This is a genomic window from Peribacillus sp. 05N428 (genome assembly GCF_056397085.1).
Genome location: NZ_JBFTMS010000038.1, coordinates 1 through 40604, shown reverse-complemented (window position 1 = coordinate 40604; position 40604 = coordinate 1). Strand labels below are relative to the sequence as shown.

Genomic DNA, 40604 nt, shown 5'->3' with positions numbered 1-40604 from the left:
ATAGATATTAATTTAGTCGGTTTCTATATATATTGAGTGAAGTCCTTCAATTAGAGATCGCCTTTTCGATGTTCTGCTGCTGGTCAGTTTTGTTAAGCAAAATCAGTTTGTGAAGAATTGTATTTAAAGTAACGGGTGCGTTAGCTGAAAAAAGCTGTCTTTAAGGCAGCTTTTTCTTACGGAACTAAAGGGGCAGAATAATTGAAGAAGGAATGAAGAAACAAAAAGAGAATAGGTACTGTTAGTTAAAATGATTTTTATAGAAAGAAGGATTAATATGGCATATTGCAAAGTTCGCCAAGCTGAAATTTATTATGAAGATTTAGGGGAAGGAAAACCAATTTTAATGATACACGGTTATTCTCCGGACCATCGATTAATGAGTGGTTGTATGGGACCAATATTTACCAAGAGGGAGGGGTGGCGACGTATTTATATCGACCTACCTGGGATGGGATTAACAAAAGAATATAACGAAATAAGTAGTTCTGATGAAATGCTGGATGCTGTTTTAGAGTTTATTCAAGCTGTAATTCCTAACCAAGAGTACGTAATTGCTGGGGAATCTTACGGTGGCTATATAGCTAGGGGCATTATTGAAAAGCATCAAGAACAAATACTTGGTGCAGCATTTATATGTCCTCTTATTATTCCTCTTCCAGAAAATAGAACAGTTGAGATACATAAAATAATGAGAACGGATGAGAAGTTCATTGAAAATTTATCAAAGGCTGAATTAGAAGATTTTAGAAATAACAACATTGTACTTGATGAGTACACATGGTTAAGGTACAACAAAGAAATTCTAAGTGGTTGTAAAATTGGAGATGAAAAGTTTCTAAATAAGGTTAAGAATAAATATGGGTTTTCTTTTAAGATTGACCAGTCTGATTTTATTAAACCCAGTGTATTCCTGTTAGGAAGACAAGACTCTTCGGTTGGATATAAAGATGCTCTGGACATAGCAAACAAGTTTCCGCGAGGAACATTTGCTGTATTGGATATGGCAGGTCACAATTTACAAATTGAACAACCACAACTTTTTAGCACTCTATTAAATGAATGGTTGGATAGAATTGAAGAGTTCCAAAACTAATACTTAACGCAGTAATTGAAGTTTGTGAAATATAGTATTTAAATTAACGGTTGCTTTAGCTTAGGATCGAAGGCAGCTTTTTCTTATGGAACTAACGGGGAGGTTAGTGAAATAACAATCCTTTGTAAATCTTATTTTGTTATAATGGAAATAAAAGCTTAATTATTATAGGAGATAAAAATGTTTGATAAAATCAAGACTTGGGCGAGGAGACTAAAACAGCAAATTTTTATCCTTTACTTTGCTTGTAAAGATGAACGGGTGCCTTGGCATGCAAAGGTATTTACGGCTTGTGTTGTGGCTTATGCATTCAGTCCGATAGACATAATACCTGATTTTATACCCATTCTTGGCTACTTAGACGATGTAATTCTCGTTCCAATTGGGATAATGATCGCATTAAAGATGATACCAAAGAGTGTATTAACCGACTGTGAAGTTAAGGCAGAAGAAATGATGAAAAATGGTAAGCCGAAGAATTGGATAGTCGGCTCACTAATAGTAATGATTTGGGTCTTAATTATAATATGGGCAATTATATATATTTATCGTTTTATGAACTAACGGGTGCTTTTACTTCACTAGGATGCACAAGAAGACCACTTATAGGTGGTCTCTTTTATTTGTTCAAAAATCAACATTAATCTTTAACAAAGCCATGGTTAAAAAGCGATCTTAATATAGTCTATTATTATAAAAAGTGATTTTCCCTCCATTAATTTGTGGTACAAGAATCGGATTCTCTGAAGCTGATGCATTGTCATCTTTTATTTTTTAAGGTTCTTAGACTTTCCATATCCCCATTTACTATCACATCAATATGAGCAGAAATGATAGATATATCCAAATCCCACCATTTAATTTCCAGCAGTTCGTTAATGATTTCTTCCGAGAAGCGGGTTTTAAGTTTCTTTTCGGGATTCCCTCCAACGATGGTGTAAGGTTCCACATCTTTGGTAATAACCGATTTGGCGGCTACAATTGCACCATCCCCAATTTTTATTCCAGGCATGATGACAGTATCCATTCCTATCCAAACATCATTTCCAATTATGGTATCACCTTTAAACGGCAACTGATCTAACGTTGGCGTATACTTCTCCCAACCATGTCCGAAAATGTTGAAGGGGTAGGTTGAAAAACCATCCATTCTATGGTTGGCTCCATTCATAATAAACGTTACACCAGGTGCCATGGCGCAAAATTTCCCGATGACAAGCCGGTCACCGAAGAATTCGTAGTGATATAACACTTGATCTTCAAAAGACTCACCATTCCTTGCATCGTAATATGAATATTCACCCGCAATAATGTTTGGTCTAGTGATTGTATTTTTAATAAATTGCACGACGTGATTTCCTTTAATCGGATATTTATCTTGAGGATTTGGTCCATGTTGCTTATTAGATTCCATGGATATCCACTTCCTTTCAGGGTTTTTATAATAAACTTAGCCGGCCGATCTTATTGCATTCCTCAGCGAACCAAATGGCACCATCAGGACCTGATGCAATTCCATGCGGCTCCGCATTTTGGGTAGGAATTGGATATTCCGTAATTTCTCCTTGCATGGTAATGCGCCCAATTTGATTTGCTTTATGTTGTGTAAACCATAGCGCACCATCTTTTCCGGCAGTTATTCCATATGGGCCTGAACCTTTGCCAAGAAGTTCGTATTCGTCCATTTTTATCCCCATTATATGCCTCCTTCTTTTTGTATGAAATTCTTCTAGTCATTCGTTATAAATAATTGAAATCCTGTGAAAAAGTTTTTGCACAAGGTGTGAAGTCTGTCCAAGGAGAGATTTTAATTCATAGATGAAAAGGTTATTGAGATTCTATGTTTCTAATTGGTCATATTTGCAGGAGAACCCAATTACCTAACAATTTGGGTGAATTGTCTGATACAAAAGTTTTTTTTCCACATAGTTTATTAAAAAGTATGGTTACTCCAGCGGTGTTGATTAATCATGGGTATTTAATAAAGAACAATATTCAACATTAGAAAATTATGCTTATATATGGATACAGCCTGATATTAGAACATAATGAATCTGTCGTGACCTTGCCCTTATTTTGGCGGAAAATACTTTTATATATATCACAGGAGGGGTTTTCATGGAGAAAGCAATAATTGTGCCTTGGGAAGAAGATGAACTCACTCATGAGTTTTTTGTTCCTGAATATATTGAAAAAATGGCACTGGAAGTTCTTGAACATTACGGTTTCTCCGTTCAGAACATTCAAGTTGTTACAACAAAACCAGATAAAGGCGGCTCTATATGGAAAATGGAAACAAGTTCAGGGCCAAAGAGTTTAAAACTTTTACACAGAAGACCTACAAGAAGCATGTTTAGCTTAGGAGCTCAAGAATATTTAGTTAATGTTAAGGAAGCAAGAGTACCGCCCATCGTGAAAACCAAAGATGGAAAGGATTATGTTGAGGCGGGAGGGAAGTTATGGTTCGTCGCTGAGTGGATCGAATCATTGGCACCTGTATCAAAGGATTTGGAAGGAGCCAAGCATCTTTGTAATGCTCTCGGTGAATTCCACCTTTTAAGCAAAGGGTATGTTCCGCCTAAACAAGCTGAAGTTGCATCCCGGTTATATAAATGGCCAGCGACTTATGAAAAAGTCATCAATAAGATGGATTGGTTTCGGAACATTGCTAATGCATATGAAGAAATGCCTGCAAGCCCCTATTTGCTGAATGTTTTAAATGAATTTGAAGAACAAGCAAAAAGAAGCTTAGAAAGATTAAATGAATCAAGCTATCTAGAGCTAGCGCAACAAGGTAATGAATATTGGGGATTAGTGCATCAAGATTATGGCTGGTCAAATGGTCAAATGGGCTCTAATGGAATGTGGATTATTGACCTTGACGGTGTTGCTTATGACCTTCCTATTCGCGATTTAAGAAAACTGATTACCGGCACAATGGCGGATTTATATAGATGGGATGCAACTTGGGTAAGGGAAATGATCAAGTCCTATCACGAGGCAAATCCAATTTCATCGCAACTATATGATATCTTAATGATCGATTTATCTGCACCAAATGAATTTTACAAGAATGTTAAAGAAGTAGTATATGAACCTGAATTATTTCTAACTGATCAAACAACAACGATGATTCAAACAATTGTTGATACCGATCAAACAAAATGGCCAGTGTTAGAAGAAATTAAAGATGATTGGAAGGGAATGGAACAAACATGAAAATTTTAATGATTTGTACCGAAAAGCTTCCTGTTCCTCCGGTACTGGGCGGGGCCATTCAAACCTATATCTCAGGCATCCTGCCACATTTAAGTAAAGCCCATGATATAACGGTTTTAGGTATTAATGATCCATCACTCCCTGATCAAGAGACGATTGATGGAAACCGTTATGTACGTGTACCTGGAAAAATATTCGAAGTATATCGAGAAGAGGTTGTCAGCTATCTTGAAGCAAACCATTTCGATCTAATTCATATATTCAATCGGCCTCGGCTAGTCCTTCCTGTCCGAAAAGCAGCCCCTCATTCAAAAATTACCCTTAGCATGCATAATGATATGTTTAATCCAGAGAAAATCAATCCGGAGGAAGCAAAAGCAGCCATAGACGAAGTTACGAATATTGTAACGGTCAGCGATTATATAGGCAATGTCATAAAAAGTTTATATCCACAAGCTTCATCAAAGATCCGCACCATCTATTCTGGTGTTGACACCAATCGATTCCTGCCCGGCAGTCACCCGAGAATGCAAAAAATTCGTAATGAATTACGTAAAGCGAACGGTCTTGAAAACAAAACGGTCATACTATTTGCAGGTAGACTTTCAAGTAATAAAGGTGTCGATAGGTTAATTCGGGCACTGCCTGAGCTTTCAAGTAAATTTAAGGATTTGGCTTTAGTTATTGTCGGAAGTAAATGGTTCAGCCAAAATGATGTTACCGATTATGTAGCTTATGTAAGAGCATTGGCAAAAAAGCTGCCTATCCCAGTTGTTTCAACAGGTTTTGTCGCACCTAGTGAAATACAAAATTGGTTCGCTGCTGCCGATTTATTCGTGTGTACATCAATATGGCAAGAACCGCTTGCGCGCGTCCATTATGAAGCGATGGCTTCAGGGCTTCCAATCGTAACAACTGCAAGAGGCGGAAATCCAGAGGTCATTCGTATAAGAGAGAATGGGCTTGTAGTAGAGAATCCAGAAGATCCTGGATGTTTTACAGAGAAGATTACTGAAATTCTATCAAACAGGTCACTAATGAAAAAAATGGGCGAACGAGGCAGAGAACTTGCCCTTAGCTTATATGAATGGGATCGAGTAGGATCTGAAATACTTGAAGTTTGGAAAAAATAACTGAATAACCAATCAAGAGTGGATGTGAATTGCGCTTACTAAAATACTTGTCACTGGTGCTGAAGGGGTTACGGATCACATTTATGTGAACCATTCCTAAAGGGTACGAAAAACAAAATGATTGGCGATGATGCATCTGCAGGACCTACCTCCATTACCCCCTAATAAGCTAAGGAAGTTAAGCTTAAAGCTCTCCGGAACCACCCCAAGTGTCAATTTTATTATGCGAAAAACTTGTCAATGACACCCCACGGAATCAGACTTTGTAAAAAAATACAATTTAAGGGACCCCTTGAATATAGACTCAAAAAAGGTCGGGAATTTCGGGAGTGACTCCAAATTTTTGGAGGGTTATATCGCTCTCCTTTCAAATGAAACAAGTTGAAGAGCCATAATTGAGTAAAAAAAAGCACCTTGCTTACCTAGTAAATAGGCTGTTGCAAGGTGCTTGTATTATTTGTTTGAAAATTCCCTGAATAAGGTTATAATTAAAAGTGTTGGAGAACCTAGCCAACTAGACACCCTTAGAGAATTGCCTTGTCCGCTACTTTCTAAGGGTGGATATTAATATTCTGGCTCATGCTTGGTTGAATTTCGGGTATGGAATGATGGTGTGTAATGGATGGATTTGTTTTTCCATTCAGGATGGCATTTAACACAACCAGTGTTATTGTACCCATCACGACTCCGTTTCCACATATTAATTGGACTGTTTCCGGGAATTTATCGAATGCTTCCGGGACCCCCTTGACTGCCAGACCGACTCCTATTCCAAGTGCAATCGTCAATTGATTGGAAGGTTTGCTTAAATCCGCTTTGGCTATCATCCCCAAAGCTGCAGAGAGAAGCATGCCGAACATTGGTATCATGGCCCCGCCCAGAACGGGTAAAGGGATCATTGTCGTAAGACCGGCAACCTTAGGCACAAAAGCTAGAAAGATTAGGATACAACCTGCCGTGATTACTACCGAGCGCTGAGTTACCTTTGTCAGCAAGACCAAGCCAACATTTTGGGAGAAGGTAGAATGGTTGAAAGAGTTGAAGATACCGCTTATGAAGCTCCCTATTCCTTCTGCACGGAGGCCCTTTTCCACATCTTTTTCGGTTATTTCCTTCCCGCATACTTCCCCGAGTGTCAAAAAGACGCCTATACTTTCCACAGCTATGATTAAAGATATGATTGTCATAGTGATAATAGATGAAAGGTCGAAGGTAGGTACCCCAAAATAAAAAGGAGTCACCATTGTAAACCAGCTGGCCTCTATAAAGCCGGAGGTATCGACCATACCTAGAAAACCAGCCAATATAGTGCCAAGAATCATGGCGAAAAGAACTGAAACCGCTTTCAAGAAACCTTTAGTAAGTGTATTCAATAAAAGGAAACTTACTAGTGTAAAACAAGCTAGCATTAGATTCATAGGATCTCCAAAGGTGGGGGAACCGACTCCGCCCGCTGCATTTTTCATGGCAACTGGCATTAATGACACGCCTATGATTAATATGACGGACCCTGCAACAATTGGTGGGAAATAGGGTATTAATTTACCGATTACTCCTGATAAAATGGCAACAATTATTCCGGATACCATAACTGCGCCTAAAACCCCGGTTATACTATGGACCGATCCTATGGCTATTACTGGCTCAACCACGATAAAAGAAACAGCCATTAAAGCAGGTAATCTTATACCAAATCCTTTACCGCCAATAACTTGAAGCAAGGTGACTATCCCGCAGGCGAGTAAATCAAACGAGATCAGGTATATGATCTGTTCTTGTGTCAAGCCGATTGCAGGACCGACGATTAGTGGAACAGCTACCGCTCCTCCATACATTACACAAACATGCTGTAAACCTAACAATAACGTGTTTAGTTTGCTCAATTTTTCCATGTTTGCCCCCTTTTAATTAGTCACGACTTTCCAATTATATGAATGTAACGAAATCGCCTCCTTGTGATTTTGTAAATACTTCCTTATGGATGGTTTTTCTGTTGCTTATTAAGAAACGCTATTTACAAAATCGGTGTATTTTTATATTATCACCGCCATAATGCTAAATCAAGACTATTTTTTGGAAAAATATGAATATTCATTCAAGTTCACTCTGTATATAATTAAGAAGAATAGGGGGAGAAATATGTATTTAACGATCGAAAAAGCTTTGAAACTTCCTGCCCTAAACCAAGTGGAAGTTATTGGAGGAAGTCAAGGGTTAACTCGGGTAATTAATTCAGTAAGTATAATGGATCATCCGGATATATCATGGATTAAACGAGGGGAACTCCTGCTGACAACCGGTTATGTGTTTAAGGATGACCTGAATGCTCAAATCAATCTTGTGAGGGAATTGTCGAAAAGGGGAAGTGCTGGATTAGCTATCAAGATTAAGCGGTTTCTTTCTACGATTCCTCCTGGAATGGTGGAAGAAGCGAACAAGTACAATTTCCCATTGCTGGAGATTCCTTATGAAATGCCTTTATCCGACTTATTATTCAGCTTTACATATGAACTTGTTAATAAGGAGAAAGTGAATAACAATGGAAAAGGAAGTGTTGAAGTTTTTCATTCTCTTTTGAATGGGGAAAATAGGAGTTCATCTTTTATCCCCCAATTACAGGAATTTGGCTTTAATCCCGATAGGCCCTATATTCTGCTCTTAATAAACGGAACGAAAGAAGAAGGGGATTCATTCTTTCCAATTGGCAGAATGTTGGAGAAATTAAACCAAACGGAAAGGGAAGATTTCAAGTATTGGAATATCGATTTCGATGGTCAATTGATTATTCTGCAAGGGAAAGGAATGGTGACTGATGAACACCTTCTTATGCAGGCTCAACGAATTGCCATCCTTTTAGAAGGTCTTATATCCAAAGATGATCCTGGCACTTCACTATCCATGGGGTTAAGCAAGGTGAAAAAGGAATTCTACAATATGAAAGAAGGGTTTATTGAAGCTAAAAAGGCCATTCAACTTGGCTCGAGGCTTAACCCGACTAATATCAATGATTACGCAAGCGTTGAAGTTGAAGATCTAATAAATCAAATCCCTAAGGATGCCATAACTCAATACGTGCTATCCATGATTCAGCCGATTATTGTATATGATAGGGAAAATGAGGGTGAGTTGTTAAAAACGCTGGAAACCTATCTATTTTCAAGAGGGAGAATAGAAGATGCGGCACGGGCTTTGTTTGTTCATCGAAATACTGTAAAGTTCCGTTTGTCTAGAATTGAAGAATTATTGGGAGTTGATTTAAAATCGAGGGATATTGCTTTTAAATTGCAGTTTAGTATAAAAGCTGCGAAGTTATTATTACATGACTAAGTAAAGGAAGCATGATTTGAAGGAATCGGGAATCAAGTGTTACTGCACATGAAAAACTGCCAGGGAATGAAGGATCCCTGGCAGTTTTTCATGTGTATGGGCCATTTTCTTATTGGTTATCCAGCAGACGTTTGGCATATAGGGCAAGTTTTAAAGTGAACAGATCATCATTGCTTAAGTCCATTCCTAATCGTTTTTTTATGCTTTTAATTCGAAAATGGATAGTGTTTCGGTGTACCCCCATTTTTCTGGCCGTTTCAGCAGGTCGAAGATTGCATTGCAAATAGGCCTCCAAGGTTTTGATCAGATCAGACTGGGTTTCATCGTCATGGTCCTTCAGCGGTGCTAAATTACCTGTAACAATATCCATGAGCACATTTTTTGGAGCATACTGCAAAATTTTAAATGTTATTAATTCTTTGTAGCCGTAAACTTCCTTTCCTGGGTTCAATCGTTTTCCCAAATCAATAGATTGTAAAGCTTCCTGTAAGCTATGGGCCAGGTTATGAATACCTGTATGATAGTTACCGACTCCCAGTGTAAGTTCCATTGGCAGGTGTGTAGATAAAGTAGAGATGATTTGTTGGCTTATCTGGGTGACTTGTGAATAAAAGCGGGTGTTCCCTAAGGGGATGGTATCCAGATAAATGATTACTAGACTGCCCTTGATATTCCTTATGAGCTTATCGATTTTATATTGCTCGGTTAATGTTTCAATTGTCTTGATAAGCTGTTTATAAGTAATGGAATCATTCCTTTGATTCCATTGTAGCGTTAAAGGTAAAACCGTACATATGAATCCCCCAGTAATTTGTTGGGAGCTGGATTTGTCCTCCGTCATTTCTAAAATCCCGTAACTTAAATTTCCAGCACCAACTCCGGAAATATCTTCCATGTCATAGCTTTTCTCTTTTTGTTCATTCTGTCTCTTTACAATTTCACGAAGCAGGGGAGACATGATATCTGATAGCGAAAACTCAGGGGGAATTTTGAGAATGGGCAAATTGGCCATATTGGCAATGCTGATGGTGGTTTGCGGAATTTCTTCCAGTTTGATGAACAATCCTGAACAATTCATTTTTGCCAATTCGATTACGAATTGGTCTAATTGTTGCGGATTATCTTGAAATAAGTATCCGGTTGTTAGAATCAATTCATTTGGCTTCAACCAGGAAAGCACATCAGGAGCATCAAAGCTATTGATGGATTCTATTTCTCTATTAAGTCCCTGCATGCCAGCTGCCACTTGGCATTGTTTGATCTGTGGTAATTTTAATGCATCAGTCATCGTTAAATGCATGATAGGTCCCCTTCGCTGTGCCTTTTTTCTCTAATTTAACTAATTTTTTGAATATTGGCAACAGAAGCTAAGCTATTAGGATGGCCTGTTCTTTAAACGGTGAGTGCGGTAAGCACAAAGGGGTTGGAAAAATATTAGCTTTTTCAGCTAATGACCTATAAATGAACGCATGTATATAATTCAATTAAGTTAAGAATGTTTTGAATTATAAAAATAATTGGAAGAAGGGAGGGCCCGTATTGATATCTGACCTTAATAGCATTAATGAGTTGAACAAGGTGGAATTCATCGAAAAGTTAGGTTGGGTATATGAACATTCTCCATGGATAGCAGAGCGTTCATGGGAGTACAAGCCATTCATTTCCTTAGAGGACCTAAAGCAGAAAATGGAAGTTGTTGTGGAGAATGCCTCATTATCGGAACAGCTCCAATTAATCAAGTCTCACCCGGACCTAGCAGCCCGGATTGATATGGCTGAAGCATCAGTTAAAGAACAATCCGCAGCCGGTTTGAATTCGCTTTCTCCGGATGAATATGAAGAATTTCATGCGTTAAATAATCAGTATAAAGAAAAGTTTGGATTTCCGTTCATATTTGCTGTCCGTGGCAGCGATAAAACGGTGATAAAGGCAGAGATGAAAAGAAGGATTGGTTTGGATCAGGCAAATGAACTGAAGGAAGCGATCAAGCAAATCCACTTAATTGCCAGCCACAGGTTATCTGATTTTATAAACTAGGAGGAGGAATAATATGACAGCTCAAAATGAAAACAGAACGATGTTTTACGGTAAAGGGGATGTATTTGTATATAGGACTTTTGTGCAGCCTCTTACAGGTTTGAGGAAAATACCGGAATCAAGTTTCACAGAAAGAGATAATACTATTTTTGGATTTAATTGTCAGATTTCTCTGAAAGGAGAAGCTTTTTTATCTTCTTTTACGGAAGGAGATAATAGCTTGGTGGTTGCAACGGATTCCATGAAAAATATCATTCATCGCCAGGCGGCTAATTATCAAGGAAATACGGCTGAAGGATTTTTAAAGTTCATATGTGAAGTTTTCCTTGATAAGTATAGCCACATAGATGCAGTGGAACTGACAGCAACTGAAGTTCCCTTCGATCATGTACTCGTTCCAAAAGGGGAAGGACATGAAAATAGTGATGTTGTCTATCGATGTTCCAGAAATGAAAGGGCTACCACTACAATCGAAGTCAAAAGGACACCTACCGGAAGCAAAATCGTTAAGCATTCAAGTGGAATAGTTGATGTCCATTTAATCAAGGTTAAAGGAAGCTCTTTTTATGGATTTATTCAAGATGAATACACCACACTGCCAGAAGCTCAGGATCGTCCACTATTTATCTACTTGGATTTCGATTGGGAATATAGCCGCTGGGAGGATGGCACTGGAGCGGATCCAGAAAAATATGTAGCAGCAGAACAAATTTGTGATATTGCAAACACAGTGTTCCATGAACTGAATAACCGTTCGATTCAGCAGCTCATTTATCATATTGGTATTAGGATTCTGGAACGTTTCCCTCAGCTGGCTAATGTTCAATTTAAAACCAATAACCGTACCTGGGAAACCGTTGTGGAAACCATTCCGAATTCAGAAGGAAGTGTTTATCAGGAACCACGTCCTCCGTTTGGCTTCCAAGGCTTTGTCGTTACACAAGAAGACGTTAAACAAAAAAAGGCAGCTGATTCAACAGTAGGGGCTTCCCGATAATGGACAGTAAGCTGACCACACATGTTTTGGACCTGTCTAAAGGTCTGCCGGCAAAAGGGATGAAGATAGAACTTTGGGCCATAGCAGAACAGGGAGACCATTCTTTCATAAAAGAGGTCTGTACAAACAAAGATGGGCGAGTGGATGATCCGCTTCTTCAAGGGGATGATCTCAAACCAGGTGAGTATGAGCTTGTCTTTTATGTTGGGGAATATTTCAATGATGGAGCGAATGATCCCAATATAAGGCCATTTTTAAATAAGGTCCCACTTCGTTTTGGAATAAGAAGTAATGAAGAACATTATCATGTTCCTCTGCTTGTTGCTCCGGGAGGATATAGCACCTATCGAGGAAGCTAGTAAATCAGTAAGAGAGTTGGAGGGTTCAATTTGGCACATGAACGTACTGGTGCAGTGACTTTAGGCGGTAATCCAGTGACCTTGATTGGTCCCGAACTAAGAGTAGGGGATAAGGCACCTGACTTCGCACTATTAACAAATGACCGCCGTAAAGCACATTTAACAGACTATAAAAATAAGACATGCATCATCACGACTGTTCCTTCACTTGATACTGGTGTATGTGATTTACAAACAAGGGTCTTAAATGAAGAAGCAAGCAAAATGGGTGATGATGTAGCGGTGTTGGCTATCAGCGCAGACCTTCCCTTTGCTCAAGCAAGATGGTGTAATGAAAGTAATGTCGAAGCTATAACCATTCTCTCCGACCATTTTGATTTGTCATTTGGTACTGCATATGGAACGTATATGAAAGAACAACGATTGGAATGCAGGGCAGTATTTGTAATCAATCAAGAAGGAACCATTGAGTATGTGGAATATGTACCGGAAGTCACGGATCACGCAGATTATGAATCCGCATTGCAGGTAGCGAAGGAAGTGATAAATAAAGCTGGTGCAGCTAAATAAACATTTTCCCTTACGAAGGAAAGTAAAAGTACATTCTATTATCCGCAAGACCGTCCGATTTACAAAAAGCTGGACGGTCTTTTGGTGATACTGAATTAAATTAGTAGTTTTCCAGTGACTTATCCAGGTCTCTTTCTAATGTAAAATATAATTACTAAAATTAAACATTAATTACTTTTATTTGAAGGAAAAACATGCTATAATGAAAGTCCAATAGCTTTATATAAGATGGAAGCGCTTCCTTATCAGAGGAAGCGCCCTTTTTATGTTTTCACTTACTAATTAACATAACAATGCTAGAAACACCTGAAATAGAAATAAGTATACGTGTAAACTCCTGAAATCCGTCATCTCTGCTCCTTCCACTTCAATTTCTTGATGATAAACAGCCCCTGCAATGATATTTTCTACTTCAGCAAATGGTAAAATCTATCGAGGGACTATTTCCTTTTTAAAACAACTCTTCTGGTCATATCCATTCCCACTTAAGAATGATCAATGGTTTTAATTCAATAAAAGTTAAAAAGCCCTTGCCTTCTTTTATTTCTTGTTGAAGGTGAGAGCTTTTCATTGTTCCCATATCAATTTATCAATGTAAGCATCTGTAGTCCATGTATCATAATACTCTACAAAAATCCCTTCAGAACAAAATCTGAAGGGGTTTTCATGTTCATATAACCTAGATTATTAGAAGTTGAGGATTTTAAACTAATATCCTCGTCAACAGATGAATATAATAATCGTGAATTTTAGCATGTGGAAAATTTTTTTTTGAAAGGGGATTTTTCATGAGTTCGGAAAAACGAAGAAGATTATGTCAGGAATATGCAAGAATTTTAGGCGGAGACGGAATGATTACTCCAGAAGGAGTATGCTTGGTGCAAAAGTTTCGTAATATTAAATTCACAATACTTGATCGCAGAACGCAATCTCCACTAGTCAATCCGCAATTTTTTACGTTTGAAAATGTTGATAGTAGGGGGAATGCATTAAATTTAGGGGAAACAGTTCTTTTACAAGAAGAAGTTAACCCGTTATTAACTGAACTTAGAAAAAGGGACCTTTTAGTTACTTCTATTCATAATCACTGGTTATTTGAAGAACCTCGGGCAATGTATATGCACTTTGAATCGATTGAACCACCTCTAGATTTTGCTAAAAAAGTTAGAGATGCATTTAGAGTATTAAAAGTGTAGTCAGACTATACGAGGCAAGCAAGCCTTACATCAGTGAGATTATCAATCCCACTGATGTTTTCTTTTTTGTATATCATGTCTTTTATTTTTCCCTGGAGCAGGCCGCATGGCATCTTGTGTAGTTTCTAAATTACCGGATTAGGGATATCAAAAGTACATATTGGGCCATCAACACTAGCATGACTGAGCCTTTTTAGCCTTTATACTGATCCCCCCATACATAGTGTTTGGAACATAAATTAACAGGGAGGAGTTTAATTTGAAGAATTTCCAAATTTTCAAAGGTATTCAATTTATTATGTCCTGAAATAATAAGAAAAAATGCAGGAGAGGCCAAATGAAAAACAATAAATTATATCAAGTAATTATCGCTATTTTTATATTTGTCTTAATGGTCGATCACTCGGTCTATGCAATGGAATGGGAAGATGAAGAAGGACCCATAAGCTTTAAAATTGAGATGTTACCTTGGGAGATTGTAAACAACATTATTCCTGATAAAACAAATTTCACCATAATCGATATTGAAACTGGTTTATCATTTAAGGTACAACGAAGAGCAGGCAGCCATCATGCCGATGTACAGCCATTAACCAAAGAAGATACTCAAATCATGAAGAAAATTTATAATAATAAATGGAGTTGGAATAGAAGAGCCATTATTGTATTAATCAATAATCAAATGATTGCTGCATCCATGCACGGAATGCCACATGGTGCTGGTGCTCTTCCAAATGGTTTTTCAGGTCATTTTTGCGTTCATTTCTCTGGAAGTATTACGCATCGGTTGAAAAACGAAGATCTTTCTCATAAATTAATGGTATTGAAAGCGGCTGGTAAGCTTGATGATTATATACAAACGGTAAATCCTTACGAACTTATACGTATTTTTACCATTGCCATTAATCAAGGAAATCAGGAATTATTAGCAATGACCTTATCTAATCCGAGTCAAGCCAACGATGTCACTAAACTTGTTAAAGATATTACATACTTTGGAGTGGTTGACCCTTTAAGACAACCGCCTGAACAGCTAAATGGTCTATTTCTCGTGGATGTACCCGTTCAAGTAGCTATTTATAAGAAGAAAGAAGGCAAAGAAATAAAGGTTATGCATTTTATGATCCGCAAGGAGAGTTTGCCTGATCGTTGGTTTATTGATCAAGATGCAATTTATGAAGACTTGAAGTGAAAATTGTGAATGTTCAAGGAAACCAACCCAGGAGGTGCATTAAATGAGATTAACATGGATTGCCGGACTTTTGCTATTCGTTCAACCAGTGAATATTTCTGAAAGCTTATTGGTAACCCACCAAGGACAAACGATTGCCAGTGTCGACCATGCTGATATTACAATGCCCTACCTGGATGTTCCTATGGTAGACGTGGATAAATACAATCAATTTGTCGAAAAAATAGACCGGCAAGTTTACCAAAAACCTGTAAATGCCACAATGGACAAGCAAGGTAATATTCTACCTGGGCGGGTAGGTTACAAGCTATACCATCGAGCCTTTAAAGAGCAATTTCATTCCTTTTTGTACAGTAGTAGATCATACAAACTAGAAGTACCTTTGCTTGCTATTCATCCAAAGGTTGACAGCGAAATACTTGCGGAAATTCGTGAAAAAAAGATAGGTGAATATAGAACCTATTTTAATGTGAACAATAAAAATCGTTCAAATAATATCTCACTTGCTGCAGAAGCCATTAATAATTATGTCGTGTTTCCAGGAGAGGTCTTTTCTTTTAACCAAGCTGTTGGCAAGAGGTCAGTAGAAAAAGGATATTTGCTCGCTCGGGTTATCGTTAAAGGAGAGTTTTCTGAAGGGATTGGCGGAGGGATTTGCCAGGTTTCATCAACATTGTTTAATGCTATCGACAATGCAGGGTTGCAAACGATTCAACGCTATTCCCATACAAGGAGCGTTCCGTATGTTCCATCCGGCCGCGATGCAACAGTAAGCTGGTATGGGCCTGATTTTAGTTTTAAAAACAAGTACAATCAACCGATCCTGATCCGGGCTACGATCCAAGGAGGAATGGTGAGTATCATGGTTTACTCTTCAGATATGATTAATTATAAAATACGAAAGATTCCTGATGCTTCAAAGCAGATATCCAAAGAACAAATTATTCGTTCGTAAAAGTACACGTATACGAATGGGGGCACCTTTGGCAAATTTGATGTATATATAGAAGAAACGCGTAAAAACAGCCTTTGCTTATTGGAGCAAGGGCTTGTTTGGGACATTTTCTTGAAAAAGAGAAGGGTTTATTCGTAGGTAAATCGAAGTTAATCAAAGGAATAAATGTTCAAACCACTTTTGATGAAATATTCACCTACACTGACATACTGTTGTCAGCATAGACGTTTACACTAGCTATCGGAACTGCAACTAGGAAATCACCCGGTGACCCTAAATATTGAAGTATAGTTACTTACTCAACATTGAGGAGGAAATCGATTATGAGCGAAACAAACACATTAAGAGGACTCACCACCGTCAGTTTTTGGGCCGACGATCTAGTGGCGGCAAAGAAGTGGTACGCAGAGCTGCTGGGTACCGACCCATACTTCGAACGCCCGGGATATGCCGAGTTTCGCCTCGGGGACTACCAGCACGAGCTGGGCCTAATCGATAGCCGCTACGCGCCCGGTGGTTCGTCGACCGGAGCGGCCGGGGGTGCCGTCGTGTACTGGCACGTCGACGATGTGACAGCAACTTTCGAGAAGCTGCTGTCTATGGGAGCGAAAGAACACGAGGCACCCACAGTTCGCGGTCAGGGGTTCATTACTGCATCCGTGGTTGATCCCTTTGGGAATATCCTAGGCATTATGTACAATCAGCACTATTTGGATGTTCTGGATTCGAACAGAAAAGCGTGATCCGCGCTGACGGCATTCAAAGCATGTCCAGTTTGCATTACTCGCATCTAGTTCGTATATACAATTTATAGAATCGTTTACTGATCGGAGCTGTCATTAAGGCAGCTTTTTCTTATGGAACTATACATAAGGAGATAATAAATGGATGGTACAATTGCGTTATCTCCATCGAAAAAAGTATCTATTGTGAGGGGATTTTTGATTTGTAAGAGGAATATAGAGCTAAATAAATGTAAGCCGCATTCCTTCGATGAAAAATGCGGCTGTTTCAAAAATTATTTAAGGGTTTAATACCCTCGATTCCGATCTACCATTCCACTTAATGGTTGTTCACTTGAAAATCGCCTTAAATTTTCTATGAAAAAGTTGCTCACTTCGTTAATCGTACTGGGCCCTGACAGGTGGGAAGTGACAAACACATTGGGCATGGACCAGAAGGCATGTTCTTTTGGCAACGGTTCTGTCTCAAATACATCAAGGACTGCTCCCTGAAGATGTCCTTCCCGCATGACAGATAGTAAAGCCCCTTCATCTATCAATGCGCCGCGGCCAACGTTGATAAGGTAAGCGTTGGGTTTCATCGCTAAAAGTAGGTCCTGGTTAATGATATGATAAGTGGAATCCGTTAAAGGAAGCGTCAGGACCAAATAATCCAGGTCTTTTACAAATTCACCCCATTGATCTGGAGTAAAGTGGAGATCCACGAGTGTTGCTTGTTTTCCACTAAAGCTTAACCCATGTACATTCATATCAAATGCTCGGGCTTTACGAACAAGTTCAGCGCCAATCGATCCAAGTCCAGCGATCCCGATTGTTTTCCCTTTTAGGGTTTCAGAAATGAAAGGATCCCACCTTCGCTCCAATTGCGATTGTTTCATCCGAGGACCGTCTTTCACTATGTCCAAGAGAAACAAAAATACATATTCAGAGATGTAAGCACCAAATTGGTCAATAATTCGAGTTATTGTAATGTTTTGAGGTATCGAATTGTCTGCTATCAAATCATTGACCCCTGCTCCCATTGATTGAAACCAGCGAACAGATGCGGCTATTGGTTTACATAGTAATTGTGTAGGAAAATTCCACCCCAAGATAACTTCAGTGCCTGGTAAATATTTTTCTGCTTCCTCCAAAGTTTTCGCTGTCTTCACCGATATGAACCCACTATTGCGGATACGATCAGCATAAGCATCGACCTCTGTCTGAATAGGACTAAATACAAGAATGTTTGGTTTGTGTGTACCCCCCATTGGCTCTCTCCTTATTGATTCTTTAAATATAGTGTAAATTCTTCCACCTGAGTCGTACATGGATAAAAAAACAGTGCATTACTTTCGAGTATGCACTGCTTTTTAAAATTTCTCCAGAATCATTCGTTTTATTTATTTAACAAAATGGCTTCTGCGTTACTAGGCTGCAGAGCTGTTTGCAGTGTTCTTTTTTCTTCATCGTTTAAAGGGACCAATGGTAAGCGGACACCTCCAACATTTAATCCCCGCATATTTAATGCTGATTTTACTGGTGCCGGGCTTGGTGCAGCAAATAATGCTTTCATGATTGGAAGAAGTGTACGATGTGCAGCGGCAGCACCATGGACATCACAATTTTTAAAGCTATTGATCATTTCTTGCATTTCATTGCCAATTATGTGTGAAGAAACCGAAACGATGCCTGCTCCACCGATGGCTAAAACCGGTAATGTTAACCCATCATCGCCGCTGTATAAAGTAAAATCACTAGTTGTTTTGCTTATGATTTGTGCCATGGCATCCAAGTCACCACTTGCTTCTTTTACTGCCACGATATTGGTGATTTTTGAGAGGCTGACAATCGTCTCCACTGACATGTTTACAACACTTCGACCTGGAATGTTATAAAGCATTACCGGTAATGAAGTGGAATGGGCAATAGCGCTAAAGTGCTGAAATAATCCTTCTTGAGACGGCTTGTTATAGTATGGGGTAACGAGCATGATTCCGTCGACTCCTGCTGCCTCCGCTTGCCTTGTCAAGCTGATGGAAGCTCTCGTGTTATTTGAGCCGGTTCCAGCTATGACTGGAACTCTTCCATCAACAACTTCTACAACAAATTTGAATAAATCCACTTTCTCTTCTTGAGTTAATGTAGGGGACTCTCCAGTTGTACCGGCTATTACTAATCCATCAGAACCATTAGCAATTAAATAGTTTACTAAAGTTCTCGTAGCATTAAAATCAACCTCTTCATTATGATTGAACGGGGTAACCATTGCGGTTAAAACTTGGCCAAAATTCATAACTTCACACCCTTTTGTATAATTTTTTAAAAATATTCAGAGGTGGTTAGGGCCATTCAGGAGTAAACGCAAAAAAGCAACAACGAGGATTCGCTGCTGCATTAGAAACAATATTTACCAAGAAAATGTTTCCGCGCATAAGATAGCCCTCCATATAGTTTCCTATATGACAGTCCTGTATTTATTCAATAGCAGAACCAGCTTCAAGAACATGAGATTCTTTCCGCTTCGGCAAATTCCCCTTTCCACAATAGTCATAGGATCTCATTCTCCTCAAAATGTGTACTAATGGTCTTTGCTCCTCTATCCTCACTTCAAAAGATTCCGAAGTAAGAAAATATTTAATTGATTGTAATATAACAGGGAATCCATTCTGTTGCAAGCCTAATTATGAAGTTTTTTAAGAATGCTAGAAATCTATGGAAATGGCTAGAGTATTGGGGTGGATTCATCTTTATTCGTTATAAGTTGAATAAATATTTAATGGACGAGGGTTCTAAACGAGGGAGTAGTAGAAAATACAACTCCCCTTTTATGATTCTTTTTTATTTATTCGATTAAAACTCAAATTACAGTTGGCCACTAATTTTAATCGGTAATTTCAACTAAGTATTCGTGCGTATAAAAACCTTCAATTCGTAAATAATATCCATATCTTACAATCAAAGGAGTGAAGTCTATTGAAAAGATATTCATTCTTTAAAAAGCAAGAAATTCATAAATCTACAGACTTCACTGATGTACTCAAACATCTGCAAAAGTCCAAGGACTTCACAAGCTTTACACTCGATTTTGAAAATGAAATATACTGTGTATCTTTTTTCGATACATTAATTGATAAAGATATAATGCATAGGGACCTCCTTCCTTTTTTACATACAAATTCTTCAACTCTGGAAGAGCTTGTACACAACTTGCCAATAGAGGGGCTTGTTTTTACAAAAAATCCTGCTGAACTACAAAGTCAGCTGTTAATGGGTTATATAGCCATTACATTAAATAATCAATCTGATCAAGCAGTTTTAGTTAAAGCAGCAAATAACACTTCGAGGCAAGTTACACTGCCAGAGGTAGAGTTCAGTGTTGTCGGTCCGAAAGAGGCACTGGTCGAATCACTTGATACGAATATATATTTAATCCGAAAACGGCTTCCAATTGCAGAACTTGCTGTTGAAGAAATTATTGTTGGGAAGTTATCCAAAACAAGAGTAGCTGTGATTCATATAGAAGGAATTGCAAATAGCGAGAATGTAGAAACCGTCATACAGCGCATATCTGATTTAAGGGTTAACCAAATAATTGATAGCTCCTATATTTCCCAAATGATTGAAGATAATAAAAATTCTCCTTTTCCTCAATTTATCGATACGGAACGACCTGATCGATTGGCTGCAGTACTTGGAGAAGGCAAAGTAGTGATCTTGGTGGATGGAGCTCCACATGGCTTACTTGGGCCCTCTACATTCTTTGAGTACTTTGCGGCATTCGAAGATTATTTTCTCAACTGGACAATTGCCTCATTCTTTAGGCTTATTCGTTTTTTTGCTGTATTGTTTTCCATCTTAATGACCCCCATATATGTCGCAATTCTCACCTATCATTATGAGTTGATCCCAAAGGATTTAGTCAGTACGCTTGTGATTTCTCGTAGCGGAATTCCATTTCCACCGATTTTAGAAGCATTAATCTTGGAATTAGCCATCGAACTTCTCAGGGAGGCAGGAGCTAGACTGCCGACTAAAGTAGGTCAAACAATAGGTATCGTAGGTGGTATTGTTATTGGGACGGCATCTGTTGAAGCAGGGCTGACGAGTAATGTATTGTTAATTCTTGTTGCATTGTCGGCTCTTGGTTCTTTTACTACACCTGTTTATCAAATGGGTAATACCATTCGCTTAATTCGATTTCCTCTCCTACTCATGGCTTACTTTTTAGGATTATTGGGTATAGCTATCAGTTTTTGTTTTTTGCTTGTGCATTTACTGAGGGTAACTTCCTTAGGGAGGCCATTTCTTGAACCATTATATCCGCCAAGGATTTATGATATGCGGGATGCCTTGATTCGTTTACCATTTTTTCTTCAGGCTAAACGTCCAATTGAGGTTCAGACGGAAGACACCGTTCGGTTAGAACCCAAGGAAGATACTAAAGACTAAGTGAGAGTGGAGGTTTCTTACATGAACGATAAAAGTGATCAAATCTCGCCTTTTCTAGTCTTCTTTTTAATCGTTAAAATTCAGGTAGGTGTAGGGGTCCTGGGATTTCAAAGGATAATCATTAAATCTGCTGGCCATGATGCTTGGATGGCGGTCATTATAAGTGGTGTAGTCTTTTCATTGGGTATTTGGGGTATGTACAACCTATTAAATCGGCACGATATGGACTTAATAGGCATACAGAAACGACTTTTTGGAAAGTGGCTTGGCGGTTTACTAAATATCATTTGGATACTGTATTGGCTGATGGTGGGGATTTCTGTTTTAAGATCCTATCTTGAAATCGTTCAATCCTGGGTATTCCCCCAAATTAACACATGGTTGGTGACCTCCATATTTGCTTTATTAATTTATTATGTGGTTTTAGGTGGGTTTAGAGTGGTCGCCGGTATTTGTTTTTTAGGGATCAGTATCCCTTCTTATTTAATTCTAACTTTTTATTTCCCGCTGGAATTTACACATTTTCGCAACCTATTGCCCATATGGGATCATTCTCTTAAAGAAATGGCCCTTGCATCTAAGCAAATGTCATATAGCTATTTAGGCGTTTCCACTTTAATGATGTATTATCCATTAGTTAAGCATCGTAAAAGTTCACAAAAGTGGGCGCAACTAGGAAATCTTACTTCTGTTTTCCTTTATTTATGCCTAACGATCCTGACAATAGGGTATTACAGTGAAGGCCAAATCAGTAGATATATTTGGGCAACTTTGTCTTTTTGGGGAATTGTACAAATGCCTTTTGTTGAACGGTTTGAGTACATAGGAATCGCTACATGGGTCTTAGTTTTAGTACCTAGTGTATGTCTCTATATGTGGGTTTCGGCAAGGGGGATTTCACAATACTTTAAAATGAAGCAGAAAACAATTTATGCTCTACTATTAATTTTATTGGTTGTGATGACAAATCTAATTAAAGGCAGGGGAATGATTAATCAATTTGTGGATTACATTTCAAATTTAGGATTGATTTTGGAAATTCCTTATGTCTTATTTCTGGTTTGTTTATCTACTGTCATATCAAATAAAAAGGAAGATAAAAAATGAAAATTTTATTCGCGAAATTGGCCCTGATACTTCTTTTAATTAGTGTTCTCTCAGGCTGCATGGGGGTGGAAAGCAAAGTTCTCGATGAAATAAATTTGGCAACAGCCATCGGATATGATTATGTCGATAAGACTCATTTCGAAGCTATCGCTGTAACACCTCTTTATTATCCTGATAAAACCATTAAAAATATTACCTTTAGTTCGAAATCATCACTTAGTAAAGACGTGCGAGATGAGATGAATCAGCAATCTGAAAGACCCATATTTAGTGGGAAATTAGAGGTGGTTTTATACGAAAAAAGGCTTGCGAAACAAGGGATATTCTATCTAATTGATACATTAATCAGAGACCCTTCAATTGGAACTACTTTAAAACTCGGCATTGTAGAAGGGAGTTCAAAGGGTGTGTTAAGCCCGCAGTTTGGCAACATAGATAAAGGAATTTATTTATCTAATACAATTGAACAAAATATAAAAATGGGTATGTTGCCTAGAACTAACCTCCATCTTTTTTTGTATGCTCATTACTCTGAAGGAATGGACCCATTCTTACCTATCGTAAAAGCATTGGATGGGAAAGTTTATATTAAAGGAAATGCCATGTTTAATAGTAAAGGGGAATACGTGTATCAGACTAAGAGCCGAGAAAATGTTATTTTCAAAATGTTATATGAAAATACAACAAGCAAGGAAGGGTTCTCTACAAAAATTGAAGGGAGAGAATTTGCTTCCGTCAACAATATAAAAACAAAAAGGTCTTATAAGATTTCAAAGCCGATGACAGATACTCCTATAACGATCGATCTCGAGATAAAGGCAATATTGCGAGAATATACCGGTGATGAAGTAACTCCTAAAATGATTAAAATTATAGAAGATAAAATGTCCAAAGATGTGAAGGAACGCTCGGAAAATTTAGTGAGGAATTTTCAAAAACTACATGTTGATCCCCTAGGGATTGGCGAACAAGTACGAACGAGGACTAGAAGCTGGGATAAGAAAAAATGGGATGAAATTTATACTTCTATCCCGATAAATGTGAATGCTAAAGTTGAAATTTTAGAATCGGGCGTTGTGGAATAGGAGTAAACTGAGTTGCGGTTTGGGGAAATAAAGCGACAGGAGTTCTTCTTTATAAAAAATGAAAAATTCCGGAGTTGATTTGTAAAATATTAGCATCATTTACAGGGTGCTTTTTTTTGCTGAAAATTATTTTATAAATTATCTGGATGTTTTACTTTAGTATTAGTCTCAATTGAGCCTAAAAATCACGTTTAAATTAATACGTTTGGAACGTTTACTTTTGCGACGCTAATTAAAGATATAAAAAGCTCTGCCTTGCATTTCAAGCATCTGCAGACTATATATCTAATATTCTAAAAATCCCTTGAATCACCACTAGATTTTGCTAAAAAAGCAAGAGACGTAATTAGAGAATTAAAAGTGTAGTCATACCATCCGAGACAAGCTTTACATCAAGGAGATTTACAATCCCCCTGATGTTCTCTTTTTGCATATCATGTTTCTTATTTATTTCCTGGAGCAGGCTAAGTAGGGGGCGTGCGTTTATGACACTAACAAAACAGCAAAAAGACAATTAATAAATTAATTGCCTTTTTTTATCCTGCTTGGAATGGAGAAGAATATGAAGGAGTCATTCAGAACTTCCTGACCCCCGTCTCCCATAGGGGAGTTTTTAATTTTTTCCCAATCCTCTATAAAGTCTTAAGCATTAAACATCGGTTGCGTTGTAGCGGGACAAATCGTTTTAACGGAACAAATAGATGAAAGGCTAATAGTGAAATTACCCATTGCTCTGTCAGTAACTATCACTTGTCCGGTAACAGCATCAAAACTGCGTAACTCTACAAATATAGGTTTAAATGGTTCAGCGGTTGTAGTGAATCCAATGATTGAACCTATGGTAGAATTTCTTAAAAACTCACTTATTTGTTGTCGGGTCTGACATGCTTGTCCGATTGGCGAAAATCTTTTTTGTTTATGCCCTTTGTCCTTTGCTTTATCACAGCAGGATGACTTATCACAGCAGGATGACTTATCACAGCAGGATGATTTATCATGGCAGGATGATTTATCACAGCAGGATGACTTATCACAGCAGGATGATTTATCATGGCAGGATGATTTATCATGGCTGGATGAATTATGACCGCAGAATGGATTATGACGGCATAAAAAATCATTACTTAAATTCATAAATATCACTCCTTTTTCTACTATATATATGAGATAAAACAAAACATGCTTGTACAAATTTACTAAATTCCCGGCCTTTATCGGATCCGTCTATGAATATTTCTAAGTAATGTTTTGTGAATCGTAACTGTCTATAAGGCAGTTACAAACAGGAATTGTTTTACGTGTTATAGAAAGTCATATTAGGGAGGGATCCATAGATGTCAAACCTTGATAATGAAGAAATGCTAACAGGAGGGAATGTTTCTGAAGTTTATCGTTCAGGAGATACTGTGCGACGGGAATTAAAGCCTGATAGTCCCAAGATTCATAAGCTATTAAAGCATTTGGAGAATAAAGGTTTCAGTTATGCACCAAAGTTTTTAGGTATTGATGAAAAAAGAAGAGAAATATTATCATTTATTGAAGGAGAAGCTGGTAATTATCCTTTAAAGGAATACATGTGGTCAGATGATGTCTTAATGGAAATAGCGAAAATGCTCCGTCTTTATCATGATTCTGTCAGTGATTTTTCATTTGATGACAGCTGGCAACCGATAGATAACACCCCACAACAACCTGAGGTGCTGTGCCATAATGATTTTGCCATGTACAACATTATTTTTAATCATAAAAAACCAATGGGTATTATTGATTTTGATGTTGCTGGACCTGGTCCAAGACTTTGGGACATAGCTTACACACTGTATACTTGCGTTCCCTTAAGCAGATTTCATCTTTCTGAAGCAGGTGAGAAAGTTTATTACCATTCATTACAGCATGGCACCCGTATAAAACAAAGAGTCAGATTGTTTCTTGAATCTTACGGTGAGGGAATAGAAGCAAACTATTTGGAAATGGTATTGCTGCGATTAGAAGGGTTATGTAAAACAATTACAAGAAAAGCCAGTGAAGGGGACATTGCTTTTCAAAAGATGATAGAGGAAGGGCATCTTGAACATTATCAAAACGATATTAATTTCATTCGGAAACATGGAAAAGAGTGGATGTAAGGGTGGGTTATTGTTTAATTAACGGGTGCTTTACACAAGAAAAGAATCCATTTCGATCAAACTTTTTTCAAAATGGATTCTTTTTATTTACGTTAATATGTGGTTCAGGAGAGGATTTTGATCAGTCTTGATTCTAAAATTACACATGGATCTTAATTAGTTCTATATTTTTATAAATGGACTTATGATCATTAATCAGCACCTATATATTCAACTCTAAGGGGATTTTTCACCTGATAATTATCCTCATGATTCATCGCATCTTTGAAAACTTCATGCCTTTGCCCTTTCCTGGTTTCTTCAGAAAAGAGAGTACGAGCTACAGAACCATATTCTCATATTTTCTTCATCCGTATCATATCTTTTTTGTGATACACACTTAAAACCAGACCAAACAAGAAGGCGTTGATCATCGCTGATAATGCACCATAACTCATAAATGGCAGGGATACGCTTATTATTGGTAATAAGCCGAGAGACATTCCGATACTGACAGTTACCTGTGCAGTGAATATGGCGAAACTGCCAGAAACAAGCATTTTCCCAAATGGGTCTTTCACCGTTTGGAATATAAGGGAAATTCGCCAGATCATCCATAAAAACAGCAGACCAATGAGCAATGCCCCGGTCCAGCCAAGCGTATAGGTAATGGTTACAAAGATGAAATCCGTCATCATTTCATTAGAAAAATCAAATGCTCCAAGGGAACCAAAATGGCCAAACCATCCGGCATCCTCAATTAGCCTTTCTAGTTTCAAATATATATACCCCGATGTCTCACTGAATTTTTCAGGCGTAACGAAGGCAAAAAGTCTCTCAAATTGATAGGCCCTTATATTTTTCAAGGATATAAGCAGAAGTGAAACACATGTAGTAAGCAGGACCGCTGCAGTGATAAGGATTTTCCTTTTATTTAGTCCGCTCTTCCAGACCATGACAGCGACCATCAATGAATAAAGCGCCACCGCCTGCAAGTTGACTGTAACCATAAACAAAAAGGCTGAACAAATGTATAAAATGGCAGCCAAATAAACATTCATCTTTTTTGATTGCAGCATTCCGGCCCAGGCAAGCAGTAAAAGCGGCAGAACCACATTAGAATCGACCGAAAATAAACCCATAATATTAATACGAGGACTGCCGTTCACTAAAACATTGGAATAATGGAACTGAACAAGAATCAGACATCCTATCGTAAAGAAAGCCCAGCCCCATCTCTGAAGTTTCCGATAATCGAAAAAAAGAAGGACACAGGCCAAAATGACACTTCCTGTGACAGAATATACCTGCTTCAGCACGGAAAAGGAATTACCATTCTTAAATAAGAACCAAAACAAAAACAGACCCGCAGCTGACATGAATAGAAACATGCTCATTAGCTTCCAATCAACCTTCGGCCTGTGCAGCTTGTCCATCTTCTGTCCAATGTCAGCGGGACTTCCCATTTTTCGGACAGCCAGTTCCTCTGCTTCATCTTCTGTATATCCTTTTTTGACAAGTTCAGTTTTAGCTTGATGCAAATGGGCCTTTAATTCAGCTTCTATATATTTTTTTGCTTCTTTTGATCGGATATATGACGAAACCTCATCTAAAAAATGATTGCTTCTCAATCGGTTCCTCCTCCTTCAAGCGCTATCCGCCAACGAGCAGAGGCGGAACCACTTTTAGATTCCTTTTTCTTTAGCCACTTTTTCGCACGTTCATCCAAGGAATAGAGCTTTCTTTCTTCCGTTTCCCAAAAAGACTGGATCCAGCCTTCCTTCTCAAGCTCATGCAAGACAGCATATAAGGAGCCTTCGTTATTTTCAAATTTCCGGATGCCTTTCTGGTAAAGAGATTCGTTAATCTGATAGCCACTTTTCTCCTCATCTAATGATCTGAAAATACCATTCAAAATGTCTTCACTACTCACATCCTGCTTTTCGATGGCAGTATGGATGGAGTGTCTATGGTTTTCCGTGAATTTTAAATCACGAAATGTATGCTTTTTCATAGCCGATTTCAAACGCGCTAATTTATCTTCCATCGGTGGATTCCTCCCAATAGGTTTTTAACCTTCTTTTCGCCTGGCGCATCCTGGTCTTCACCGTTCCCAGTTTGACTCCGGTAATTTCAGAAATTTCCTTGAGCTTCATTTCCTGAAAATAATGGAGATAAATAAGCTCACGATACTGGATGGGCAGCTCCATAACTGCAACAGCAAGCTGCCTGTCTTCATCCTGCTGAATGACCTCTTCTTCCACATTATCGGTAGAAGTCCAATCTTGCTCCTTTTCCGCAGTCGAAACTTTTCGGAAGTACCAGCTTTTCCTATAATCCTTACAATGGTTAATAGCAATTCTCCAAAGCCACGTCCTTATATTTGATTGTTGGTTATACGTGGGCAGAGCCTTATAGCATTTGATGAAAATCTCCTGTGTCAGGTCCTCTGCAACAACTGCATCTTTTACATAGGAATAGACCAATTGCAGAATATCCTGGCCATAAAGGGACATCATTTCATCAAGTAAGGATTCGTCATCTTTCTTTTGAGACCATTTCAACACAAACTCCTCCAAAACAGTTCACACTTCCTTCCCTAGATATATAGACGATAGTACTTATATGAAGGTTTTCTTTTTTTAAAAATTATCCCTTTGTTACTATGGAGTACAACTGAAAATCTTGAAAACATATTAAGAATCAGAACAGGAATAGTAGAATATATCCTTCCCTGACAAAATCCAATCAGAAAAGTTAAACCGTTTATAAACATGATAAACCGAAATCACTACTTTCTTGAATAGGAGAGAAGGGATTATTTGTAAGTGAGTCGAAGTTAATGTAAGAAGATGTTTAGTTTAGCATTTGGACGTACTACTCAACATTAGAGAGAAAGAATAATTATAAAGAAAGCGGGAGATCTATTGGATACAAAAGAGGTATTGAAGCGATTCGAACAGTTGTCTGCATACTATATTGAAGAGTTAAGTAAATATTCGCTGGATGAGTTTACGAGAAAGCCTTCTGAGGATGAATGGTCATTAGGACAAATGTACAATCATTTAATAAAGAGCACCCTTCATCTTCATTTGAAAGCCATTGAACAATGTGTTAATGGCGCTACTTCCGATGGCGGTGAAAAAACAGAAATAGGCGAATCGATTTTCAAAGAAGGGACGTTTCCCCCAATCAGGTTAAAAGGTCCGGATACACCGGATTTCACACCGCCAAATCCTACAGGCAAAGAAGAAGTAAAGGAAGGACTGCTTCAAATCGTTGAGAAAATGCAAAAGATAGAGAGAAAGCTCTCTGACATTCCGGCCAGCCAGAAAGTTCAGCACCGGAGAATGGGATATTTAAATGCAAAGGAATATTTTCAGCTAATCGAAATGCATTTCCGGCACCACTTACGGCAAAAAGAACGTATCGATCAGTTTCTTTTAAAAGTAAGTAAGTAAGTAAGAGGAACGAAAAAAGCCCAATTTCTCAATTTTAATGCTGAGAAATTGGGCTTTTTAATATTGGAATTTTCCTTAACGTTATAAATCCCCCTTATAGAACTAACGGGGTCCTTTAGCTAAAGGCCGGAACTGACATTAAGGCAGTTTATTGTTATAGAGGGGCCTTTGTTATCGAGATTACACATAATAGAGTTTTATCTATAACGCACTAAGAGACATTGATATAGTTCTTAACGTTTTAAAATCGTCAAATCCCGACGTTACCCCTATTAGATAAAGTAAGAGCCTGGCTATAACTAGCCAGGCTCTTATTATTAATCATGTTCTATATAGTGCAAGACTTTTGGGTGACTATCAAAGAAGCGTCTAAGCATTGAGTCCCATTTCCTGAAGTTAGCACTCCCCACGAAACCATCCAGATGATCTTCTAAACCATTCCAATGAACAACGAGTATAAAATGAGTTGGCTTCTCCTTATTTCGAAGCAGTTTGTGAGATAAGTGCCCCTCAGAACTGCTTAAAATGGGGAATGCTTTGTTAATTGTCTGTACAAATTCTTCCACTAACTCTTCTTTGATGGTTAACATCGCATGTTCGATAACCATTCGCTCATTAACTCCTTATTTTTTTAAGAAACGTTTTACTCCCTCGACAGCATAATCATGATCAAGTTGAGGTGTAAGCCCTGCTACTGTTACAGTTCCAATTACGCCTACCCCTTTAATACGAATAGGGAAAGAGCCGCCTACAGCTTGATAGTCTGATGATTGAAGAAGGGAGCTTTCATCATGAGTCGTACCTTGCTCTTCGAATCTTGCTCTAATATAATGGGAGCTTCTGTTGTAATGATCCACTATGCGTTTTTTTCGATATAGCCAGAATACATTTTCTTCGGATGTACCATCCATTAGGTGGGTGAATAAAGGTACTCGATTACGTTCAATATGAATAGCTACTGCTTTATTATTTTCTTTTGCATAATCAATTAATGTCATGCCCAGATTTAGAGAATCTTCATTTGTAAATGTATCAAATTGTAAGTCGTTTTCTACGTTATCAAGTTGTTGTAAGTTCATAAATAAACTCTCCCTTAAAATAAATTTTGTTTTTTATCTAATTTATAATTCAGTACGGATAGAAGAAATGCGAATGCCACCATAATGGCACCAATCCATGCCGTATCTAAATATGTTAAATGGTCTACTGCTACACCACCTAAGGTAGATCCTGCAGCAATCCCTACATTGAAAGCTGATATATTTAATGCAGAGGCAATATCTTTTGCAGAAGGTACTAATTTTTCAGCAAGCGTTACAATGTATGCTTGAACACCTGAAGACATCATAAATGCAAATAAACCTAACAAAATAATAGATATGATACTTAATCCTTTACTAGGTAGTAGTACCATTTGTAATATAAGTACAATACCTTGGAATAAAAATACAAAACGTAACGATTTAACAGGATGCTGGTTTGCCAATTTTCCACCTACTATGTTTCCAATTGCCACGGCAACCCCATAAACTAAAAGTAACAATGAAATAGATCCTGATGAATAGCCACTAATTTCTTGGAGAATAGGGGCGAGATAGGTAAACAATGCAAAGGTTCCACCAAATCCTAGGGCAGTCATTAATAATGCGAGTATTATACGTTGATTTTTCACAAGTTGCCCTACATCTTTTAGAGTAGGGGGATTTGTTTGTCTGTTCACTTTATCAACGGCAAATACATTTACAATTAGTCCAATAATGCCGAGTACAGTTACCGCACCGAATGTAGCGCGCCAACCAAAGTGTTGTCCAATATAAGTCCCCATTGGAACACCTGCTATGGTTGCGACTGTTAATCCTGTAAACATAATTGAAATAGCTGTTCCTTTTTTGTTTTCTGGTACGATATCGGCAGCGACTGTAGCTGCAATAGCAAAAAACACACCATGAGCGATAGCAGTAATAACCCGTGAGATCATTAATATTTCATATGTTTCGGCAATGACTGACATTGCGTTACCCAATATGAAAATCACCATTAAGATGAGTAAAAAGCCTTTTTTAGGAATGCGCCCTGTAATAGCTGTTACAATCGGAGTTCCAACAGCTATAGCTACTGCATAACCAGAAATTAAAGTACCAGCTTTTGTCACAGAAATAGATAGATCATCAGCGACAGTTTGAAGTAAGCCTACAATTACAAACTCGGTTGTTCCGATAGCAAATGCACTAATAGCCAAAGAAAGTAAGGCGATATATACTTTTGTTGACATTCCTTTCATATTTACCACCTCTATAATAATGATGTTTTTCCATCAAAGCATTTTCGATATACGCAAACTACATTGAATAAGTTTTTTACTTAAAGCTTTATCTAATTTTTTATTCAACCGAAGGGCTGGACCAGCTATCGCAACTGCTGAAATCATATTTCCCTCAAAGATGACAGGAGCAGCAATACAGCGTAAACCTATTTCTGTCTCTTCGTCATCTACTGCGTATCCTTGCTTACGAATGACCTTTAGGTGTTCTTTTAATAAATGTAAGTCTGCAAATGTATTTTTTGTATTTTGCACTAATGTTAATTCTTTAAGGATTCTTTCGAGCTTGGTTTTGTCTAAAAAGGCTAATATGACTTTTCCTAGAGCGCTTAAGTGGACAGGAGCCCGGTCACCAACCTCTGAGTGTGCCCTCATAGAATGATGGCCGTCAACAACTTGTGCTGTGACTACATCCGTTCCATAAAGGATTCCAACATAGGCCGTTTCTCCAACTTCTCTACTCAATTCATGTAATGGCGGAACCGATAACCAATTCGCTTTTGAGTTATAGGAAGTGGATAAAGATCCCATTTTATTAGTAAGACTATAGGAATTATCAATTTTTTTGACATAGCCCATTATTTCAAGGGTATATAACAAACGAAAAGCCGTTGATTTATTAAATGAGAATGTTTGTATTACGTCGCTAAGTGTCATAGCTTTTTCCTGTAAAGCATCTAAAATTAGAAGTCCTTTTTTCAGTGTAGCTACTTCGTATTGCTTCAATGGATTCACCTCTCTTTCTTACGTTGTTCATAATAAAATGTTGAGAAATAAAAATCAAAAAATGAATAAAAGTTTCTATAATTGAAACAAATCCTTAAATATAACGATAGTATTTCGACATTCACCTTTTTAGATGTAGTATTCACAAAATATGAAATGAATTATTTATCTTGTAGAGCAGCGAGGAGAATTACACAGGAGATATTTCTTAAAGAAAACAATTCAAATAGGAAATTTATTGTGGTAGCCGTCAGCTACTATTTCCGTTTTTCTTTAAGCTATCGTGTTGTATCTGGGTAATCGGCTTGAAAATTTGCTTAGCGTTGTAAATCCGCATATTCCTGACTGTACTCCTTATAGACTATAGTGGCAGATTAGTTCAACAAGGGTAATTCACAATTTGTATAGAATATGTAGAGTGTATGTACATTTGAAGGAAATGAGGTGGCGGCTATCTTAAGGAAAATTCTTTATTTATTGTTTTTGTTGGTATTGTTTCTTGGTTTAGTTGCTTGTAACAAGGCTGCGGTCAATGAAAAGGGTGAGGAAAAAGAGGGGAAACCTGTTAAAGAACAAAATGTGGTCAATGTAGAAGAGGCAGAAAAATTATTTAAAGATTATAGTACAGAACTATATACCATTAAAGATCCATCCAATCCCCCAACTTTTGATGAAATCGCAGAAAATATTAAAGAATATTTATCAGAAGAACAATATGATGCAGAAATCGCTAACCGTAAATTTCAAATACCAGAATTGGTATCCAATCAAATTAATAAAAGTATTGAAGTACAAGATGTGAAACTTGAAGAACAAAGCAAAAACGATGATGGAACAATAGATTACTTATATACAACGAAATTTAAAGTTTATGACGAGAACGAATCTAAGATTTATGAGAAAGAAGGAGAACTAACCATATCCACTACAAATAATGAATTGAAAATCGATCGAGATTGGAGTAGAGGAGTGAAAATTGACGGTTTAGATGGTGGACTTTAAGAGCTTATAGAACTAACGGGGTGCTTTAGCTGAACTTTAAGGCAGTTTATTGAGAGGGGCAGGATAGTGGCATAAATATATCAAATATAAGTATTAGGGGGAGTTGAATGAAAATGAATGACGAAAAAATGGGTTCGGCCAGTGGAATAGTTATCGCTGTAAGTAAAAGTGATAAACACACATTCAGTAAGGAAAATTGCAATAGCATAAAACTGTTGAAAGGTTTGGGCGTTGAAGGAGATGCCCATTTAGGTAAAACCGTTAAGCATCGTTCACGTGTAGCGGCTAACCCCAATCAACCTAACTTAAGGCAAGTTCACCTAATTCACTCAGAATTATTAGATGAATTGAAGGAAAGGTTTAATGTTGCAGCTGGACAAATGGGTGAAAATATTACGACAAAAGGTATCGATCTGCTTGAATTACCGAAGGATTCGATACTGTATATTGGGGAAACAGCAGTTATTAAAGTAACAGGCTTGCGAAATCCCTGTGCCCAAATTGATCAATTTAAATCTGGACTAATGAACGCTGTTTTAGACCGGGATCAGCATGGGAACTTGATACGTAAAGCAGGAATCATGAGCATAGTTTTGGAAAGTGGTGAGGTTCACCCCGGAGACCAAGTTAGAATTCAATTACCGCCCTTACCTCATGCACCACTTGAGAGGGTTTAATGTTTTCTAACAAAACTGTTTTTATTTTATTTAAAACCATTAGGGGGTTGCTGAGGCAGCCTTTTTCTTTGTGTTTTAAAGTTGCTTTTTATTCAAAAAGGGTATTTTTTATTGAAAAATAATACTTTTAGTGTAAAATTACACTAAAAAGGAGTATTTAGTATATATGGAAAAAGAAGAGTTCATCAATTTAATATCAGAAAAAATGAAACTTGTCCGAACAGAACAAGGTTTTTCTCAAGATAAGATGTCTGAAATTCTAGGAATTTCAAAAAAAACACTAGTTCAAATTGAAAAAAGAAGAACAGAAGCCAATTGGACCACCGTTGTTGCATTTTGTGCTTTGTTTAATCATAGCGAATTGTTGATATCATCAATAGGTGACAATCCAGTAGATTTTGTTCAGTTAATTGCTAGCAAAAATGGTGGTACGCCTAAAGAAAAAACAATGGGTGGTAAGATATGGTGGAAAGAAATCGAGTATAGAGAGGATTTTCGATTGCAACAAAATTTGATTAGTAACCATTACCGCATATTGGATCAATATGATTATCGTTGGCATAGTTCTTTTAATAAAGAAGAGAGTTTAAGTCGTTTAAATGAATTACAGGAGGCGGGGACTATCGAGATAGACAAAGGTACAGGAATGTGAATATATGAAGAATAAGATTTTATACACAATTTTGATAATCAGTATAGGGTTTAATTTGTTTTTATTTGGTAGATGGTTTATTTTTGAACAAGCGTATGAACCGTCGGAAAGTGAACAGGTTATTTTAAGTGAAATGGTGCTGAAAACAGTTGAGAGTAAAGAGTATAAAAAGTTAGCAGAAAAAGAGAATATTATTGCTTGATGCAAACATGGATAAAAATAAAGGTGGAAAGTTCCCCTACTATTTTGAAGTAAGTGTCCGTACTGACATACAAACTTATCTGTTTGCTTGCAGTAATGAACAATGCTCAGAAATGGAAAGCGCAGGCACGACTTATTCTCGATATAAAGACGAAGATCCCCGAATTCCATTTGAAAAATAGAGAAAAGTCAAAAATAACTCAAATAAAAGAAAGCCTCCTTCCTTACATAACAAGGATTGAAGGCTTTCTTTATTCTTATAGGTGTTTAATTTCCAAATCGACTTTTTTAATAGGGTTACTTTTTGGGTTTTTTATTTAAAATAGTGCGTAGTTCATTGATATCATCATCAGATAGGGTATCTTCGTGAATGAATTGGACAAGCATGGATTTCATGGCCCCTCCATAGATACGGTTGATAAATGATTCGGTCTCTGCACGCTGGCACTCTTCCTGTGAATAGAGCGGGTAAAAGGTGTAAACTCTTTGATCTTTATTGACACCTACTACATCTTTTTGAACCAATCGATCGAGAAGGGTCCGTATGGTTTTCGGTTTCCAATCGGTACTTTCCTGTAAGGAAAGTATGATGTCATTCGCTGTTTGAGGGGCTTTATCCCAAAGTACGTTCATGATTTCCCATTCTGATTCTGATATACTAGGAATGTTTTTTTCCATATTTCTCCCCTTCATTTTCATTATAGATTCCTAACTCTTTTAAAATTGATAAAGTGATTTCTCCCGCTTTGCTTCCAGAAGAATCATCTTCATTTTGTATATTGGTAGCAAAGAAATAAGTGTTGTTCTTCGTCTCTACATACCCGATAAACCAACCATTGATGTTTTTTCCATTCACTGCTCCTGTGCCTGTTTTTCCTGATAGGCGAGCTTCTTCATTCTTTTCTAAGAGTAGTGCCTCCTTCACGGCTTGGATATGCCTTTCCTTATATCCAAATTGATTGTTATAAAAGGCTTGCAGCAGTTGGACTTGTTCGACTGGAGAAATTTTTAATGAGGATTCGTTCCAGAATTCACTTAATTCCCCAGATACATCGGAATTTCCATAGTTTATCTCTTGTAGATTGGATTGAATGGTTTCAAATCCTGTTCTACGATCTAATTCTTGGAAATACCAGTTTACAGATTTTTGTAAAGCAGATGAGACATCCTGATCCATATTCCAAGCTTCATAGGGTTGCTCCGTCCCATCCCATGAAAGTTTGGATTCTTCGGGTGATATCACATTTGATTCTAGAGCAAATAAGGCACTATAGATTTTGTATGTGGAATCAGGTGATATCCGCAAAGTGCTTTTCTCTTCATTATAAATGCGATATTGCTGTGCGTTATGATCATATAAAACAAAGCTTCCTTCATACCCTTTAAAGAATTGATGTAAATCCTCATGAACTACTCCGTCATTTTTAAAATAGTATCGGTCGTTTTCCGTCGCAAATGCGGAAACGAAAGGTAATTGGATTGTCAAAATGATACTGGCCAACACATAAATGAAGACGCTTTTTCTTATTGATTTTTTTGCGGAATGCTTATAGGCAGAAATTTGTTCAATTCGTTTTTTGATTTGAAGCTTCGAACCGTTTAATTGTGTCACCAACTGTAGATTACTTGATCGTTTTGAAAGATCCAAAAAATTAATGATAGTATTTCCATAATCACTAATGGAATGATCATCCAGTAACTGTAAAACAGATGTATCACATGCGATTTCCCGATCCAATCTCATTTCTCTAAAAGCAAGCCAAACAAGGGGATTAAACCAATATATGATTTGATAGAACAATATCACGTAATTTGTCAGCAAATCCTTGTTTTTATAGTGATTCAGTTCATGAAGAAAGATATACTCGTAATTTTTCAAGCTAAGCCAGTTTTCATGCTGAGAAGGTAAGACGATATATGTTTGAAAAAGCCCGAATATCATTGGAGATTGGACTCTATTCGAAATAACAATCTCTATTGGTTTTTTTATCTGTAGTCTTTTCTTGCATTCTTCGAAAAGCACGAGAACTTCTTGATTGGAAAACGGAGAAGAATAATTCTTTATCCTTCTGATTGTGAGCCATCCACGAACCATAGTAAAGGTAAATAAAAGCATCCCTGACATCCATAAACCCATCACTCCCCTATTAAGTAAGGACAGGTCCGGCCGATTGACCGATACAGAAAAGTCTTGTATGAGGTGTAGGCCCTGCATCATATCAGTCCCGGTTTTTTCCATATTAGAGCTGGGTGCATTAATCTGATTTATATCCCCGCTGCTAAAGAGAGAACTAAAATTATATAAATCAGTAGGTATGAATGGAAGTGCTAAAGCGATAAAAAGAAACATCCACAAATGATAGTGCCATTTTGCTGTTAATTGTCTTCCAAACCATTTTCGTATAAGGAGGATAACAGTAACGGAAAATGAAGACACCAATAGACCTATTATAAAGTAGGTTAAAAACATGTCCTTCAATACCACCTCTCTTGACTTTTAAATTTAAAAAACAGGTATATAGCAAATTTATAGTGGCTTGATGGTAAAAAAATAAAGAATTGACTTTGTTTGATTACATATGTAATACTATACTACAGATGTAATCAGACTACAAACGTAATCTGTTAAAACTCCTTGCATGAGGTTGTTTTTACAATACGTACATAAGAGTCTAATCAAATAATTAGGAGGTTTAAGTTATGAACAAAAGATGGTTTTATCAAATACTGGCACCAATAGGCTTGGTGCTTATGGTTGCAGGCTGCTCAGATGAGGAAAAACAGGTTGTACAACAAGCGGAAACAGAACAAACCGGGGGAACTAACCAAACATCGGAAAATATTACGGCAAAAGAAGCCGCAATCAAGAAATTTGAACAACTTGAGAAGGAATATGATGCAAAGCTTGGGGTCTATGCCATTGATACAGGAACGAAAGAAACCGTGGAATTTCATGAGAACGAACGATTTGCGTTTACATCTACTCATAAGGCTCTGGCTGTAGGAGCACTTTTACAACAGAAATCGATAGAAGACCTTAATCAAAGAATTACCTATACAAGTGAGGATCTGGTTAATTATAATCCGATAACCGAAAAGCATGTTGATACGGGGATGACTCTTAAGGAGCTTTCTGATGCTTCGCTTCGATACAGTGACAATACTGCTGGAAACCTTATCCTTGAACAACTGGGGGGACCGGCTGGATTTAAAAAAGTACTGGAGGGAATTGGAGATAATGTTACCAACCCTGAGCGAATTGAGCCAGATTTAAATGTAGTTAATCCTGGTGAAACGCATGATACGAGTACACCAATAGCACTTGCTACTAGTCTTCAGGCTTTTACATTGGGAGATGCACTTCCAACTGAGAAACGTGAACTTTTAATAGATTGGATGAAGAGAAATACTACTGGAGATGCGTTAATTCGTGCTGGAGTGCCGAAAGGTTGGGTAGTGGCTGATAAGACTGGAGCAGGATCATATGGTACGCGAAATGACATTGCGATCATTTGGCCATCAAAAGGAGATCCTATTGTTCTTGCTGTACTTTCAAGTCGTGATGAAAAAGAGGCTGATTATAACGACGAGCTTATTGCTGAGGCAACAGAAGAAGTAATTAAGGCCCTTAAAGTCAAAGGTAAATAGAAAATGATTGTACTAAAAAAGGTTACGTTAAGTAGCCTTTTTTGGTGGATTAATTCCTATAATGATTGTTATGGTGACCCTTCTTCAACTCCCTTTAATGAACGAAAGCCTTTCATCATCTGTATTGCTATGAGACATAACGAAGCGACGCTTTTTTTATAGAGCTAAAGGGGCAGGATAGCGGAGGGAAATAATGGTATTGTATAGTGTGTAGACTAAGGAGGTTGTTATATGAGTTATAAGAACACACTTATTACCATTTCAGAGGATTCAAAAGTTTCTTCAGCAAAGGTACCTGTCATCAAAAACGGTAAACTCACTATTGCTTATATCGAGCATGATTTAATTAACAATAACCCCTATAAATTTACACAAGAAGACGTCCAATTCAAAACATATTTAATCAAAAATCAATTGGAAGCGGAAAATGCAGCTGAACTTCGAGAACAGTTCTTTTCAAAATCCAAGGCTTGTTTCAGGGCTTCTCCTTTAGTGAAAAATTATGGTTGGGGAATTCATTATAATAATCAAGGGAAAGTTGCGATATATGATGTTAACAGTGAAATGTATAACCAGTTGCTTAAGCAAGATGACATTACAAAACTTAAAGGCATGCGCTCCAAAAGAAAATAGATGCAGGATCGTTCAAAACGTAGTGACTGGAAATGTAAAACGATGAAGATGACGCAACCAAAAGATGTTGAAGCTAAGAAGGTATAGTCATTTTTAATCATTTTAATAATCAGTTTATTCTGATATCATAAAAGGGATAAAATGGGAGGAGGAAATAACATAAAAAACTTATTTTCAATCTTAAGTATGTTTGTGTTAGTTCTGGTAGGTGGAATGGTATTAGGTAATTCTTCTGCACAAGCAAGTGTTCCTCAGTATTCTTTTCAAACAGAAGATGGAAAATGGGATGGTGAAATTGGAAATCCTAACAGAGGTAGTGACTTACAGGTAGAACTGGTTTCCCCAATCTATTTAAAGACTTCTTCCGGAAGTAAGTTGTTGACTAATTATAGTAACATATGGTCCCGTCTCTGCAATGCCAGTACTGGAAAGTGCACAGGCTATCATAGCTTAGCTGGTGGAAAGACATTATTCACAGATATGAGAGTTGGTAAATTTTATGTAGATGTGAAAGATGGATACTCTTCTGGAAGAGTATCTGGAAAACTACAAATTGTTTTCAAATAATATGTAATACTAGCTACCCACTCTTAATGGGTAGCTTTTTATCATGAAAAGATTTTATAGGTATTTTTGTATAATTTATTAAAAGCTCCACCGCTGCCCTTTTTTTCAGAAAAGAAGTGAAGCTAACTGAATTGACTAGCACGATCACAAACGCAACAAAGGGTACGGGCCATAATACTACAAGATACAGTAAATAACTAAAACTTCAAATAGAGGTTTTCGTAGGGGGTGCTTAGTTTGAACAATCACCATGAAACGCCTGAGGAAAAAAGAGAAAGGTTAAGACAAGAAGAACTTAAAAAAAATCCAATAGGCACATTAAAAGATGGATTTAATGGAAATGGTAATCTAGCAGACTTAGTTGGCAGTTTAGGTTGGAAAGGGACGGGAATATTAATTGTTGTTTTAATAGTTGGATATGTTTTTTATAAACTGTTTTCTTAAAAGAATTTACTTAACCTTCTTCAACTAATGGGTGCTTACTGCCTTATTAGGAGCTGATCAGCAGTTCCTTTTCTAATTGAACTATCCGGGCAGGTTTGCTGAAGAAGGATTGAAACTTTATTAATTTAGGAATCGTATAAAAGAGAGTAATACGGGTAGGAAAGGATAAGGGATGATAAATAATGGAAATTTGTAGCGAATGCGGCCACGAACTTACGAAAGCCTATATTTCTGGAATTCAAGGAGAATTTCAGATAAACAAAGAATCAAGAGGTTTTTTCACGGATAGTCCGATTTACAGCAAAGTATCTCCTAGGAATATAAGTTAATGGAAATGCCCTTTCCAGAACTTATCTCAGAATTAGCGGTAGCACCTTTATATATTTTAGTGGTAATAGTGTCTATTTTAAATGTAATACTAAATAGAAAAAATAAAGGATGTTTTAATTTTTTCTTGATAATGGGTTCTTGGGTTTACATTTGTATATATTTATTAGCTCTGTATTTCTTTTTCTTTGGAAAATAAATAGTTAATCCACTAACAGGTGCGTTTGCTGAAGATCAGAGCTGTCTTAAGGCAGCTTTTTCTTGTGTGCCAGGCATGGCATCTATCTAGGTGGTGAAAGTCCACTGTGGGGGTACACATCGACCAACCACTAAGGAAGCGCAAGGTACTTATCGTGAGGTAAGGGCTGGAGGAAGCGTGGAATAAAATCTTGGC

The 40604-nt window shown here is 37.5% G+C and carries 41 protein-coding genes, 1 pseudogene and 1 riboswitch; of the genes and pseudogenes, 26 read left to right on the top strand and 16 right to left on the bottom strand.

From position 1 onward, the window contains the following. The first annotated feature begins 277 nt into the window (after nucleotides 1–277). On the top strand, nucleotides 278–1096 hold the full coding sequence (locus tag AC1DIV_RS24010; RefSeq protein ID WP_477577519.1) for an alpha/beta fold hydrolase: 819 nt from the start codon (nucleotides 278–280) through the stop codon (nucleotides 1094–1096). Nucleotides 1097–1276: 180 nt separating this feature from the next. After that, the gene (locus tag AC1DIV_RS24005) at nucleotides 1277–1660 is read left to right on the top strand and encodes a YkvA family protein (protein WP_340877691.1); all 384 of its coding nucleotides are present in this window, start codon (nucleotides 1277–1279) and stop codon (nucleotides 1658–1660) included. A gap of 196 nt (nucleotides 1661–1856) precedes the next feature. Here AC1DIV_RS24005 and AC1DIV_RS24000 read toward each other — a convergent pair whose 3' ends face one another. Both AC1DIV_RS24000 and AC1DIV_RS23995 read right to left on the bottom strand, forming a co-directional pair. Continuing rightward, nucleotides 1857–2510 (bottom strand): Vat family streptogramin A O-acetyltransferase, encoded by a 654-nt coding sequence (locus AC1DIV_RS24000; protein ID WP_258832136.1) that lies wholly within the window; start codon nucleotides 2508–2510, stop codon nucleotides 1857–1859. A gap of 25 nt (nucleotides 2511–2535) precedes the next feature. Beyond that, nucleotides 2536–2793 carry a Vgb family protein gene (locus tag AC1DIV_RS23995; RefSeq protein ID WP_340877689.1) on the bottom strand — a complete coding sequence of 86 codons (258 nt, stop codon included), beginning with the start codon at nucleotides 2791–2793 and terminating at the stop codon, nucleotides 2536–2538. Nucleotides 2794–3214: 421 nt separating this feature from the next. Between AC1DIV_RS23995 and AC1DIV_RS23990 the strand changes: the two genes are divergently transcribed. Together AC1DIV_RS23990 and AC1DIV_RS23985 are read left to right on the top strand one after the other, a co-directional pair. Continuing rightward, complete coding sequence (locus AC1DIV_RS23990) at nucleotides 3215–4315, top strand: CotS family spore coat protein (RefSeq protein WP_063594868.1); 1101 nt, start codon at nucleotides 3215–3217, stop codon at nucleotides 4313–4315. Continuing rightward, nucleotides 4312–5445 (top strand): annotated as a pseudogene (locus AC1DIV_RS23985) (glycosyltransferase family 4 protein); the annotation flags it as partial. The gene AC1DIV_RS23990 and the pseudogene AC1DIV_RS23985, both read left to right, overlap by 4 nt. A 554-nt stretch (nucleotides 5446–5999) precedes the next feature. On the opposite strand, the gene AC1DIV_RS23980 reads toward AC1DIV_RS23985, so the two are convergent. Beyond that, a complete protein-coding gene (locus AC1DIV_RS23980; RefSeq protein WP_340877688.1) occupies nucleotides 6000–7340 on the bottom strand; it encodes a nucleobase:cation symporter-2 family protein in 1341 nt (446 codons plus the stop codon). A 247-nt stretch (nucleotides 7341–7587) separates the two neighbouring features. Here AC1DIV_RS23980 and AC1DIV_RS23975 point away from each other — a divergent pair, with 247 nt between their 5' ends. Next, nucleotides 7588–8775, top strand: a complete 1188-nt coding sequence (locus tag AC1DIV_RS23975; RefSeq protein ID WP_340877687.1) for a PucR family transcriptional regulator — start codon at nucleotides 7588–7590, stop codon at nucleotides 8773–8775. Nucleotides 8776–8884: 109 nt separating this feature from the next. On the opposite strand, the gene AC1DIV_RS23970 is transcribed toward AC1DIV_RS23975, so the two are convergent. Next, the gene (locus AC1DIV_RS23970) at nucleotides 8885–10075 is read right to left on the bottom strand and encodes a PucR family transcriptional regulator (protein WP_340877685.1); all 1191 of its coding nucleotides are present in this window, start codon (nucleotides 10073–10075) and stop codon (nucleotides 8885–8887) included. A 239-nt stretch (nucleotides 10076–10314) separates the two neighbouring features. Here AC1DIV_RS23970 and uraD point away from each other — a divergent pair, with 239 nt between their 5' ends. The 8 genes from uraD to AC1DIV_RS23930 all read left to right on the top strand — a co-directional run bounded on the left by uraD (nucleotide 10315) and on the right by AC1DIV_RS23930 (nucleotide 16824). Next, nucleotides 10315–10812, top strand: a complete 498-nt coding sequence (gene uraD / locus AC1DIV_RS23965; RefSeq protein ID WP_340877684.1) for a 2-oxo-4-hydroxy-4-carboxy-5-ureidoimidazoline decarboxylase — start codon at nucleotides 10315–10317, stop codon at nucleotides 10810–10812. A gap of 13 nt (nucleotides 10813–10825) precedes the next feature. Then, complete coding sequence (gene pucL, locus AC1DIV_RS23960; RefSeq protein ID WP_202186639.1) at nucleotides 10826–11809, top strand: factor-independent urate hydroxylase; 984 nt, start codon at nucleotides 10826–10828, stop codon at nucleotides 11807–11809. Continuing rightward, nucleotides 11809–12168 (top strand): hydroxyisourate hydrolase, encoded by a 360-nt coding sequence (gene uraH, locus AC1DIV_RS23955; RefSeq protein ID WP_034304629.1) that lies wholly within the window; start codon nucleotides 11809–11811, stop codon nucleotides 12166–12168. The genes pucL and uraH overlap by 1 nt, the downstream gene beginning before the upstream one ends. A gap of 30 nt (nucleotides 12169–12198) precedes the next feature. Next, a complete protein-coding gene (gene tpx / locus AC1DIV_RS23950) occupies nucleotides 12199–12738 on the top strand; it encodes a thiol peroxidase (RefSeq protein ID WP_340877683.1) in 540 nt (179 codons plus the stop codon). 788 nt (nucleotides 12739–13526) lie between these two features. Then, the gene (locus AC1DIV_RS23945) at nucleotides 13527–13934 is read left to right on the top strand and encodes a DUF1259 domain-containing protein (protein ID WP_323599035.1); all 408 of its coding nucleotides are present in this window, start codon (nucleotides 13527–13529) and stop codon (nucleotides 13932–13934) included. A 337-nt stretch (nucleotides 13935–14271) separates the two neighbouring features. Then, the gene (locus AC1DIV_RS23940) at nucleotides 14272–15126 is read left to right on the top strand and encodes a hypothetical protein (RefSeq protein WP_477577517.1); all 855 of its coding nucleotides are present in this window, start codon (nucleotides 14272–14274) and stop codon (nucleotides 15124–15126) included. Nucleotides 15127–15169: 43 nt separating this feature from the next. Next, the gene (locus AC1DIV_RS23935; protein ID WP_477577515.1) at nucleotides 15170–16081 is read left to right on the top strand and encodes a VanW family protein; all 912 of its coding nucleotides are present in this window, start codon (nucleotides 15170–15172) and stop codon (nucleotides 16079–16081) included. 323 nt (nucleotides 16082–16404) lie between these two features. After that, complete coding sequence (locus tag AC1DIV_RS23930) at nucleotides 16405–16824, top strand: VOC family protein (RefSeq protein WP_323599032.1); 420 nt, start codon at nucleotides 16405–16407, stop codon at nucleotides 16822–16824. A gap of 287 nt (nucleotides 16825–17111) precedes the next feature. On the opposite strand, the gene AC1DIV_RS23925 is transcribed toward AC1DIV_RS23930, so the two are convergent. Next, a complete protein-coding gene (locus AC1DIV_RS23925) occupies nucleotides 17112–18074 on the bottom strand; it encodes a D-2-hydroxyacid dehydrogenase (protein WP_340877680.1) in 963 nt (320 codons plus the stop codon). 128 nt (nucleotides 18075–18202) lie between these two features. After that, nucleotides 18203–19099 carry a 4-hydroxy-tetrahydrodipicolinate synthase gene (gene dapA / locus AC1DIV_RS23920; RefSeq protein ID WP_477577513.1) on the bottom strand — a complete coding sequence of 299 codons (897 nt, stop codon included), beginning with the start codon at nucleotides 19097–19099 and terminating at the stop codon, nucleotides 18203–18205. A 135-nt stretch (nucleotides 19100–19234) separates the two neighbouring features. Further along, a riboswitch (Lysine riboswitch) is annotated at nucleotides 19235–19413 on the bottom strand. Nucleotides 19414–19779: 366 nt separating this feature from the next. Between dapA and AC1DIV_RS23915 the strand changes: the two genes are divergently transcribed. The 3 genes from AC1DIV_RS23915 to AC1DIV_RS23905 are packed head-to-tail and all read left to right on the top strand — an operon-like array spanning nucleotide 19780 to nucleotide 23447. Next, nucleotides 19780–21255 carry a spore germination protein gene (locus AC1DIV_RS23915; protein ID WP_340877678.1) on the top strand — a complete coding sequence of 492 codons (1476 nt, stop codon included), beginning with the start codon at nucleotides 19780–19782 and terminating at the stop codon, nucleotides 21253–21255. Between the two features lie 21 nt (nucleotides 21256–21276). Continuing rightward, a complete protein-coding gene (locus AC1DIV_RS23910) occupies nucleotides 21277–22362 on the top strand; it encodes a GerAB/ArcD/ProY family transporter (RefSeq protein ID WP_340877677.1) in 1086 nt (361 codons plus the stop codon). Next, nucleotides 22359–23447 (top strand): Ger(x)C family spore germination protein, encoded by a 1089-nt coding sequence (locus AC1DIV_RS23905; RefSeq protein ID WP_323599029.1) that lies wholly within the window; start codon nucleotides 22359–22361, stop codon nucleotides 23445–23447. Before AC1DIV_RS23910 ends, AC1DIV_RS23905 begins: the two co-directional genes overlap by 4 nt. A 642-nt stretch (nucleotides 23448–24089) precedes the next feature. On the opposite strand, the gene AC1DIV_RS23900 is transcribed toward AC1DIV_RS23905, so the two are convergent. Then, nucleotides 24090–24581 carry a hypothetical protein gene (locus AC1DIV_RS23900; RefSeq protein ID WP_340877675.1) on the bottom strand — a complete coding sequence of 164 codons (492 nt, stop codon included), beginning with the start codon at nucleotides 24579–24581 and terminating at the stop codon, nucleotides 24090–24092. A 200-nt stretch (nucleotides 24582–24781) separates the two neighbouring features. Here AC1DIV_RS23900 and AC1DIV_RS23895 point away from each other — a divergent pair, with 200 nt between their 5' ends. Then, a complete protein-coding gene (locus tag AC1DIV_RS23895; RefSeq protein WP_340877674.1) occupies nucleotides 24782–25573 on the top strand; it encodes a phosphotransferase in 792 nt (263 codons plus the stop codon). A gap of 335 nt (nucleotides 25574–25908) precedes the next feature. Here the strand turns inward: AC1DIV_RS23895 and AC1DIV_RS23890 are convergent, their stop codons facing one another. The 3 genes from AC1DIV_RS23890 to AC1DIV_RS23880 are packed head-to-tail and all read right to left on the bottom strand — an operon-like array spanning nucleotide 25909 to nucleotide 28131. Next, a complete protein-coding gene (locus tag AC1DIV_RS23890; RefSeq protein WP_340877673.1) occupies nucleotides 25909–27183 on the bottom strand; it encodes an FtsW/RodA/SpoVE family cell cycle protein in 1275 nt (424 codons plus the stop codon). Then, the gene (locus tag AC1DIV_RS23885; RefSeq protein WP_340877671.1) at nucleotides 27180–27599 is read right to left on the bottom strand and encodes a PadR family transcriptional regulator; all 420 of its coding nucleotides are present in this window, start codon (nucleotides 27597–27599) and stop codon (nucleotides 27180–27182) included. Before AC1DIV_RS23885 ends, AC1DIV_RS23890 begins: the two co-directional genes overlap by 4 nt. Further along, entirely contained in the window at nucleotides 27589–28131 is a 543-nt protein-coding gene (locus AC1DIV_RS23880; RefSeq protein WP_445670139.1) for a sigma-70 family RNA polymerase sigma factor, read from the bottom strand. The genes AC1DIV_RS23885 and AC1DIV_RS23880 overlap by 11 nt, the downstream gene beginning before the upstream one ends. Before the next feature lie 348 nt (nucleotides 28132–28479). Between AC1DIV_RS23880 and AC1DIV_RS23875 the strand changes: the two genes are divergently transcribed. Further along, nucleotides 28480–29013 carry a DinB family protein gene (locus AC1DIV_RS23875; protein WP_340877669.1) on the top strand — a complete coding sequence of 178 codons (534 nt, stop codon included), beginning with the start codon at nucleotides 28480–28482 and terminating at the stop codon, nucleotides 29011–29013. Between the two features lie 317 nt (nucleotides 29014–29330). Here the strand turns inward: AC1DIV_RS23875 and AC1DIV_RS23870 are convergent, their stop codons facing one another. From AC1DIV_RS23870 to AC1DIV_RS23855, 4 genes are read right to left on the bottom strand one after another with little or no spacing between them, the layout of a single operon-like run. Beyond that, nucleotides 29331–29621, bottom strand: a complete 291-nt coding sequence (locus AC1DIV_RS23870; protein WP_340877668.1) for an antibiotic biosynthesis monooxygenase family protein — start codon at nucleotides 29619–29621, stop codon at nucleotides 29331–29333. 15 nt (nucleotides 29622–29636) lie between these two features. Beyond that, nucleotides 29637–30092: a heme-degrading domain-containing protein gene (locus tag AC1DIV_RS23865; RefSeq protein WP_340877667.1), complete on the bottom strand. Its 456-nt coding sequence runs from the start codon at nucleotides 30090–30092 to the stop codon at nucleotides 29637–29639. A 14-nt stretch (nucleotides 30093–30106) separates the two neighbouring features. After that, nucleotides 30107–31294, bottom strand: a complete 1188-nt coding sequence (locus AC1DIV_RS23860; protein WP_340877665.1) for an MFS transporter — start codon at nucleotides 31292–31294, stop codon at nucleotides 30107–30109. A gap of 33 nt (nucleotides 31295–31327) precedes the next feature. Beyond that, on the bottom strand, nucleotides 31328–32059 hold the full coding sequence (locus AC1DIV_RS23855; protein WP_063594845.1) for an IclR family transcriptional regulator: 732 nt from the start codon (nucleotides 32057–32059) through the stop codon (nucleotides 31328–31330). Between the two features lie 444 nt (nucleotides 32060–32503). On the opposite strand from AC1DIV_RS23855, the gene AC1DIV_RS23850 reads away from it, so the two are divergent. From AC1DIV_RS23850 to AC1DIV_RS23835, 4 genes are all read left to right on the top strand, one after another. Then, nucleotides 32504–33061 carry a hypothetical protein gene (locus AC1DIV_RS23850; RefSeq protein ID WP_063594844.1) on the top strand — a complete coding sequence of 186 codons (558 nt, stop codon included), beginning with the start codon at nucleotides 32504–32506 and terminating at the stop codon, nucleotides 33059–33061. Nucleotides 33062–33174: 113 nt separating this feature from the next. Continuing rightward, nucleotides 33175–33738 carry an MOSC domain-containing protein gene (locus tag AC1DIV_RS23845; protein ID WP_340878590.1) on the top strand — a complete coding sequence of 188 codons (564 nt, stop codon included), beginning with the start codon at nucleotides 33175–33177 and terminating at the stop codon, nucleotides 33736–33738. A gap of 166 nt (nucleotides 33739–33904) precedes the next feature. Next, nucleotides 33905–34390 (top strand): helix-turn-helix domain-containing protein, encoded by a 486-nt coding sequence (locus tag AC1DIV_RS23840; protein WP_340877664.1) that lies wholly within the window; start codon nucleotides 33905–33907, stop codon nucleotides 34388–34390. Between the two features lie 4 nt (nucleotides 34391–34394). Further along, on the top strand, nucleotides 34395–34592 hold the full coding sequence (locus AC1DIV_RS23835; protein ID WP_340877663.1) for a hypothetical protein: 198 nt from the start codon (nucleotides 34395–34397) through the stop codon (nucleotides 34590–34592). 296 nt (nucleotides 34593–34888) lie between these two features. Here AC1DIV_RS23835 and blaI read toward each other — a convergent pair whose 3' ends face one another. Next, a complete protein-coding gene (blaI, locus tag AC1DIV_RS23830; protein ID WP_318293158.1) occupies nucleotides 34889–35269 on the bottom strand; it encodes a penicillinase repressor BlaI in 381 nt (126 codons plus the stop codon). Further along, nucleotides 35250–37061 carry a BlaR1 family beta-lactam sensor/signal transducer gene (locus AC1DIV_RS23825; protein ID WP_477577511.1) on the bottom strand — a complete coding sequence of 604 codons (1812 nt, stop codon included), beginning with the start codon at nucleotides 37059–37061 and terminating at the stop codon, nucleotides 35250–35252. The genes blaI and AC1DIV_RS23825 overlap by 20 nt, the downstream gene beginning before the upstream one ends. A gap of 230 nt (nucleotides 37062–37291) precedes the next feature. Here AC1DIV_RS23825 and bla point away from each other — a divergent pair, with 230 nt between their 5' ends. The 4 genes from bla (at nucleotide 37292) to AC1DIV_RS23805 (ending at nucleotide 39883) form a co-directional block, all read left to right on the top strand. Beyond that, on the top strand, nucleotides 37292–38239 hold the full coding sequence (gene bla / locus AC1DIV_RS23820; protein WP_340877661.1) for a class A beta-lactamase: 948 nt from the start codon (nucleotides 37292–37294) through the stop codon (nucleotides 38237–38239). A 231-nt stretch (nucleotides 38240–38470) separates the two neighbouring features. Then, on the top strand, nucleotides 38471–38872 hold the full coding sequence (locus AC1DIV_RS23815) for a DUF6157 family protein (protein WP_340877660.1): 402 nt from the start codon (nucleotides 38471–38473) through the stop codon (nucleotides 38870–38872). Between the two features lie 141 nt (nucleotides 38873–39013). Beyond that, a complete protein-coding gene (locus tag AC1DIV_RS23810) occupies nucleotides 39014–39439 on the top strand; it encodes a hypothetical protein (RefSeq protein WP_207118140.1) in 426 nt (141 codons plus the stop codon). 237 nt (nucleotides 39440–39676) lie between these two features. Further along, nucleotides 39677–39883, top strand: coding sequence for a DUF6366 family protein (locus AC1DIV_RS23805; protein ID WP_289351021.1), 207 nt, complete (start codon nucleotides 39677–39679; stop codon nucleotides 39881–39883). The last annotated feature ends 721 nt before the right edge of the window (nucleotides 39884–40604 follow it).

Coding starts and splice junctions, on each gene's coding strand:
- AC1DIV_RS24010 (WP_477577519.1), top strand. CDS start 278: ATGGCATATTGCAAAGTTCGCCAAGCTGAAATTTATTATGAAGATTTA.
- AC1DIV_RS24005 (WP_340877691.1), top strand. CDS start 1,277: ATGTTTGATAAAATCAAGACTTGGGCGAGGAGACTAAAACAGCAAATT.
- AC1DIV_RS24000 (WP_258832136.1), bottom strand. CDS start 2,510: ATGGAATCTAATAAGCAACATGGACCAAATCCTCAAGATAAATATCCG.
- AC1DIV_RS23995 (WP_340877689.1), bottom strand. CDS start 2,793: ATGGGGATAAAAATGGACGAATACGAACTTCTTGGCAAAGGTTCAGGC.
- AC1DIV_RS23990 (WP_063594868.1), top strand. CDS start 3,215: ATGGAGAAAGCAATAATTGTGCCTTGGGAAGAAGATGAACTCACTCAT.
- AC1DIV_RS23980 (WP_340877688.1), bottom strand. CDS start 7,340: ATGGAAAAATTGAGCAAACTAAACACGTTATTGTTAGGTTTACAGCAT.
- AC1DIV_RS23975 (WP_340877687.1), top strand. CDS start 7,588: ATGTATTTAACGATCGAAAAAGCTTTGAAACTTCCTGCCCTAAACCAA.
- AC1DIV_RS23970 (WP_340877685.1), bottom strand. CDS start 10,075: ATGCATTTAACGATGACTGATGCATTAAAATTACCACAGATCAAACAA.
- pucL (WP_202186639.1), top strand. CDS start 10,826: ATGACAGCTCAAAATGAAAACAGAACGATGTTTTACGGTAAAGGGGAT.
- uraH (WP_034304629.1), top strand. CDS start 11,809: ATGGACAGTAAGCTGACCACACATGTTTTGGACCTGTCTAAAGGTCTG.
- AC1DIV_RS23945 (WP_323599035.1), top strand. CDS start 13,527: ATGAGTTCGGAAAAACGAAGAAGATTATGTCAGGAATATGCAAGAATT.
- AC1DIV_RS23940 (WP_477577517.1), top strand. CDS start 14,272: ATGAAAAACAATAAATTATATCAAGTAATTATCGCTATTTTTATATTT.
- AC1DIV_RS23935 (WP_477577515.1), top strand. CDS start 15,170: ATGAGATTAACATGGATTGCCGGACTTTTGCTATTCGTTCAACCAGTG.
- AC1DIV_RS23930 (WP_323599032.1), top strand. CDS start 16,405: ATGAGCGAAACAAACACATTAAGAGGACTCACCACCGTCAGTTTTTGG.
- AC1DIV_RS23925 (WP_340877680.1), bottom strand. CDS start 18,074: ATGGGGGGTACACACAAACCAAACATTCTTGTATTTAGTCCTATTCAG.
- dapA (WP_477577513.1), bottom strand. CDS start 19,099: ATGAATTTTGGCCAAGTTTTAACCGCAATGGTTACCCCGTTCAATCAT.
- AC1DIV_RS23910 (WP_340877677.1), top strand. CDS start 21,277: ATGAACGATAAAAGTGATCAAATCTCGCCTTTTCTAGTCTTCTTTTTA.
- AC1DIV_RS23905 (WP_323599029.1), top strand. CDS start 22,359: ATGAAAATTTTATTCGCGAAATTGGCCCTGATACTTCTTTTAATTAGT.
- AC1DIV_RS23900 (WP_340877675.1), bottom strand. CDS start 24,581: ATGAATTTAAGTAATGATTTTTTATGCCGTCATAATCCATTCTGCGGT.
- AC1DIV_RS23895 (WP_340877674.1), top strand. CDS start 24,782: ATGTCAAACCTTGATAATGAAGAAATGCTAACAGGAGGGAATGTTTCT.
- AC1DIV_RS23885 (WP_340877671.1), bottom strand. CDS start 27,599: ATGGAAGATAAATTAGCGCGTTTGAAATCGGCTATGAAAAAGCATACA.
- AC1DIV_RS23870 (WP_340877668.1), bottom strand. CDS start 29,621: ATGGTTATCGAACATGCGATGTTAACCATCAAAGAAGAGTTAGTGGAA.
- AC1DIV_RS23865 (WP_340877667.1), bottom strand. CDS start 30,092: ATGAACTTACAACAACTTGATAACGTAGAAAACGACTTACAATTTGAT.
- AC1DIV_RS23860 (WP_340877665.1), bottom strand. CDS start 31,294: ATGAAAGGAATGTCAACAAAAGTATATATCGCCTTACTTTCTTTGGCT.
- AC1DIV_RS23845 (WP_340878590.1), top strand. CDS start 33,175: ATGAATGACGAAAAAATGGGTTCGGCCAGTGGAATAGTTATCGCTGTA.
- AC1DIV_RS23840 (WP_340877664.1), top strand. CDS start 33,905: ATGGAAAAAGAAGAGTTCATCAATTTAATATCAGAAAAAATGAAACTT.
- AC1DIV_RS23835 (WP_340877663.1), top strand. CDS start 34,395: ATGAAGAATAAGATTTTATACACAATTTTGATAATCAGTATAGGGTTT.
- blaI (WP_318293158.1), bottom strand. CDS start 35,269: ATGGAAAAAAACATTCCTAGTATATCAGAATCAGAATGGGAAATCATG.
- AC1DIV_RS23825 (WP_477577511.1), bottom strand. CDS start 37,061: ATGTTTTTAACCTACTTTATAATAGGTCTATTGGTGTCTTCATTTTCC.
- bla (WP_340877661.1), top strand. CDS start 37,292: ATGAACAAAAGATGGTTTTATCAAATACTGGCACCAATAGGCTTGGTG.
- AC1DIV_RS23815 (WP_340877660.1), top strand. CDS start 38,471: ATGAGTTATAAGAACACACTTATTACCATTTCAGAGGATTCAAAAGTT.
- AC1DIV_RS23810 (WP_207118140.1), top strand. CDS start 39,014: ATGGGAGGAGGAAATAACATAAAAAACTTATTTTCAATCTTAAGTATG.